The sequence below is a fragment of the Streptomyces sp. NPDC026575 genome (assembly GCF_055567415.1).
Genome location: NZ_JBVHQM010000012.1, coordinates 1 through 56,654, shown reverse-complemented (window position 1 = coordinate 56,654; position 56,654 = coordinate 1). Strand labels below are relative to the sequence as shown.

Sequence of the window (56,654 nt, the reverse complement as noted above, 5' to 3'; positions counted from 1 at the left end):
CCGCAAAGTGGCTCACAACTGCCCCAACTGCCCGGGAACCTCGGGAGCCTCCAACGCCGCTTCGGGCTGTGAGCGGTAGTCTGCGGACGGTGACGTCGAACGAATGACCAACGTCCGACCCCGGCCGACCGGCGCCGCCACCCCGGCCCGATTAATTAATTATTCAACTTTTACGGATAGAATTCCTCCATGACGACCGACAGCGACACCCCCTGGCTGACCGACCAGGAGCAGCGTGCCTGGCGCACTCATCTGGACGTCAGCCGGCTGCTGATGCACCAACTGGAGCGCGATCTGCAGCCGTTCGGCCTGACGAACAACGACTACGAGATCCTGGTCAACCTCTCCGAGGCGGAGGACCACCGGCTCCGGATGAGCGATCTGGCGGCCAGCACCCTGCAGTCCAAGAGCCGCCTCTCCCACCAGATCACCCGGATGGAGAACGCCGGTCTGGTGCGCCGCGAGAGCTGCGAGTCGGACCGTCGGGGCCTGTACGCCGTGCTGACGGAGGAGGGCTGGGACACCATGCGCCGGGTCGCCCCGCACCATGTCGCATCGGTCCGCAGGCACTTCATCGACCTGTTCGCCCCCGAGGCCCTCGAAGCGCTGCGCACCTCGCTCACTCCGGTGGCCGAACACCTCCGCACGCATCGCGGCGGCCTCTGATCCGGCTCCGCGGCCCCGGCGCGGGGCCGCGGAGCGGGATCAGCCGGCCACCGGAAGCCGCAGCTCGAACACCGCGCCCTCGCGGACGGCCAGCGTGCCGCCGTGCCGCACCGCGACATCCCGCGCGATGGCCAGCCCCAGCCCGGCCCCGCCGTCGTCCCGCGCCCGCGCGTCGTCGAGCCGTACGAACCGCTCGAAGATCCGCTCCCGCTCCGCCTCCGGGACCCCCGGCCCGTCGTCCTCGACCCGCAGCACCGCCCACTCCCCCGCGCGCACCACGTCCACCCGCACCGACGTGGCCGCATGGCGCTGCGCGTTGTCCAGCAGATTGCCCAGCACCCGGCCCAACTGGCTCCGGGACCCGGCCACTTCCACGCCTTCCGACTGCCCCACCCGCACCGGGATCCGGTCCCCGACCCGCTGCGAGCTCTCCTCGCGCACCATCGCCGCCAGGTCGACGCGGGTGTCCGCCGGCCGCTCCCCCGCGTCCAGCCGGGCCAGCAGCAGCAGATCCGCCGCCAGCCGCTGCAGCCGTACGGTGTCGGCCACCGCGCCCGGTACATCCAGCAACTCCGGGTGCGCCACCGCCACTTCCAGCTGGGTGCGCAGACTCGCGATCGGGCTGCGCAGCTCGTGCGAGGCGTCCGCCACGAAGCGCCGCTGCCGCTCGACGCTCGCCTCCAGCGCGGCGAGCGTCTCGTTGGTCGTCCGCGCCAGCCGCGCGATCTCGTCCCGCGCGGCCGGCTCCGGCACCCGCCGCGAGAGGTCCGTGCTCGCCGTGATCGCCGCCATCTCCGCGCGGATGCCCTCCACCGGCCGCAGCGCCCGCCGGGTCACCAGCCAGGTCACCCCCGCCACCACCACGAGCAGCAGCGGCAGCCCGATCAGCATGGCGTCGCGCACCGACCCGACGGCGTCCCGCTCCGGTGCCAGCGCCGAGCCCGCCCGCACCGTGGCCTTCTCCCCCCGGCTGTCCTTGGCCTCGACCACCGCGAAGCGGTAGTCGCCGACCGTGCCGTCGACGTCCGCGGTCCCGTCCAGATAGCGGACATCGTCGTCGACCTCACCGGGCCCGAGCCCGCCGGCCGCGTCGTCGTCATCGTCGCCGTCGTCGTCCGGCGGCGGGGTACGCCCCGCGCCGCCCTGCTGCCCGCCGGTCACGCGCCTGCCGTCGACCGCCCGCACGTCCTCGCCCACCGCCAGCACCCGGCCGTCCTCGTCGCTGACCACCACCGGGTGGTCGTCGCCGTCCGGCAGATCGAGCTTCTGGTACGCGGTGCCGGTGGCGATCTGCGCGGCGACCTCGCGCGCCGCGACCTCCGACCGCAGCCCGGCCTGCTGCTGGAGATTGCCGCGCAGCACCAGCAGCACCGCGGTGCCCGCCGCGATCAGCGCCAGCGCCACCACCGCGGTCGCGCCGGCCGCCGCCCTGGCTCGTACGGACCCCGGCGCCCTACTCACCGGACACCAGCCGGTACCCCGCGCCGCGCACCGTCGCGATATGCCCGGCGCCGAGCTTGCGCCGCAGCGCACTGACGTAGACCTCGATGATGTTGACATCGCCTTCGTAGGCGAAGTCCCAGACGTGCTCCAGGATCTGCGCCTTGGAGACGACATCGCCCGGCCGCACCGCCAGTTGCTCCAGTACGGCGAACTCCTTCGCGGTCAGCGCCACTTCCGCGCCGTCCCGCTCGACCCGGCGCGCCCCCTGGTCGATGGCGAGCGACCCGACCCGCAGTACGGGCTGCGCACCGGGCCCGCGCCGCCGCAGCAGCGCCTTGACCCGTGCCACCAGCACCACGTACGAGAACGGCTTGGTCAGGTAGTCGTCGGCGCCGGTGTCCAGCCCCTCGGCCTCGTCGTACTCGCCGTCCTTGGCGGTCAGCATCAGGATCGGCACCTCGCTGCCGGCCGCGCGCAGCGCCCCGCAGACGTGGTAGCCGTTCATGCCCGGCAGCATGATGTCCAGCACGATCAGGTCGTAGCCGCCCTCACCCGCCCGGTGCAGTCCCTCCCGGCCGTCGTGCACCACATCGACCGCGTACCCCTCGGCCCGCAGGCCCTTGGCCAGCGACAGGGCCAGCCGCTTCTCGTCCTCCACGATCAACAGGCGCATACAGGTACCTTGCCAGGCCGAACCTGAAGACCCCTTCAGGCGCCTTCAGCTCCCCTTCAGCTTCGCCCGGCCATGGTGTGGACACAGCGATCGCACGACCGATCTCGACAGCGTTCGCACAGCCGACTCAGGGGAGAGACACATGAAGCGCCACCTCGTCATCGCCACCGCCGCCGCGGCCGCTCTGATCGCCGGGGGCACCGTCACCGCCGTCGCGGTCGGCAGCGACAGCGGACCCCGCGGCGCCCAGTCCGGCGCGCAGACCTCCGGGCAGCCGGCCGAGCGGTCCAGCATCCAGGTGCGGGACGCGGACGACCACGGCCAGGAGGAGGTCCGCGAGGCCGGCGCCGCCAAGGTGACCGCCCCCGAGGCCGCGGCCGCCGCCCTCAAGGCCGTCCCCGGCACCGTCACCGGCCTCGACCTGGACACCGACCGGCCCGGCCTGGTCTGGGACGCGGACGTCCTGGGCAAGGACGGCACCTGGCACGAGCTCACGCTGGACGCGGGCACCGCGCGGGTGCTGAACCAGCACGTCGAGCACGGCGACGACGACGATCACGCCCGCGCCGAGGCCGCGCTCAAGGACGCCCGCACCGACGCCGCGGCCGCCGCCCGCAGCGCCGCCGCGCACGGCACGGTGACCTCCGTCGAGCTGGACGGCGACCACCGGTCGAAGGCCGTCTGGGAGGTCGAGACCGTCACCAAGGACGGCAAGGAGCACAAGCTGCTGGTCGACCCGCAGTCCGGCAGGCTGAGCGCCGCCCCCGCGCACGACGCGGACGACAACGACAACGACGGCGCGGACGACTGACCACGCGTCCGCCGAGGACCGGATCGCAACGAGGCCGGGGCACCGCGGTGCCCCGGCCTCGGGGCCTGTCCGACGGGTCGGACCCCGGGGGTCAGCCCCCGTTCGTCAGGCCGTCCACCAGCTCGTCCGCCGCCCGGTAGGGATCCGTCTCACCGGCGACGATGCGCTCGGCCAGGGCGTCCAGGCGGCGGTCGCCGCTCAGGTCCCCGATCCGTTCGCGCAGCGCGGTGACCGCGATCGCCTCGACCTCGTGGGCGGCGCGGGCGCGGCGGCGCTCGGAGAGCACGCCGTGCTCCTCCATCCAGGCGCGGTGCTTCTCCAGCGCCTCGACGACCTCGTCGACGCCCTCGGCGCGCGCCGCGACCGTCTTGACGATCGGGGGGCGCCAGTCCCCCGGCGCCCGGGACTCGCCCAGCCCCAGCATGTGGTTGAGCTCGCGGGCGGTGGCGTCGGCGCCGTCCCGGTCCGCCTTGTTGACGACGTAGACATCGCCGATCTCCAGGATCCCGGCCTTCGCGGCCTGGATCCCGTCGCCCATGCCGGGCGCGAGCAGCACCACGCTGGTGTCGGCCTGCGAGGCGATCTCCACCTCGGACTGGCCGACGCCGACCGTCTCGACGAGGATCACCTCGCAGCCGGCGCCGTCCAGGACCCGGATCGCCTGTGGTGCGGCCCAGGCCAGGCCGCCCAGATGGCCGCGGGTGGCCATCGAGCGGATGTACACGCCGGGGTCGGAGGCGTGCTCGCTCATCCGCACCCGGTCGCCGAGCAGCGCGCCACCGGAGAACGGCGAGGACGGGTCGACGGCGAGCACGCCGACCCGCTTGCCCGCCTTGCGGTAGGCCGTCACCAGGGCGGAGGTGGTGGTGGACTTCCCCACTCCGGGGGAACCGGTCAGCCCGACCACATAGGCGTTGCCGGTGAGCGGCGCCAGCGCCGCCATCACCTCGCGCAGCTCCGGTGCCGCCCCCTCCACGAGGGAGATCAACCGGGCCACGGCCCGGGGCCGGCCCTCCCGTGCCTGCTCCACCAGCTGGGGGACGTCCACCATCGCTGCCCGTCTCCTTCGGCTCGCTCGTCCGCGTCCGGCCCGCCCGTACGCGCTTACTTACCCGGTACGCGAATGATCAGCGCGTCGCCCTGGCCACCGCCACCGCACAGCGCGGCGGCTCCCACGCCACCGCCCCGCCGGCGCAGCTCCAGCGCGAGGTGCAGCACGATGCGGGCACCCGACATGCCGATCGGGTGGCCCAGGGCGATCGCACCGCCGTTGACATTCACCTTTTCCGGGGATACCCCGAGATCCTTCATTGACTGCACGGCGACGGCCGCGAACGCCTCGTTGATCTCGATCAGGTCAAGATCGCCGACGGTGAGGCCCTCCTTGGCGAGGGCGTGGTTGATGGCGTTGGACGGCTGGGACTGCAGCGAGTTGTCCGGGCCCGCGACATTGCCGTGCGCGCCGATCTCCGCGATCCACTCCAGGCCCAGCTCCTCGGCCTTGGCCTTGCTCATCACGACGACGGCGGCCGCGCCGTCGGAGATCTGCGAGGACGTGCCGGCGGTGATCGTGCCGTCCTTGGCGAACGCCGGGCGCAGCTTGCCCAGCGACTCCGCCGTGGTCTCGGCGCGGATGCCCTCGTCCTTGCTGAAGACCACCGGCTCGCCCTTGCGCTGCGGGATCTCCACGGGGGTGATCTCGGCCTCGAAGAGCCCGTTCTTCTGGGCGGCGGCGGCCCGCTGGTGGGAGCGCGCGGCGATCTCGTCCTGCTCCGGCCGGGCGATGCCGAGGCGGGTGTTGTGCTTCTCGGTCGACTCGCCCATCGCGATGCCCTCGAAGGAGTCGGTCAGGCCGTCGTGGGCCATCGCGTCGAGCATCTCCACGGCGCCGTACTTGAAGCCCTCACGGGACTTGGGCAGCAGGTGCGGGGCGTTGGTCATGGACTCCTGGCCGCCGGCGACGATGACGTCAAACTCGCCGGCGCGGATGAGCTGGTCGGCCAGCGCGATGGCGTCCAGGCCCGAGAGGCAGACCTTGTTGACGGTCAGCGCGGGGACGTTCATGGGGATGCCGGCCTTGACCGCGGCCTGGCGTGCCGGGATCTGCCCCGCCCCGGCCTGCAGCACCTGGCCCATGATCACGTACTGGACCTGGTCGCCGCCGATGCCCGCCCGGTCCAGTGCCGCCTTGATGGCGACCCCGCCCAGATCGGCGCCCGAGAAGGTCCGCAGGGATCCCAGGAGCCGACCCATCGGGGTGCGTGCTCCCGCCACGATGACTGAGGTGGTGCCGTTCGTTGCAGACATGCGATGCGGCCTTCCTTTGCAGGGAAGTTAACGAGGGTTCCCGTCAATGTACTGAGCGGTACCCGCCGGGTCACCGGCAAGCGGGTGTGATCGCGCGCACGTTGCGTAACCAGCCGTGCGGGGGGTGCACTGGAGCCATGCTGACGCGAATCGACCACATCGGGATCGCCTGTTTCGACCTCGACAAGACTGTCGAGTTCTACCGTGCCACGTACGGCTTCGAGGTGTTCCACTCCGAGGTCAACGAGGAGCAGGGCGTGCGGGAGGCCATGCTCAAGATCAACGAGACCTCGGACGGCGGAGCCTCCTACCTGCAGCTGCTGGAGCCCACCCGCGAGGACTCCGCGGTCGGCAAATGGCTGGCCAAGAACGGTGAGGGCGTCCACCACATCGCCTTCGGCACCGCGGACGTCGACGCCGACGCCGAGGCCATCCGCGACAAGGGCGTCCGGGTGCTCTACGACGAGCCCAGGACGGGTTCGATGGGGTCGCGGATCACCTTCCTGCACCCCAAGGACTGCCACGGTGTGCTGACCGAACTCGTCACCGCCGCGCCCCCCGCCGCGACGGACCACTGACCTTCGCGTTCCCCGGCCGGTAGAGTGCAGCCTCGGCCGGGGTACGGGAATGGGGCTCGATCCATACTCTGCCGATGATCTGACACCATTTCTTCGGAAGGGTCGGCTCCAACGGGTGTGAGTCCGGTACGACGTGACGTGTACGGGACGACCACTGCAGGACCGGAGCCGGCCGCCACCATGACCAGGGGACGGATGGGACCGCGCAGTGCGGGGCAACGACCGCTACGAGGCTGACGACCACCTCTCGCAGTTCGAAGCCGAGATGGAGCGGCTGAAGACCGAGCGGGACAAGGCCGTCCAGCACGCCGACGACCTCGGCTACCAGGTCGAGGTGCTGCGCGCCAAGCTGCATGAGGCGCGCCGCAACCTCGCGACCCGCCCTGCCTACGACAACATCAGTCACCAGGCCGAACAGCTGCTGCGCAATGCGCAGATCCAGGCCGACCAGCTGCGTTCGGACGCCGAGCGCGAGCTGCGCGAGGCGCGGGCGCAGACCCAGCGGCTGCTGCAGGAGCAGGCCGAGCGGCAGTCCCGGCTGGAGGCCGAGCTGCACGCCGAGGCGGTCAGCCGCCGCCAGCGCCTCGACGAGGAGCTCAACGAGCGCCGGCAGACCGTCGAATCGCACGTCAACGAGAACGTCGCCTGGGCCGAACAGCTCCGCGCCCGTACGGAGTCGCAGGCCCGCCGCCTGATGGAGGAGTCCCGGGCGGAGGCCGAGCAGGCGCTGGCGTCCGCGCGGGCCGAGGCGCAGCGGCTGGTCGAGCGGGCCCGTGAGCGGCTGGGCACCGAGGCCGAAGAGGCCCGCAGCGAAGCGGAATCCATCCTGCGCCGGGCGCGTACGGATGCCGAGCGGCTGCTGACCGCCGCCTCCAACCAGGCCCAGGAGGCCACCGATCAGGCCGAGCAGCTGCGCACCAGCGCCGGCACCGACGCGGAGGAGGCCCGCCGGCAGGCCACGGAGCTGACCCGCGCCGCCGAGTCCCGCGTCCAGGAGGCGGACACCGCCCTGCGCGAGGCGCGCGCCGAGGCGGAGAAGCTGGTCGAGGAGGCGCAGCAGAGCGCCACCAAGCGGCTGTCGGCCGCCGAGTCGGAGAACGAGCAGCGCACCCGTACGGCCAAGGCGGAGATCGCCCGGCTGGTCGGCGAGGCCACCAAGGAGGCCGAGGCCCTCAAGGCCGAGGCCGAGCAGCTGCGCGCCGACGCCCGTGCGGAGGCCGAGCGGCTGGTCTCCGAGGCGCAGGAGGCCGCGCGCTCGAAGGCGGCCGAGGACTCCGCGGCGCAGCTGGCGAAGGCCGCGCGGACCGCCGAGGAGGTGCTGACCAAGGCATCGGAGGACGCCAAGGCCACCACCAAGGCCGCCGCCGAGGAGGCCGAACGGCTGCGCAGGGAGGCCGAGTCCGAGGCGGACCGGCTGCGCGAAGAGGCCCATGACACCGCGGCGCAGCTCAAGGGCGCGGCGAAGGACGACACCAAGGAGTACCGCGCCAAGACCGTCGAGCTCCAGGAGGAGGCGCGGCGGCTGCGCGGCGAGGCGGAGCAGCTGCGCGCGGACGCGGTCGCCGAGGGCGAGCGGATCCGCAGCGAGGCCCGCCGGGAGGCGGTCCAGCAGATCGAGGAGGCGGCCGGTACCGCCGAGGACCTGCTGGCCAAGGCCAAGACCGATGCCGAGGAGACCCGTTCGGGCGCCGTCGCGGAGAGCGAGCGGGTACGGACCGAGGCCATCGAGCGCGCCACCGCGCTGCGCCGGCAGGCCGAGGAGGCGCTGGAGCGGGCCCGTGCCGAGGCCGAGCAGCTGCTGACCGAGGGCGCCGAGGCCGCGGAGCTGGTGACCGACGAGGCCGAGGCGGCCGCGGCGCGGCTGCGCACGGAGGCCGAGGCGGCCGCGGAGGAGCGGCGCACCGAGGCGCAGGCGGAGTTGGACCGGCTGCGCACGGAGGCGGACGCCAGGCTCGCCGCCGCCGAGGAGTCGCTGCGCGAGGCCCGCGCGGAGGCCGAGCGGCTGCGCCGGGAGACCCAGGAGGAGGCGGCCCGGCTCAAGTCGGAGGCCGCGGAGCGGCGGCGGACGCTGCAGCAGGAGGCCGAGGACGAGGCCGAGCGGCTGCGCACGGAGGCCGCCGCGGACGCCTCGGCGGCGCGCGCCGAGAGCGAGTCGGTCGCCTCGCGGCTGCGCGGCGAGGCGTCGGCCGAGGCCGAGCGGCTCAAGGCGGAGGCCCAGGAGACCGCGGACCGGGTGCGTGCGGAGGCGGCGGCCGCCGCCGAGCGCACGGGCACGGAGGCCGCGCAGGCACTGGCCGAGGCGCAGGAGGAGGCCGCGCGGCGGCGCCGGGAGGCCGAGCAGCTGCTGGGCGAGGCCCGCGAGGAGGCCCATCAGGAGCGCACCGCCGCCCGCGAGCAGAGCGAGGAGCTGCTGGCGTCGGCCCGTACACGGGTGAGCGAGGCCCAGGAGGAGGCCGCACGGCTGGTCGAGGAGGCCGACCGGCGCGCCGCCGAGCTGGTGGCGACGGCCGAGCAGACCGCCCAGCAGGTGCGGGATTCGGTCGCGGGGCTGCACGAGCAGGCCGCCGAGGAGATCGCCGGTCTGCGGTCGGCGGCCGAGCACGCGGCCGATCGCACCAAGACGGAGGCGCAGGAGGAGGCGGACCGGGTCCGCACCGACGCCTACGAGGAGCGGGAGCGCGCCTCGCAGGACGCGGCGCGGATCCGGAGCGAGGCCCAGGAGGCGTCGGAGGCCGCGAAGTCGCTGGCCGAGCGGTCGGTCGCGGAGGCGATCGAGGAGGCCGAGCGGCTGCGCGCCGAGGCGGCCGGGGTGCTGGACGAGGCGCGCCGGGACGCCGACACGGCGCGGACGCAGGCCGCCGAGCAGGCCGACCGGCTGGTGTCGGAGGCCACCGCACAGGCCGGGAAGCTGGTCTCGGACGCCGCGGCGAAGGCCCAGCAGCTGCGTACGGACGCCTCGGACGCGCTGGCGTCCGGCGAGCAGGACGCCGCGCGGGCCCGCGCGGAGGCGCGGGACGACGCCAACCGCATGCGCTCGGACGCCGCGGAGCAGGCCGACCGGCTGATCACCGAGGCCCGTGCGGAGGCCGAACGGATCGTCACCGAGGCCACCGAGCTGACGTCTTCGGCGCAGGACGACGCCGACCGCACCCTCGCCGAGGGCCGCAAGGCCGCCGAGCGGCTGCGCGCGGAGGGCGAGCAGCAGGCGCGGTCCCTGGTGGCGGAGGCCACCGAGACGGCGCAGCGGCTGCGCGCCGAGGCGGCCGAGGTGCTGGAGGGCGCGCGCAAGGACGCCGAGCAGACCGGCGACGAGGCGCGCAAGGCGGCCAACAAGACGCGTTCGGACGCCGCGGAGCAGGCCGACGAGCTGATGTCACAGGCGGCGACCGAGGCGGAGCGGCTGCGCAACGAGGCGGCCGAGACCACCGCCGACGCCGAGCGGGACGCGGACCGCACCCGGGCCGACGCCCGCGAGCAGGCCGACCGCATGGTCGCGACGGCGACGGCGGAGGCGGACCGGCTCCGGGCCGAGGCGGCCGAGACGGTCACTGCCGCCCAGGAGCACGCCACCCGCACCCGCGGGGAGTCCGCGAAGATCAAGGAGGACGCGGAGGCGGCGGCCGAGCGGATGCGCGCCGAGGCGCAGCAGGAGGCCGAGCAGCTGCTCGACGAGGCCCGTAAGGACGCCGCCAAGCGCCGCGGGGACGCCGCCGAGCAGGCCGATCAGCTCGTCGCCAAGGCGCAGGAGGAGGCGCTGAAGGCCGCCACGGCCGCCGAGGAGCAGGCCGACACGATGGTCGGGGCGGCCCGCAAGGAGGCCGAGCGGATCGTCACGGAGGCGACCTCCGAGGGCAACGCGCGGGTCGAGAAGGCCCGTACGGACGCCAACTCGCTGCTGGAGGAGGCCCGCGGGGACGCCACGGCCATAAGGGAGCGCGCCGACGAGCTGCGCCAGCGCATCGAGTCCGAGGTCGAGGAGCTGCACGAGCGGGCCCGCCGGGAGTCGGCCGAGACGATGAAGAACGCCGGCGAGCGGGTCGACAAGCTCATCGCGCAGGCCACCGCCCAGCAGGTGGAGGCCGAGGAGAAGGCCGACCGGATGATGGCGGACGCGAACAGCGAGGCGAGCAAGGTCCGGATCGCCGCGGTGAAGAAGGCCGAGGGCCTGATCAAGGAGGCCGAGAACAAGAAGGCCGAGGCGGTGCGCGACGCGGAGCGGATGCGCACTGAGGCCGCGGCGGAGGCCGAACGCATCGTGGACGAGGGCAAGCGGGAGCTGGAGGTCCTGGTGCGCCGGCGGGAGGACATCAACGCCGAAATCTCCCGCGTTCAGGACGTTCTGGAAGCCCTGGAGTCGTTCGAGGCGCCCGGTGGAGGCGGCGACAACAAGGGCAACGGGGTGAAAGCGGGCGCGGGCGCCGGCGCAACTCGTTCGAGTGGCAAGCAGTCTGAAGGGTAGCCACTCAAATGAGGGGTCATTCTCCAGATCAAACGGGCAATGACTCGATGACACGCCGTTGTGACCCCTAGGATTCTCCTTATCACCTCACCGGTCTCTTCGACAGGAACCCCATGAGCGACACTTCCTCCCCCTTCGGCTTCGAGCTCGTGCGGCGTGGGTACGACCGCGGTCAGGTGGATGACCGCATCACGAAGCTCGTCGCCGACCGCGACAGCGCGCTGGCCCGCATCACGTCGCTGGAAAAGCGGATCGAGGAGCTGCACCTCGAAACGCAGAACGCCCAGGCGCAGGTCAATGACGCCGAACCGTCCTACGCGGGCCTCGGAGCGCGCGTGGAGAAGATCCTCCGTCTCGCCGAGGAGGAGGCGAAGGACCTGCGCGAGGAGGCCCGCCGGGCCGCCGAGCAGCACCGCGAGCTCGCCGAGTCGGCCGCCCAGCAGGTCCGCAACGACGCCGAGTCGTTCGCCGCCGAGCGCAAGGCGAAGGCCGAGGACGAGGGCGCGCGGATCGTCGAGAAGGCCAAGGGCGAGGCGTCCACGCTGCGTGCCGAGGCGCAGAAGGACGCGCAGTCCAAGCGCGAGGAGGCGGACTCCCTCTTCGAGGAGACCCGTGCCAAGGCCGCCCAGGCCGCCGCGGACTTCGAGACCAACCTCGCCAAGCGCCGGGAGCAGTCCGAGCGCGACCTGGCCTCGCGTCAGGCCAAGGCCGAGAAGCGGCTCGCGGAGATCGAGCACCGCGCCGAGCAGCTCCGCCTGGAGGCCGAGAAGCTGCGTACGGACGCCGAGCGCCGGGCCCGCCAGACGGTGGAGACCGCGCAGCGCCAGGCCGAGGACATCGTGGCGGACGCCAACGCCAAGGCGGACCGCATCCGCAGCGAATCCGAGCGCGAGCTGGCGGCGCTGACCAACCGCCGCGACTCGATCAACGCGCAGCTGACCAACGTCCGCGAGATGCTGGCGACGCTGACCGGCGCGGCGGTGGCCGCGGCCGGCGCTCCCGGCGACGAGGAGGCCATCTCCCGCGGCGTCCCGGCCCAGCAGACCCGCTGAGCTGTCGGAAGGTTTCACCTCCCCCGTGCGGCCGCGCCCCCGTATTCCGCCCACCGAGGCGGTTGCGGGGGCGCTGTCGTAGGGGTCGACCGGGCGGCCGCGCCCCGGTGGCAGGGCCCACGAGCCGCCCCTAGCGTGCTGTACATGATCGAGCTCGACGGGCTGACCAAGCATTACGGCGACACGGTCGCCGTCGACGACCTCACCTTCACGGTCCGGCCCGGCATCGTCACCGGCTTCCTCGGCCCCAACGGCGCGGGCAAGTCGACGACCATGCGGATGATGCTCGATCTGGACAACCCCACCTCCGGTACGGTCCGCATGGACGGCCGGCACTACCGGCAGCTGCAGGATCCGCTGACGTACATAGGCGCGCTGCTGGAGGCGAAGGCGGTGCACGGCGGCCGCAGCGCCGCCAACCATCTGCTGTGCCTGGCGCAGAGCAACGGCATCCCGCGCAGCCGGGTCGCCGAGGTGCTCGACACGGTGGGCCTGAGCTCCGTCGCGAAGAAGCGCGTCAAGGGCTTCTCCCTCGGCATGAACCAGCGGCTCGGCATCGCCGCCGCCCTGCTCGGCGACCCCCAGGTGCTGCTCTTCGACGAACCGGTCAACGGCCTGGACCCCGAGGGCATCCACTGGATCCGCAACCTGATGAAGAACCTCGCGGCCCAGGGCCGTACGGTCTTCGTCTCCTCCCACCTGATGAGCGAGATGGCGCTGACCGCCGACCACTTGGTCGTCATCGGGCAGGGCCGGCTGATGGCGGACACGTCCATGAAGGACTTCATCCACCAGAACTCGCGGTCGTACGTCCGGATGCGGTCCCCGGAGCGGGAGCGGCTGCTCGGTCTGCTGCGCGACGAGGGCATCCACGCGGTGGCGGTCGGCGACGGCTCGCTGGAGATCGACGGGGTGCCCGCCGAGCGGCTCGGCGAACTGGCCACCGTCCACCGTCTCGTCCTGCACGAGCTGAGCTCCCAGCAGGCATCCCTGGAGGAGGCGTTCATGCGGCTGACGGCCGGGTCGGTGGAGTACCACGCGCACGACGACGAACCGCACACCGCACCGGGCCGGCCGCCCTGGCCCTCGCAGCCCCCGGGGCCGGCCGGTGCGGGGCCCGATGCGCCCCGGGCGGCCGGCTGGGGCGCCGACTGGCGGAAGAAGAGGAGCTGACCGATGGCGGTGATCGGGCAGGTCATCCGTTCGGAGTGGACCAAGATCAGGTCGGTGCGGTCCACGGTGTGGACGCTGGGCACCGCCGTCGTGGTCACCATCGCGATCGGCGTGCTGATCTGCACGCTGGTGGGCAACGACTTCGCCGCCATGCCGGCCCGGGAGCGGCTGTCGTTCGACGCCACCAACCTGAGCTTCGCCGGGATGGGGCTGGGCCAGCTCGCGATGATCGTCTTCGGGGTGCTGGTGGTCTCGAACGAGTACGGCACCGGCATGATCCGCGCCTCGCTGGCGGCCGTACCGCAGCGCGGCACCTTCCTGTTCTGCAAGCTGCTGGTGGCCACCGCGCTGGTCTTCGCCGTGGGCCTGGCGACCAGCTTCGTCGCGTTCTTCGCCGGACAGGCGGCGCTGGGCGAGGGCCTGCGCGCGCACCTCGGCGATCCGGGGGTGCTGCGCGCGGTGATCGGCGGCGGCCTCTATATGACGCTGATCGCGCTGTTCTCGATGGCGGTCGCCACGATGCTGCGCAGCGCGATGCTCTCGCTGGGCATCCTGATGCCGTTCTTCTTCCTGATCTCGCAGATCCTGGGCAACGTCTCCGCGACCCGCAAGGTCGGCCGCTTCCTGCCGGACCAGGCGGGCCAGAAGATCATGCAGGTGGTGCCCCCCGTCGGCAACGACGTGCCCTACGGCCCGTGGGGCGGACTCGGCATCATGATCGCCTGGACCGCGGCCGCCGTGATCGGCGGCTACGTGCTCCTCAAGAGGCGGGACGCCTAGGGCCTGTCCGATGGGTCGGGGTCGGAAAGGCCGCGGCGCCTGGTGCGGTGCATCGCAAGGCGCCGGAGCGTCTCGATAGCGGAGCTATCGGGATGATTCGGCAACGCCGCGAGGTGCCGTGCCAGGCGTCGCGGGCCCGGCCCGGACCCATCGGACAGGCCCTAGCTCTCCGCGCCCGCCCCCGCAAGGCGCTCGCGCACCGTGCGGCGAAATTGACGGGAACCGTCAACGGCCGGATAGCCTCCTAACCCTCACGGGGGTACGAGAGCACCTCTGCCCCGACCATCTCGCGAGGGGCGGAGAATGATCGAGGCAGTCGGCCTGACGAAGCGCTACGGCGCCAAGACGGCCGTGTACAACCTGTCGTTCCAGGTACGGCCGGGTGCGGTGACCGGCTTCCTGGGGCCGAACGGCTCCGGCAAGTCGACGACCATGCGCATGATCCTGGGCCTGGACGCACCGACCTCGGGGCACGCCACCATCGCCGGCCGCCCGTTCCGCAGCCTCCCCAACGCCCCGCGCCAGGTGGGCGCGCTGCTCGATGCCAAGGCCGTGCACGGCGGCCGCAGCGCGCGCCAGCACCTGCTCTCGCTCGCCCAGCTGTCGGGCATCCCCGCCCGCCGGGTCGACGAAGTGCTCGGCGTGGTCGGCCTCCAGGACGTCGCGGGCCGGCGCTCCAAGGGCTTCTCGCTCGGTATGGGCCAGCGCCTGGGCATCGCCGCGGCGCTGCTCGGCGATCCGCAGGTGCTGCTCTTCGACGAGCCGGTCAACGGCCTGGACCCCGAGGGCATCCTGTGGGTGCGCAACCTGATGAAGCAGCTGGCGGCCGAGGGCCGCACGGTCTTCGTCTCCTCCCATCTGATGAGCGAAATGGCGCTGACCGCCGACCACTTGATCGTGATCGGCCGCGGACAGCTGCTGGCGGACATGTCGGTCAAGGACTTCATCTCGGCCAACTCCGCCGATTTCGCCCGGGTCCGCACCCCGGACACCGAGCCGGAGCAGCGCGAGAAGCTGACCGCCGCGATCGGTGAGGCGGGCGGCCGGGCGACGCCGGAGCCGGACGGCGCGCTGCGGGTGACCGGACTGCCGCTGCCCCGGATCAGCGATCTGGCGCACGAGGCCGATGTCCGGCTCTGGGAGCTGTCGCCGCACCAGGCGTCCCTGGAAGAGGCGTATATGCGGATGACGCAGGCCGCCGTGGACTACCGCTCGACCAACGATCCGCGGGCCGGTCTGCAGCAGGCCGCCGCCGGGTACGCCCCGCAGGGCGGCGTCCCGGGGTACGCGGGTGGCCGGCCCCCGATGCCCGGCCAGGAACAGCCCAATCCGTACGCCCAGCAGGCTCCCTACGGCCAGGTGCCCGCCGCCGCCCCGGGGCCGGGCTATCCGCCGCCGGCACAGGGTCACCCGTACGGGGCACCCGCGTCGTACGGCGCACCCCACCCTTACGGGCAGCAGCCCTCCCCCACGCTCGACTCCGCACCCGCCGCCGGGCACCCCGCGCCGGCCGGTGCCCCCGCACCCCTGCCCACGCCGCAGAACGAGGACGCCCGATGACCAGCCCTCAGCAGCCGCAGCCCCAGCCGCAGCCTGAGCGCGGACCGCATGACGCCGGCGCACCGCAGCAGCCGATGCCGGTTGCACCGCCGATGCCGCCCACCGCACCGCCGGCCGCACCGCCCCAGCCGCAGGGCCGGCCGGAGCAGCCGGCCGACCAGCAGGCCGCGCCGGCGCAGCCCACGCCCGCGCCCGCGCCCGCGCCCGCCAAAGAGGCCGGCACGATGATGCTCCAGGCCCAGCCGGCGCCCGGCGGGCCCGCCCCCGCCAAGGAGGCGGGCACGATGATGCTGCAGGCGCAGCCGACGCCCGAGCAGCCCGCGCCCGGTCAGCCCGCCCCGGCCGGGCAGGCGGGCACGATGATGCTCCAGGCCCAGCCGATGCCCGAGCCCCGGCCGCTCGCCGCACACGGTCCCGGCAAGGACGCGGGCACGATGATGCTCCAGTCCCAGCCCCCGGCCGCCGCGCAGCCCCCGGCCGCGGCCCAGCCCCCGGCCCAGGGCCCCGCCCCGGCAGCGCAGCCGCCGGCCCCGCACCAGCCCCAGCCCGGTTACGCCGGACCGGGCATCGGCGGATACACCTCGCCGATCCCGGTGCGCCCGACCCACCTCGGCCATGCGCTGGCCTCCGAGTGGACGAAGATCCGCTCGGTGCGCTCGACGATCTGGACGCTGGGCGTGATGCTGCTGCTGATCGTCGGCATCGGTCTGCTGGGGACCGTCGCGGCGGGCTCCGACCGCGAGATGGACCCGCTGCTCGGCGTCGGCTTCGTCGGCGTACTGCTCGGCAGCCTGTGCGTGATCACCCTCGGCGTGCTGTCGATCTCCTCGGAGTACGGCACCGGCATGATCCGTACGACGCTGACCGCCTGCCCCAGCCGTATGCGGGTGCTGACCGCGAAGGCGCTGGTCTTCTTCACGCTGGCGCTGGTGATCACGACGGTCGCCACCTCCCTGGTGGCGCTGCTGGACTCCGCGATGCTCAATGGCCCCGCGCCGACCGCCGACCAGTGGCTGCGCGCCACCGTCGGCGCCGGTCTGTACGTGGCGCTCCTCGGTCTGCTGGCGCTGGCCGTCGGCACGCTGCTGCGGCACTCCGCGGGCGCCATCAGCACCATGATGGGAGTGGTGCTGCTGCCGATGCTGCTGGCGCTGTTCCTGCAGGGTGAGAGCGTCAAGGAGGTCCAGCGGGCCCTGATCGAGTACTCGGTGCCCAGCGCCCTGGCCACGCTCTACGACATCCCGTTCCTCAGCACCGGCCCGTCCGGCTGGACTCCGCTGTGGATCCTCGCCGGGGTGACCGCGGTGGTACTGGGCGGTGCCTACGCCGCCCTCGCCCAGCGCGACGTCTGACGCGCACCACGCGCTCGGTACTCAGTATCGGGGCGCGTTCCGGGACCGCTGGAGCCGCGCGCTCCGGCGGTCCCGTGCGTTCCAGCACGCCTTGTGCCAGTGCCGGCGGTCGTCGACGTCGCCGTGCCGCGGCCAGGCGACCACATGCGGGACCCCGGGCGGGATCTCCTGGTCGCAGCCGGGGCAGCGGTAGTGCTTGGCCGCGCCGCCGCCCCCGACCTGCCGCACGACCCAGTCCTCGCCGCGCCACTCCTCGGTCTGCTCCAGGCCGTAGCGGTCACCGCCCGTGCGGTCGATGGGCTTCGCACCGCCGCGCTGGCGGTTTCGACGCGGGGACACAGAACACCTCGGGATGCGTACGGGGTCACGGGCTGTCACCAGCGTACGCGGCGCCGTCGGGGGTAGGCGCCGCGCGACGGGATTCTGCGATCATCGGGAAATTCCGCGCCAGGCCGTGCCCTTGGCACGTGTCAGCCGTTGTTGCCTGTAAGGGGGGAGTCGCGTCGGCTGCGAGGAGGCAGAGAGCGATGCGCGTTGGGGCTTTCATCCTGGCCGCTCAATTCCCCGGTCAGGGACAGGGGGAGGCACTGCACCGCGCGGTGCGTTCCGCGGAGGTCGCCGAGGAGGCCGGGCTCGATGACGTCTGGCTGGCGGAACACCACTTCGTGCCGTACGGCGTCTGCCCGAGTGCGGTGACCCTGGCCGCGCTGCTGCTGGGCCGCACCCGCAGGATCGGCGTCGGGACGGCGGTGAGCGTGCTGCCCACCCAGCATCCCGTGGCGCTCGGCGAGCAGGCCGCGCTGCTGCACCTCACCTCCGACGGCCGTTTCACGCTCGGTGTCGGCCGCGGCGGCCCCTGGGTCGATCTGGAGGTCTTCGGCGCCGGGCTCGCGGCGTACGACCACGGCTTCCCCGAGTCGCTCGATCTGCTGCTGCGCTGGCTGCGCGAGCCCAGGGTCGGCGCGCAGGGCGAGCGCTACGCCTTCCGGGAGGTGGCGGTGGTGCCGCGGCCGGATCAGGCGCTGGGCGATCCGGACGATCCCTGCACGGTGCCCCCGGGTCCGCCGGTGGTGGTGGCCTGCACCTCCCCCTCGTCGGTGCGGATGGCCGCCGAGCGCGGGCTGCCGATGCTGCTGGGCATGCACTGCGGCGACGAGGAGAAGGCGGAGATGGTCGCGCTGTGGCGGACCGCCGCGCGGGAGGCCGGCCGGGACGGCGACGAAATCGCCGCGGCCGAGCATGTCTCGGCGGGCGTGGTGCAGGTCGCGGACGGCCGCGCGGGGGCGACCGAGACCCTGACGAAGGCGATGCCCGGCTGGCTGCGGCAGGGGCTGGGCGCGCATGTGACGGTCGACGGCCGCTACCGCGCGATGCGCGATCCACTGGCCTATACGGAGTTGCTGTGCCGGCTGCATCCCGTGGGCCCGCCGCGCCTGTGCGCGGACCGTCTGGCGGCGTCCTCGGAGCGTACGGGCATCACCCGCTTCGCGCTGCTGGTCGAGGGCTCCGGTGATCTCGCGGCGACGGAGGAGAACGTCCGCCGGTTGGGCACGGAGGTCATGCCGCAGCTGGGGTGAGCCCGCCCGGTGCGGCGCGGTCGGGCGTGCGACGGCGCCGTGCCGTGAAGGTGTCATCGTCCGGGCTCGCGGTGGTGCTGCCGCTGGCACAGCGTTTCGGAGCGCGCCCAGCCCCTCGTACGCAGCGGCAGCAACTCCGATCAGCAGTCGCGGAGTTCGGGCGACTGGTTCAGCAGTTGGCCCCGGATCGAGGTGAATCGGGCCAGGCGGTCGTCCACCGCCGAGTCGAGCGGGAAGACCGCGACCCGGTGGCAGTTCTGGAAGGCGAGCCGCACACCGAAGTGGCGCTCGAGCGAACCACGGATGGCGTCACTCGCCAGTGCACGCAGCAACTGGCCGCGCGCCTGCTCGTCCGGCGGGGGCGTCTGATTGTCGGCGAACTCTCCGCCGTCCACCTTCAGCTGGGCCACCAGAGAGCTGATCATCCCCCATGCGTAAGGCAGGGATTTCCGGACGCAGTCGACAAATGCGGCTTCGTCGACCTCGCCTCGCTCGGCCTGTTCGAGGAGGGCCGGTGAGACGTCGAGCGACATGAGGTTCTCCTCTCGCGGCCCCGCCGGGACGGACGGGGCCTAGGGACGGGACTAGGGGTTCCGCGACGGAGCGTGATCGCCTCACAACCCCCCGCTTCAACGGTATGCCGCGCAAGAGGCCCGCACCAGGAGATTGCACATACAACCGGCCAATGGCGAACGCCGGGGGTGCGGGGATTTCCCCCGTAAAGGCACCGTGGTCCAGGGCGAATCGCGCAGCGGGCCTCCGGTCGAGTAGCGTGACGCCCCATGCGTCTCGTCATCGCCCGCTGCTCCGTGGACTACGCGGGCCGGCTCACCGCCCATCTCCCCTCCGCCCCGCGCCTCATCCTGGTGAAGGCGGACGGCTCGGTCTCCATTCACGCGGACGACCGCGCCTACAAACCCCTTAACTGGATGTCCCCGCCCTGCACTCTCAAGGAGGGCGACGGCAGCGTGTGGACGGTGGAGAACAAGGGTGGCGAGAAGCTCATCATCACCCTTGAGGAGGTCATGCACGACTCCTCCCACGAGCTGGGCGTCGACCCGGGGCTCATCAAGGACGGCGTGGAGGCGCACCTCCAGGAGCTGCTCGCGGACCGTATCGAGACCCTCGGCGAGGGCTACTCCCTGATTCGGCGTGAATACCCCACTGCCATTGGCCCGGTGGATATCTTGTGCCGGGACGCTGATAACCAGACCGTGGCGGTCGAGATCAAGCGGCGTGGCGAGATCGACGGCGTCGAGCAGCTCACCCGCTATCTCGAACTCCTCAACCGCGACCCGCACTTGGCGCCCGTGAAGGGCGTCTTCGCCGCTCAGGAGATCAAGCCGCAGGCCCGGGTGCTGGCCACCGACCGCGGTATCGGCTGCGTCGTACTGGACTACGACGCGCTGCGCGGCATCGAGGACGACAAGCTCCGGCTGTTCTGACCCCGCCGCTCCTGCGGCACGGACACAGCGCAACGGCCCGGTACGTGTGTACCGGGCCGTTGCGCTGTCCGTACGGGCCGTCAGGCGGCCGGCGCGCTCTCCGTGCCGTCCGCGGCGCCGGGCGAGCCGCTCCCGGCGGACGAGCCGCTCGCCGTCGGGCTGCCGATCGAGGACGCGGCGGAACTCTGCGACGGGGGCTCCGACGACGGGTCGGTCGGGGTGGGCTCCGTCGGCTCGCCGGTGGGCTCGGTCGGCGTCGGGTCGGTCGGCTCGGCGGTCGGCGGATGGGTGGGCCGGGTCGGCCGTCCGGTGGGCCGGGTGGGCCGCGCGGTCGGCTCGGTCGGGCCGGTGGTGGGGTCCGCCGTCTCGGTGCCGGGGTCGGTCGGCGAGCCGCTGGTGGCCGGGCCGCTGGACGAGGGGGACGGGCTGCCGGAGCGGGAGGCGCCGCCGGGCCGGGAGGTGCCCGGGCTGGCGGAGGGCCGGTCGGAGCCGGTCGCGGGCTCCTCCGCCGGCAGGTCAGGGGTGCTGTCGTCGGTGGTCTGCTCGGTGCTGACCTTGTCGTCGGGGGCGCCGTCGCCGCCCGAGGTCGCGCCGAGGGTGACGATGGTGCCGAGGACGGCCACCAGCAGCGCACCGGCGCCCGCGGCCACGAGGTTGCGGCGGGCCCCGCCGAACAGCCTGGCCGCCTTGCCGGTGCCGGTGCCCGTGCCGCTGCCGGCGCCGCTGATGGTGGCCGCCGGGACGACCGCGGTGGCGGCGGTCTGCGCGGCGCTGCGGGCGGCGAGCGGGGACGCGGCCGCCCCCGCGGCGGGCCGGCGCAGCTTGGCGGTCGAGACGGCGTCGGAGGGTGCGGCGGCCGCTTCCTTGGGCGCGGCCGGCTGCGGGGCAGCGGCCGCGGTGACCTGCGGGACGACCGCGGTCGCCGCCGAGGCGGCCCGCGCGCGGTCGGTGACCAGCGCCAGCGCCCGCCGCCCGGCCACCGCGCCGTTGCGGTCGGAGAGCACCCCGCGCAGCCCGATGGCCGCCTCCAGCTCGGCGCGCGCCCGGTCGACACTGCCGCTGCACAGCGCCAGCACGCCCAGTTCGTGGTGGAAGTAGGCCTCCTCGGCGACCTCGCCGGCCAGCCGCGCGGCCTCCTGGCCGTGCCGCAGGGCACGCTCCCAGGCGCTCCAGTGCAGCGCCGCGGCGAACGCGGGGGCGGCCGTACGGGCCAGCAGCACGGCGGCGCTGGCGTGGCCGCTCTCCCGGCTCCCGGTCAGCACGCTCATCGCGGCCAGCGCCACATCGGCCTCGGCGGCGGCCCGTTCGGGGGTGACCGAGGGGTGCCCGGCCCACCAGGCGTAGTGCTGGGCGACGGTGTGGGCCCGGGCGGCGGAGCCCTCGGCGTAGCCGGCGGCGGTCAGCTGGTCCGAGACGGTCGCGGCGAGCCGGTAGTGCCCGCCCACGGGGCTGATCAGGCCGCAGGCCAGCAGCTCGCCGAGGGAGGCGTCGGCGTGGGTGTCCTGGGTGAGGGCCGGCAGATGCGCCGGGTGCGGCAGCTCGCCGCCGAGCGCGATGGCGAAGCGCAGCGTCTCCTGGGCGGCGGCGCTCAGCCGGGAGGCGAGCAGCGGGGCGGGGGCGGCGGCCGCACCGAGCGACGGCAGCGGCACCTCGGGGCGCTCGCCGGACCCGGTGTCCCCGCCGGACTCGCGGCCCTCCTCGGGGAACAGGCCGTAGCCGTCGTCGAGGGCGCCGGGGCCGTCGTGCAGCGCCTCGCGCTGCCGCAGCAGTGCGGCGGCCTGCACGAACCGCAGGGGCAGCCCCTCGGACTCGAACCAGAGGTCGGCGGCCCAGGCCGTCTCGTCCTCGCTGAGCGAGCGGTCCAGCGCGCGCTCCAGCATCCGTACGCAGCCGGCGCGGCCGATGCCGCCGAGGAAGACCTCTTCGAGGTGCGAGCCGGCGCTGGGGGCCGCGACGTCGGGGGTGGCGGCGATCAGGAAGGCGCACTCGGGGGTGGCGTCGAGCAGCTCGTCGAGCGCGGCACCGCCGAACTCCAGGTCGTCCAGGACGACGATCGCGCCGATCTCGGCGACCATCCGCAGCATCTCGGGCCGGTCCGGGCGGTGCGCGGGCGCGCGGTGCACGGCGGCGAAGAGCGCGTAGAGCACGTCGGTGGCGTTGCGGTGGTAGCCGGAGAGCCGGACCACGCCGTCGGGCGCGAGACCGGCGCAGGCGGTGGCGACGGCGTCCAGCAGCCGGGTGCGGCCCGAGCCCGAGGGGCCGGTGACGCGGACGGAGCGGCCGCGGGAGAGCAGCCGGACCAGGCGCTCGATGTCCTCGGTGCGCTCTTCGAGCGGGGCGTCGTGCCCGGTGGCTCCGGGCGGGCCCGGGGGCGGCGGGGGCGCGGCGGCGCGGTCGGCCGCGGTGCGCTCCTCCTCGTCGAGCTTGCCGGGTGCCGCGGGCCGCTCCCCCGGCGGGCAGGGTTCTATCTCACTGCCGTCGACGGGGTTGACGGTGACGAGGTAGGGGCCCGAGACGAGCCGGACGACGCGGGAGAGCCCGCCGGAGCCGCCCTGCGCGCCGCCGAACGCGGGGGCCGGCGGCTCGGCAGGGGTGTCCTGCTCGCCGTACTCCTCGGGGCCCCGGTGGGTGTTCGGGTCCATGCTGCAAGCTCCCAGATGCTTCGTTCCACTCCGCCGGCTCCGACAGGTCGTTCTCGCTGTCGTGTCCGGTCCGGTGCCCGCCGCGGGTGATGACACACGGGCGGGAACCGAACCTTAGACCTGGAGGACGGAACATTGCACCGCCGGGGGCGGCTCCTGCCCGGAACTTCCGGGATTGGCCGGTATCACGTGGTATACGACATTTCTGCCGTTCGATGGTTCACGCTTCACAGCGCTTTGTGCGCTCTGCGCTCTCCCCGGGGACGCCCGGGTCCCGGGCGTCCCCCGAGGGGCGGCCGCGGCCCGCCCCTCACACCCGGGGAAGCGATTCCGCTTCGATGCCGCCCTCGATGGCGAGGATGCGGTGGAGCCGGGTGGCGACCAGCAGGCGCTGCATCTGCGGGGGCACTCCGCGCAGTACCAGCCTGCGGTTGACCCGGCCGGCGCGACGGTGCGCGCCCATGATCACGCCGAGGCCGGTGGCGTCCCAGGAATCCAGCTCGGTCAGGTCCAGCACCAGGTCGCCCCGACCGGAGTCGACGGCGGTGTGCAGGGCCGTACGGGCGTCCGCCGCGCTGCGGACGTCGAGGCGGCCCCCGACGACCAGCTCGGCGTGGTCGCCCCTGATGTGCATATGCGCTCCCCTAGTCATGGGTTCGTGCATGGACGTCTACAGATCTGACTGCCTCTCGTACGGCGAAGTTGCCGCCTGTAAGCGAACCGATACCGATTTTCACCCCATGGGGTGACCCCCGCAGGCCCATCGACCTGACGCGGCATCAGTGCTCGTAGAAGCCCTGCCCACTCTTGCGGCCGATATCGCCCGCGTCGACCATCCGTCGCATGAGCTCCGGCGGCGCGAACTTCTCGTCCTGGGACTCGGTGTAGATGTTGTCGGTGGCGTGCATGAGGATGTCGATGCCCGTCAGGTCGGCGGTGGCCAGCGGCCCCATCGCGTGGCCGAAGCCCAACTTGCAGGCGGTGTCGATGTCCTCGGCGCTGGCCACGCCGGACTCGTAGAGCTTGGTGGCCTCGACGACCAGCGCGGCGATCAGCCGGGTGGTCACGAAGCCGGCCACGTCGCGGTTGACGACGACGCAGGTCTTGCCGACCGACTCGGCGAACGCCCGCGCCGTGGCGAGGGTTTCGTCACTGGTCTTGTAGCCGCGGACCAGTTCGCACAGCTGCATCATCGGCACCGGCGAGAAGAAGTGCGTACCCACGACCCGCTCGGGGCGGGAGGTGGCCGCCGCGATCTTGGTGATCGGGATCGCGGAGGTGTTGGAGGCCAGCACGGCCTCGTCCTTGACCAGCTTGTCCAGCGTCTGGAAGATCTCCCGCTTGACGTCGATCCGCTCGAAGACGGCCTCGACGACGATGTCGGCGTCGGCGGCGGCCTCCAGGTCGGTCGTCGTGGTGATGCGGGCCAGCGCCTGCTCGGCGTCGGCGGCCGCCAGCTTCCCCTTGGCGACGAACTTCTCGTACGAGGCCTCGATGCCGCCCTTGCCGCGGGCCAGCGCCCCGTCCGTCACGTCACGCAGGACGACGTCCCAGCCGGCCTGGGCGGATACCTGCGCGATACCGGAACCCATCAGTCCGGCGCCGATGACGGCGAGCTTCTTTGCCACTGCTGTCCCCTCACACCCTGTGCATTTGAAAGCCTGTCGGTCTTTGGGTGACGTTAGCGGTCGTCGGCGATCCTTTGGTGGGTTAGAGATGCGCGTCACGCCCGCCCGTCACCCGACCACCGCCCCGTAACGAGGGCCTTCGGGCCGCACCGGCCATTTTGTATTGCGGACATCACACCGGCGAGCGCCGGCAGAGGTCAGCCGTCCGCCCGTACGGCGTAGTTGAGGACCCGCTCGCTCAGCAGCTCCTCGATCTCGTCCAGCAGGGCGAGGGCCTCGCGGGAGACCTCCGCGGGCTTACGGCCGGCGAGCATCTCCTGGACGATGGCGGTCATCAAGGTCTGGTGCACCCAGCCGATCTGGCCGGCCATCAGGCCGGGCATCGGGTCGCCGTCCGGGGCGCCGGTCTCCTGCCTGAGCGTGACCTCCAGGTCCTCGTACTGCTCCCGCTGGAGGTGCCACAGGCGGGCCTGGAGGGTCGCCGAACCGTGGACGACCTTCATGAAGCGGTCATACCCCTCGATCAGCCCGACCTTGGGCGAGACGCTCACCACCTCCTCGCGCAGCTCCCGCAGCACCGCGGCGGCGGCCGACTCCCCCGCGGCCCGCGCCCGCACGAACCGCGACAGCCGGTCGACCAGGCCCTTGCCCCGGTCGAGGAAGAGGTCCTCCTTGGCCGGGAAGTAGTTGTAGACGGTGTTGACGGAGACCTCGGCGGCCTCGGCGATCTCCGCGATGGTCACCGCGTCGAAGCCGCGCTCCATGAACAGCCCGGTCGCCAGGTCCGAGATGTACTGGCGGGTCTGCCGCTTCTTGCGCTCCCTGAGTCCCTCTGCCATGTCCTGATCCTACCCATCGGTGGACTCTCTGAAATTTTGGTGGCATTGCAATTTTTAAGTCTCTCTGTTTTTCTATGGCCATGGCAGTCATCAGCACGTCCGGTCTCGCCCGGACCTTCACCACCAAACAGGGCACCGTCGAAGCCGTCCGGGGCATCGACCTCACCGCCGAGCGCGGCGAGATCCTGGGCTTCCTCGGCCCCAACGGCGCCGGCAAGACCACCACCCTGCGGATGCTCACGACCCTGCTGGCACCCACCGGCGGCAGCGCCACCGTCGCCGGCTGCGACCTGGCCGGCGACCCGGCGGGGGTGCGTCGGGCGTCGGGGTACGTCGCCCAGTCCGGTGGCGTCGACCCGAACGTCTCGGTACGCGAGGAGCTGTTCACCCAGGCCCGCCTCTACCGCCTCGGCAGGGCCGAGGCCCTGGCCCGGACCGAGGAGTTGGCCGCGGATCTGGGCCTGGGCGAACTGCTCGACCGCAAGACCGCCGCACTGTCGGGCGGCCAGCGGCGCCGGCTGGACATCGCGATGGGCCTCACCCACCGCCCCCAGGTGCTGTTCCTGGACGAGCCGACCACCGGACTCGACCCGGGCAGCCGCGCCGACCTGTGGGAGCTGGTCCGCCGCATCCGCGCCGACCACGGCACCACCGTCTTCCTGACCACCCACTACCTCGACGAGGCCGACGCGCTCGCCGACCGGCTGGTGATCGTCGACAAGGGCGTGGTGGTCGCCGAGGGCACACCGGACGCCCTCAAGCGCACCCACGCCGGCTCCCCCGACGCGTCCCTGCAGGACGCCTTCCTCGCCATCACCGGGCGCGGCCGCACCCCCGCCCAGGACACCGCCCCGGCCGCCGCCTAGGAGCCCCCATGCCGTCCCTGCTGTCCGACATCGCGCTGATCTTCGGGCGCTACGCCCGCCAGACGCTGCGCTCCAAGCTCCACATGCTCTTCGGCGTGCTGATGCCGCTGCTGTATCTGTTCTTCTTCGGCCCGCTGCTGACCGGTCTGCCGCTGACCTCCGCCGGCAGCTCCTGGCAGGTGCTGGTGCCCGGTCTGCTGCTCCAACTCGCCCTGTTCGGCGCCTCGTTCTGCGGCTTCGGCCTGATCGTCGAGAAGCAGTACGGGGTGGTGGAGCGGATGCGGGTGACGCCGGTGAGCCGGCTGGCGCTGCTGCTGGGGCGGGTGCTGCGGGATGCCGCGCTGTTCGTCTTCCAGGCCGCCCTGCTGGTCCTGGCCGCGCTCGCCATGGGGCTGCGGGCACCTCTGCCCGGCATCCTCATCGGCTTCGGCTTCGTCGCCGTGCTGACCGTGGCGCTCGCCTCGCTGTCGTACGCGCTGGCCATGAAGGTGGCCGCCCCGCAGGGGTTCGCGCCGGTCGTCAACGCGTTGACCATGCCGTCGATGCTGCTGTCCGGGCTGATGCTGCCGATGTCACTGGGGCCCAAGTGGCTCGATGTGCTCTCGCACTTCATGCCGTTCCGTTATCTCGTGGACGCGGTGCGGGCCGCGTTCGTCGGCGCGTACGCCTCCTCGGCCCTGGCCTGCGGCGTCCTGGTCGCGCTCGGCTTCGCCGCGCTGTCCGTGACCCTGTGCACCCGGGCCTTCAGCAGAGCCGCGGCGTAGGCTCGCACCCATGGTGAATCTGACGCGCATCTACACCCGCACCGGCGACAAGGGCACCACCGCCCTCGGCGATATGAGCCGTACCGCCAAGACCGATTCGCGGATCGCGGCCTACGCGGACGCCAACGAGGCCAATGCGGTGATCGGTGTGGCCCTGGCGCTCGGTTCGCTGCCGGAGGAGGTCGCCACCGTGCTGCTGCAGGTGCAGAACGACCTCTTCGACGTCGGGGCCGACCTGTCGACCCCGGTGGTGGAGCACCCCGAGTTCCCGCCGCTGCGCGTCGAGCAGCGGTACATCGACCGGCTGGAGGCGGAGTGCGACCGCTTCCTGGCGGAGCTGGAGAAGCTGCGCAGCTTCATCCTCCCGGGCGGTACGGCCGGCGCGGCCCTGCTGCACCAGGCATGCACGGTCGTCCGCCGCGCCGAACGCTCCACCTGGGCGGCCATGGACGAGCACGGCGACACCATGAACCCGCTGACCGCCACCTACCTCAACCGCCTCTCCGACCTGCTGTTCATCCTGGCCCGTACGGCCAACAAGGAGGTCGGGGACGTGCTGTGGGTACCGGGCGGCGAGCGCTGACGGCGCCGGCGCGAAGGAGTGCGGGAGGGGTGCCCGGCGGTGAGCGTCCGGGCACCGCTCAGCGCAGCGTCTTGTGCTCCGGCCGGTCCGCCGTCTGCTGGGCGGCGGCCTTGGCGGGGTCCTTCTTCTGCCAGAGGAGGTAGGAGACCGCGATCACCCCGTGGATGATCAGGATCCGCATCGAGGTGCCCTGCCACTCGCGCAGCGAGGCGATGTCGCCGTCGTCCCCGACGTACCAGATGGCGATCTGCAGCAGCGCGACGGCGATAGCCACCCACAGCACCGTGCGCAGCCAGAGCATCCCCTCGTGCCGGGCGCGGGCCAGGCCGTACTGGGGCGGCTTGACCGGCGGCGGGCCGCCCGCGAAGCGGTGCAGGAAGTGCCCGTCGACCCACTTGATCGTGTAGTGGCCGTAGGCGACGGTGTAACCGATGTAGAGGGCGGCCAGGCCGTGCTTCCAGTCGGCGGACGCGCCGTTCTTCAGGTCGATCGCGGTGACGATCAGCAGCACCAGCTCCAGCACCGGCTCCATCAGCAGCACCGCCGCCCCGGTGCGCGGCATCTTCGCCAGATAGCGCAGCGCCAACCCGGCCGCCAGCAGCACCCAGAAGCCGACCTCACACGCGATGATCAGCGTGACGACCACGGCTGTCTCCTTTCCCGCCCCTCCGTCGAACGCCTCAAGCCTCCCAGCGGCCGCCGCCCGGAACGTCGTCGCACACGACGATCCGCGACTGCATCTTTCGATGTAGCGCGCGAGGTGCGGGGATGACCCCGACGTGGAGGCAGCGGACCCCGGCGCCGTGTTTGATGGAGGGGTGACCGCCAGATCCCCCGCCGCCGTCGGACGGCCGCACCGCCTCGATGTGCTCATCGCATGCGGCGGGCTGCTCGGCGGACTGCTGCTGTGGGCGATGGATCTGCACGGCGGCCCCCCGCGCCTGGGGCTGCCGCCCGCGCTCACCCTCGTCGCGCTCGCCGCGATGTCGGCGGCCGAGCTGATGCGCCGTACCGCCCCGATGACCGCGCTGGCCGTCGCGGTGCCGGCGCTGGCACTGGACATCTGCGCCGGCACGCTGGTCGCCACCGTCCTGATGTTCACGGACGTGGTCTACGCGGCGGTGCTCTACGGCCCGCCGGCCGCGGCCCGCCGGATCCCGCTGCACTCGGTCCTGGTGACGGTGCTGGCGGCGATCGCCCTGACCGCCCTGTGGCACAGCCCCCAGGTCGTGATGGCCGTCATCGCCGCCGCGCTGATCACCATCGCCCCGGCCTGGACCGGCGTCATCATCCGCGACCACCGCGACGCCGCCCAGTCCGCCCGCCTGCGCGCCGAGCAGATCGCGCTGCTGGCCGAGATGGACCGGACCCAGGCGGTGGCGGGCGAGCGCGCGAAAATGGCCCGGGAGCTGCACGACATGGTCGCCAACCACCTGTCCGCCATCGCGATCCACGCCACCGCCGCGCAGTCCATCGACGACCCGTCGTCGACCCGTGAGGCGCTCGGGGTGATCCGTGAGAACAGCGTGCAGGGTCTGGCCGAAATGCGCCGCCTGATCGGCCTGTTGCGGGACCCCCAGGCGACCGGGCAGGCGGAGGAGCCCGCCGCGACCCCCACCCTCGACGGGCTGGAGGCGCTGCTCGCCCAGGCCCGCGCGAACGGCGCGAGCAGCGGCCTGACCTTCGTGCTGGACGACGCCCGCGGGCCGGACGGCCTACCGGGCGGGCCGCGGCCGACGGCGCCGGCCGAGCTGGCCGCGTACCGCATCGTCCAGGAGTCCCTGACCAACGCGCTCAAGCACGCCGCGCCCGGTGAGGTGCGGGTGCGCCTCGCCCATGAGCGCGGTGGGGCGCTCACCGTCACCGTCCGCAGCCCGTTCGCCGACCGGCCCGGTCCCCGCGCGCCGGGCTCCGGCGCCGGCCTGGTCGGGATGCGGGAGCGGATCGCCCTGCTGGGCGGGGCATTCGAGGCCGGCCCGGAGAGCGGGCCGGCCGGCAGAGTCTGGCTGGTGCGGGCAGCGCTGCCCGCCGCCGAGGAGGAAGAGCAACGATGACAGGCGCCGACGCGCAGCCGATCCGGGTTCTCGTCGCCGAGGACCAGTCCGCCGTACGGGCCGGGCTGGTCCTCATCCTGCGCTCCGCCCCCGACATCGAGGTGGTCGGGGAGGCGGAGGACGGCGAGGAGGCGGTACGGCTCGCCCGCGAGCTGCGCCCCGCCCTCGTCCTCATGGACATCCAGATGCCCCGCCTCGACGGGGTCTCCGCCACCCGCCAGGTGGTCGCCGAGCAGCTGGCGGACGTGCTGGTGCTGACCACCTTCGACCTGGACGAATACGTTTTCGGAGCGCTGCGGGCGGGGGCCGCCGGCTTTCTGCTCAAGGACAGCGACGCGGCGGCGCTGCTGACCGCGGTGCGCACGGTGGCGTCCGGCGAGGGGCTGATCGCGCCGGCGGTGACCCGGCGCCTGATCGCGGAGTTCGCCAGCCCCCGTACGGCGTCCCGGCCGGCCCGGGACGGTGCGGCGCCGGATCCGGCGGTGCTCGACGCGCTGACGCCGCGCGAGCGGGAGGTGCTGGGGTGTCTGGGGCGGGGGCTGTCGAACGCCGATATCGCCCTGCGGCTGGCGATGGCGGAGGCCACCGTGAAGACGCATGTCAGCCGGCTGCTGGCCAAGCTCGATCTGCGCAGCCGGGTGCAGGCCGCCGTACTGGCACAGGAGTTGGGAGTGGACGGGCCGTAGCGGGATGACCCCGCCGGACTCCTCGCGAGCCCCGGGGAATACCCTCCCCGACCCCCGCGTTGTGGCCCCGCAGGGGGCCCTCGCATCCCCTACGGGATCTGTTCGCCCCTCCCCTACTGGCCCGCCGCCCGTCAGCTACCGGCCGCGCCCGTCAGGCCACGTTCCCCCCTCCCCCGGACTCCGTCCGGGGGCAGCTCCACCAACGAGCTTCGCTGCCTCAAGCCACATTGACTCGCTGGCCGGGCGGCGCCGCCTCCAGCCACGCCAGGAAGCCGGTGAGCGCGTCCTCGCTCATGGCCAGCTCCAGGCGGGTGCCGCGGTGCCCGCAGGCCAGCACGATGGAGTCGGAGAGCAGCGCCAGCTCCTCCTCCCCTTGCGGGGTACGGCGCTGCAGGACCTCGATGGCGGAGCGCTCCAGGAGACGGCGGGGCCGGGGCGCGTACGAGAACACCCGGAACCACTCGATCCGGTCACCGTTGTAGCGCGCCACGCCGTAGATCCAGCCCTTGCCGCTGGGCTCGTCCTCCGGCACGTTCCAGCGCAGGCTGCAGTCGAAGGTGCCTCCGGACCGCTGGATGAGCCGCCGCCTCAGTCCGAAGACGAACAGCCCCACCAGCACCAGCACCACGACCGCGCCGCTCACAAGCAGAGCGAGGACCATCTCGACCGACCTCCTCGCCTCGTTGGGGGTGCCCCCGCGCCGTCGAAGCGTGGGGGAGGGAAACGCACCTGCATTGCCTCAGCCGCGAGCCGCTCCGGGGAACTCCCGGGCAGCCCGCGGCTGAGGATCGATCTCGTCGGTGGCGGGGCTCAGTGAACGCCCGTCACCGCACGCAGTCGGACATCGGCGCGACGCTCGGCGGCCGCGTCAGCGTCCGACTTCGCTCGCTCCAGGGCCCGCTCCGCGCGCTGGACATCGATCTCGTCCGACAGCTCGGCCACCTCCGCGAGCAGAGACAGCTTGTTGTCGGCGAACGAGATGAAGCCGCCGTGCACGGCGGCGACGACGGTGCCGTCCCCGCTCTCGCCGGTCGTACGAATCGTCACCGGGCCCGACTGCAGCACGCCGAGCAGCGGCTGATGTCCGGGCATGACGCCGATGTCGCCCGACGAGGTGCGCGCGACGACCAGGCTGGCCTCGCCGGACCAGACCTGACGGTCCGCGGCGACCAACTCGACGTGCAGCTCAGCCACGATGGCTCCTCGGGTCTCCACCTGCCTGGTTCGGCAGATGTTGGGTCAAATACTAGTGGTCGTACGGACCGGGGGCGGCCAGGGCCGCCCCCGATACCGTGCCGGGGTCAGGAGACGCCCAGCTCCTTGGCATTGGCCTTGAGGTCCTCGATGCCACCGCACATGAAGAACGCCTGCTCGGGGAAGTGGTCGTAGTCACCGTCCGCGATCGCGTTGAACGCGGTGATCGACTCGTCCAGCGAGACGTCCGAGCCGTCGACACCGGTGAACTGCTTCGCCACGTGGGTGTTCTGCGACAGGAACCGCTCGATACGACGGGCGCGGTGGACGGTGAGCTTGTCCTCCTCGCCCAGCTCGTCGATACCCAGAATCGCGATGATGTCCTGGAGGTCCTTGTACTTCTGCAGGATCGTCTTGACGCGCGAGGCGCAGTTGTAGTGGTCCTGCGAGATGTAGCGGGGGTCCAGGATCCGGGACGTCGAGTCCAGCGGGTCCACCGCCGGGTAGATGCCCTTCTCCGAGATCGGGCGCGACAGAACGGTGGTCGCGTCCAGGTGGGCGAAGGTGGTGGCCGGCGCCGGGTCGGTCAGGTCGTCCGCGGGGACGTAGATCGCCTGCATCGAGGTGATCGAGTGACCGCGGGTCGAGGTGATGCGCTCCTGCAGCAGACCCATCTCGTCCGCCAGGTTCGGCTGGTAACCCACCGCGGACGGCATACGGCCGAGCAGCGTGGAGACCTCGGAACCCGCCTGGGTGTAGCGGAAGATGTTGTCGATGAAGAAGAGCACGTCCTGCTTCTGCACATCGCGGAAGTACTCCGCCATGGTCAGACCGGCCAGCGCGACGCGCAGACGGGTGCCCGGCGGCTCGTCCATCTGACCGAAGACCAGCGCGGTCTTGTCGATGACGCCGGAGTCCGTCATTTCCTCGATGAGGTCGTTGCCCTCACGGGTGCGCTCGCCGACACCGGCGAACACCGACACACCGTCGTGGTTGTTCGCCACGCGGTAGATCATTTCCTGGATCAGAACGGTCTTGCCGACACCGGCACCACCGAACAGACCGATCTTGCCGCCCTTGACGTACGGGGTCAGCAGGTCGATGACCTTGACGCCGGTCTCGAACATCTCGGTCTTGGACTCAAGCTGGTCGAAGCCGGGGGCCTTGCGGTGGATGGGCCAGCGCTCGGTGACCTCGGCAGCCGCCTCCGGCTTGTTGAGGATCTCACCGAGGGTGTTGAACACCTTGCCCTTGGTGATGTCGCCGACCGGGACGGTGATCCCGGCGCCGGTGTTGGTCACCGGGGCCTGGCGGACCAGGCCGTCGGTGGGCTGCATGGAGATGGCACGGATCAGGCCCTCGCCCAGGTGCTGGGCGACCTCAAGGGTCAGGATCTTCTTGGCGCCGGCCTCGGCCGGGTCGGCGACCTCGACGGTCAGCGCGTTGTAGATCTCCGGCATCGCGTCGACGGGGAACTCCACGTCGACGACCGGGCCGATGACCCGGGCGACGCGGCCCGTTGCCGTGGCCGTTTCAACAGTGGTGGTCATAGTGGTCAGTCACTCCCCGCGGTCGCGTCGGCCAGAGCACTGGCGCCACCGACGATCTCGCTGATTTCCTGGGTGATTTCGGCCTGTCGGGCCGCGTTGGCAAGCCGCGAGAGCGACTTGATGAGCTCTTCTGCGTTGTCGGTCGCCGACTTCATCGCACGTCGCGTGGCGGCGTGCTTGGAGGCGGCGGCCTGCAGGAGCGCGTTGTAGATCCGCGACTCGACGTACCGCGGAAGCAGGGCGTCGAGGACGTCCTCGGCCGACGGCTCGAAGTCGAAGAGCGGAAGGATCTCGCCCTTGGACGACTCCGCCGACTCCGCGGCCGCCTTGTCGAGGGACAGCGGCAGCAGCCGGTCGTCGAGCGCCGTCTGCGTCATCATCGAGATGAACTCGGTGAAGACGATGTGGAGTTCGTCCACGCCGCCCTCGGCGGTGTCCTTCTGGACGGCCTCGATCAGCGGCGCGGCGATCGCCTTGGCGTCCGCGTACGACGGGCTGTCGGTGAAGCCGGTCCACGACTCCACGACCTTGCGCTCGCGGAAGCTGTAGTACGACACCCCCTTGCGCCCGACGATGTACGCGTCGACCTCCTTGCCCTCGGCCTTGAGCCGCTCGGTGAGCTGCTCCGCGGCCTTGATGACGTTGGAGGAGTAGCCGCCGGCCAGGCCGCGGTCGCTCGTGATGAGCAGCAGCGCGGCCCGGGACGGCTTCTCCGCCTCGGTCGTCAGCGGGTGCTGGGTGTTCGAGCCCGTGGCAACCGCCGTCACCGCGCGGGTCAGTTCACTCGCGTACGGTGTCGACGCCGCCACCTGGCGCTGCGCCTTGACGACGCGCGAGGCGGCGATCATCTCCATCGCCTTGGTGATCTTCTTGGTCGCGGTGACGGAGCGGATGCGACGCTTGTAGACCCGGAGCTTGGCTCCCATGGATCAGGTCCCTTCCGTCGTCACTTGCTCGTGCCGGCCTGGGCGTCCTCGCCGAGCAGCTTGCCGTCCGAGGTCTCGAACTGCTGCTTGAAGCCGTCGACGGCCTCGGAGATCGCACCGATGGTGTCGTCGGACATCTTGGCGCCCTCGCGGATGCTGGTCAGCAGGTCCTTCTTCTCCCGGTGGAGGTGGTCCAGGAGCTCCCGCTCGAAGCGGCGGATGTCCTCGACCGGCACGTCGTCCATCTTGCCGTTGGTGCCGGCCCAGATGGAGACGACCTGGTCCTCGGTCGCGTACGGGGAGTACTGGGGCTGCTTGAGCAGCTCGGTCATGCGCTTACCGCGCTCCAGCTGCGCCTTGGAGGCCGCGTCCAGGTCGGAACCGAAGGCGGCGAACGCCTCCAGCTCGCGGTACTGGGCGAGGTCCACGCGGAGCCGGCCGGAGACCTGGCGCATGGCCTTGTGCTGGGCGGAACCACCGACACGGGAGACGGAGATACCGACGTTCAGCGCCGGACGCTGGTTGGCGTTGAAGAGGTCCGACTCCAGGAAGCACTGGCCGTCGGTGATGGAGATGACGTTGGTCGGGATGAACGCCGACACGTCGTTCGCCTTGGTCTCGACGATCGGGAGGCCGGTCATCGAGCCGGCGCCCATCTCGTCGGAGAGCTTGGCGCAGCGCTCCAGCAGACGCGAGTGCAGGTAGAAGACGTCGCCCGGGTATGCCTCACGGCCCGGCGGACGGCGCAGCAGCAGGGACACGGCGCGGTAGGCGTCGGCCTGCTTCGAGAGGTCGTCGAAGATGATCAGGACGTGCTTGCCCTGGTACATCCAGTGCTGGCCGATGGCCGAGCCGGTGTAGGGCGCCAGGTACTTGAAGCCCGCCGGGTCGGACGCCGGGGCGGCGACGATGGTGGTGTACTCCAGGGCGCCGGCCTCCTCCAGCGCACCGCGCACGGACGCGATGGTGGAGCCCTTCTGGCCGATGGCGACGTAGATGCAGCGGACCTGCTTCTTCGGGTCGCCCGAGCGCCAGTTGTCGCGCTGGTTGATGATCGTGTCGACGGCCAGGGCGGTCTTGCCGGTCTGGCGGTCACCAATGATCAGCTGACGCTGGCCGCGGCCGATCGGCACCATCGAGTCGACGGCCTTGTAGCCGGTCTCCATGGGCTCGTGGACCGACTTACGGACCATGACGCCCGGGGCCTGCAGCTCCAGGGCGCGGCGGTCCTCGGACTCGATCTCGCCGAGGCCGTCGATCGGGTTGCCCAGCGGGTCGACGACGCGGCCGAGGTAGCCCTCGCCCACGGCGACCGAGAGCACCTCACCGGTGCGCTGCACCGGCTGGCCCTCCTCGATACCGCTGAACTCGCCGAGGACCACCGCACCGATCTCGCGCTCTTCCAGGTTCAGCGCAAGACCGAGCGTGCCGTCCTCGAACTTCAGCAGCTCGTTCGCCATCGCCGAGGGAAGGCCCTCGACCTTCGCGATGCCGTCTCCGGCCTCGCTTACCGTGCCGACCTCCTCGCGCGAGGCCGCGTCCGGCTTGTACGCCTGGACGAAGTTCTCCAGCGCGTCCCGGATCTCCTCCGGCCGGATCGTGAGCTCCGCCATCTGGGTTCCCTGCTCTCCTTGTTGGGCCCGAAGTTACTTGCGGGGGTCTGGGGGATGTCCCCAGGGGGTTTCCGCCTACGGCCCAACTCGGGCCGCCGTCATGCTTGTGCTGGTCCCCGGGGCTTCTTCCGGACCGCAGCCGGACCTCTCGGTCCGGCCGGCTGGCCCGGCGCCTGGCCGCCGGTTGTGCAGCTCTTGAGTTGGTGGCTGGGTCAGCCGGCCATCCGCCGGGCCGCCTCGTCGAGGCGCTCCGCGATGGTCCCGTTGATGACCTCGTCGCCGATCCGTACCTGCACACCGCCGAGGACCTCGGGGTCCACGTCGAGGTTCAGGTGGATCTGCCGTCCGTACAGCGAGGACAGGGAGGCGCTCAGCCGCTCCCGCTGCCCGTCGCTGAGGGGCACCGCGGAGGTGACCACCGCGACCATGCGGTCCCGGCGGCTCGCCGCCAGCTTGGAGAGGGCGTCGAGCCCCGCTTCCAGGCTACGGCCCCGCGGCTGTGCGACAAGACGGATCACGATCCGCTCGGTGACCGGGTTGGCCCGGCCGCCCAGCAGCGAATGCAGCAGCTCCGTCTTGGCCGCGACCGTCGCGTTCGGGTCGGTCAGCGCACGACGCAGCTCGCCGTTGGAGCCGACGATCCGGGCGAACCGGAACAGCTCGTCCTCGACGTCGTCGAGCCCGCCGGCCCGCTGGGCCGCGACGAGGTCGGCGCTGAAGGCCAGCTCCTCGAGCGCGTCCGTCAGGTCGCGCGAGCGCGACCAGCGGGAGCGGACCATGCCGGTGACCAGGTCGAGAGCCGGTCCGCCGATCTGGCCGCGGAGCAGCCGTCCGGCCAGTTCGGCCCGCGCCTCGCCGGCCTGCGCCGGGTCGGTCAGGACCCGACGCAGCGACACCTCGCGGTCGAGCAGAGCGGTGACGGCAGCCAGCTCCTCGGCGAGCTTCGCCGCGTCGACGGCAGCGTCGTCCGTCAGCGCGTTGAGCTGCTCGCGTGCGGAGGCGAGTGCCTCGCGGCTCGCTCCGTTCATCGGCCGGCCTCAGCCTTCGTCGTGTCCGTCGCCGCCTGGGCCTCGAGCTCGTCGAGGAAGCGGTCGATGGTCCGGCTCTGCCGGGCGTGGTCCTCAAGGGACTCGCCGACGAGCTTGCCGGCCAGCTCGGTGGCGAGCGTGCCCACGTCCTGCCGCAGTGCCTGCGCAGCCGCCTTGCGGTCCGCCTCGATCTGGGCGTGACCGGCAGCGATGATCTCCTCACGCTGCCGCTGGCCCTCGGCGCGCATCTCAGCAATGAGAGTCGCACCCTGCTCCTGCGCCTCCTGGCGCAGGCGAGCGGCCTCGTGGCGGGCGTCGGCCAGCTGGGCCCGGTAGTCCGCGAGCACCTGCTGGGCCTCGGCCTGAATCGCCTCGGCGTCCTCCATCCGGCCTTCGATCAGCTTCCGACGCTCGTCCAGAACCTTGTTGATGGTCGGGAGGAGCTTCTTGGCCAGGATGCCGAAGACGATGAAGAACGCGAGCAGGCCGATGACCAGCTCCGGGATCGGCGGGACCAGGGGGTTCTCGGGAACCTCCGCCGCCATGTTCACCAGGGGCTTCACATCAGTGCCTTCCGTCTAAATGGGTGTCGATGTGGTTCGTTTACTTGAAAACGAAGCCCATGACGATGCCGATGAGGGCGAGCGCCTCACAGAAGGCGAAACCCATGATCTGGTTGGTGCGGATCAGGCCGGCGGCCTCGGGCTGACGAGCCAGGGCCTGGGTGCCGTTACCGAAGATGATGCCGACGCCGACGCCGGGGCCGATCGCGGCGAGGCCGTAGCCGATGGCGCTGGCGCTGCCGGTGAAGGCGGTCGCGGAGGCGAGGTTGACAGTCTCGAGAGCAGCGGACATGCCGTTACTTCCTTCTCATTTCACGGACCGGTGGGGGTTGGCCACCGGACAGCTGTTGGGGCTGGGAGGCGGGGTGCTCAGTGGTGCTCGGCGAGCGCGCCCTGGACGTAGTTGCAGGCCAGGAGGACGAAGACGTACGCCTGGACAGCCTGGATGAAGAGCTCGAAGGCCGTCATCACGAGGGTCATGAGGAACGAGGCGCCGGCGTAGACGATGCCGATGCCGTTCAGCAGGTACCAGCTCGCGATGGTGAACATCAGGATCAGCAGGTGGCCGGCGAACATGTTGGCGAAGAGCCGGACCGCGTGGGTGAAGGGCCGGATGATCATGTTCGACAGGAACTCGATGACGACGATCAGCGGGAGCACCCAGCCGAGCGACTTGTCATAGCCCGAGACGTTCTTCAGACCGCCGATGAAACCGTGCTTCTTGAAGGTCAGGTAGACCCACAGGATGTAGACGATCGCCGCGAGGCCGATGGGGAAGGCGATGACCGATGTCACCGGGAACGCCATGACCGGAATGATCGACCACAGGTTCATGATCCAGACGAAGAAGAACAGCGAGACCATCAGGGGGACGTACTTCTCGCCCTCCTTCTTGCCCAGCGCGTCATAGACCAGGCCGCGGCGCACGAAGTCGTAGCCCGCCTCGCCGACCATCTGGAGCTTTCCGGGCACGACCTTGGCCCGGCCGAATGCGGCCCAGAAGAACCACACCACGACGACCGTGCTGAGCAGAGCCAGCAGCATCGGCTTGTTGAACTCGTAGCCGCCGATCGTGAAGAGCGGTTCGAATACGAACGAATGAAGACCCGGGGCCTCGAAGCCACACCCCGGAATGAGGAGGTGGCACTCCGTGTTGAAGGCGAGCATCGTTTCAGCACTCACCGCGGGCTCCTTCAGCGTGGCGCATGGGTACGGCAACCTCGTTGTGTCGGCGCGGCGTTGAGCCACGGAGCGGCACTGGACTGGTCTTACGGATTTGGGGGCGGCCGGCCGGCGCTGGGCCGGGCCGGATCACAGGCATCGGCCGCGAGAACTGCCCGTTTCCTTGAGTGGAACTCGGGAGCTCAGCCGCCTGCGCCATCTGTGCCGCAGTTGGCACCGGACGATAGCAGGCCCGCATGAGGGCATTTATTTCGGCCCTACGTGTCACGTCGGCGACCCCGCCGTCTCCGCCTTCTTCGCATCGGCAGAGTCGGGATCAACGTAAAGAACTTTCGCCTTCATATGGCCGCGGGTCTGCGCCGCGATCCACATGAGGGTCGTGCCGAGCAGGGTGAACGCAAATGCCTTGGTGTCGAAGAGGGTTGTGTCCTTGAAGGCGATCAGGAAGACCAGCACGAACAGGATCTGCGTCGTGTAGAGCAGCAGGCCCATCATCTGGAACAGCTGCGGGAGGTTCTTCGCGGTCTTCTGCAGGACAACCAGGCCCGCCCCCATGACGAGCATCACCAGCGCGGTGCCGACGACGGCGCCGATCGCTCCCTGCGCGCCCGCGACCACCGCGCTCACGACAACGGCGAGGGCGCCGATGGCGAGCGTGGGCACAACGGCGTGAAGGAGTAGTCGGGCGTCATTCGACTGCATGGCGGCGCTCCGGCAAAGGGTGTGGGGTGTGTCGTCAGGGACGAGCGTAGACCCGGCCTGAGGCTGAACCTGAGGCCCAAGGACAGTCGCACTACGGTCCTTCGGCTCTGTCGCCGGGTTTCGTGAACGGTATCACAAACTATTTGATGAGGTCTTTACCTGGTTCGTGTGGACCCTGTCACACCTGAGCGTGAACCTGCGCGTTGGTGCACTGACGGCCGGCTTTTTGTCTGGTATGGGGTCAACCGCCCCGGTTTTCGATGCCCGTTCGGGCGACCGGACAGCCGTATCAGCGATGACTCCCCGCCCTCCGGCGGTCCACGAAGCGTGACCGGTCGCCGATCGCGGTGGCCCCGTGGAGGCCCGCCGGGACCGGCTCGCGCTCCTCCTCCGCCGCATCGGCGCTCCCGCCGTCCGCCCCCGCCATCGCCGGTGCCACGGCCGTACGGGTGACCCTGCGGTAGCGGGGCGGAACCATCCACTCCGCCCAGCGCGGCGCCCGCGGGGTGAAGCGCGGCAGCAGGAGCAGCACCAGGCCGACCGCGCTCAGCAGCACGATGCCCAGCACGATCCACATGCTGGCGTTGTTCGCCGAGTACGCGACCGCGCCGAACGCGATCAGCGCCGACCAGAAGTACATGATCAGCACCGCCCGGCTGTGCGAGTGCCCGATCTCCAGCAGCCGGTGGTGCAGATGCCCGCGGTCGGCGGCGAACGGCGACTGGCCCTTCCACGTACGGCGCACGATCGCCAGGATCAGGTCGGCGACCGGCACCGCGATGACCGTCAGCGGAAGCAGCAGCGGGATGTAGACCGGCACCATCGCGTGGGTGGCCTCGCGCAGACCGCCCGCCTTCAGGTTGAGCAGGTCCGGGTCGACCTGGCCGGTCACCGAGACCGCGCCGGCCGCCATCACCAGGCCGATCAGCATCGACCCCGAGTCGCCCATGAAGATCCGCGCCGGGTGCATGTTGTGCGGCAGGAAGCCCAGGCACATGCCCATCAGGACGACCGAGAACAGCGTTGCGGGCGCGGCCGCCTCGATGCCGTAGCCGAACCACATCCGGTACGCGTACATGAAGAACGCCGCGGCCGCGATGCACACCATGCCCGAGGCCAGACCGTCCAGGCCGTCCACGAAGTTCACCGCGTTGATGGTGATCACGACCAGCGCGACGGTCAGCAGCGTGCCCTGCATCGGGGTCAGCGAGACCGTGCCGACGCCGGGGATCGGGATCCACAGGATCGTCAGGCCCTGCAGGACCATCACACCCGCGGCGATCATCTGGCCGCCGAGCTTGACCAGCGCGTCGACGCCCCACTTGTCGTCCAGCACGCCGAGGATCCAGATCAGCGCGGCGCCCGACAGCAGCGCCCGCGGCTCGTTGGAGTTCTCGAAGACGCTCTTGAGGTTGGTCAGATGCGAGGCGACCAGCAGGCCGGCGCACAACCCGCCGAACATCGCGATGCCGCCGAGCCGCGGTGTCGGCTCGCGGTGCACATCGCGCGCGCGGATCTCCGGCATCGCACCGGCCGCGATCGCGAACTTCCGCACCGGCCCGGTCAGCAGGTAGGTCACCGCGGCCGTGACGCACAGCGTCAGCAGGTATTCACGCACGGGCTGCCCCATTGGTATAGCTGGCCATCACAGCCCCACACCCTATGCGTGTCCGCCCCCTGGCCGTGAATACAGGAGAAGACGTCACGCGTCAGCGGACGGTTCCCGCCATCATCCGTGATCCGGATATGGCGGAAAGGCGTGGACCAATGCGACGGTCCTGGAGCGGATCTCGCCGTCCTCCCGCAGCGCCCCGACGATCAGCTCCGCGACCCGCTCCATCTCGGCCTCGCCCATCCCCTGGGTCGTCACCGCGGCGGTGCCCAGCCGCAGCCCGTTCCGGCGTGTCGCGGCCCGGTCGGCGCAGGGCAGCGCGCAGGTGTCCAGTACGATCCCGGCGGCCGCCAGCCGGCCCCTGGCGGTGCGGGCGTCCAGGTCGAGGGGCGTGGTGTCGGCGGTGATCAGATGGGTGTCGGTGCCGCCGGTGGTGATCGACAGGCCCTGCTCGGCCAGCGCCCCGGCGAGCGCCCGGGCATTGGCCACGACCTGGCGGGCGTACCCCGCGAAGGCGGGCGTGGCGGCCTCCGCGAAGGCGACGGCCTTGGCGGCGATCGCGTTCATCTGTGCACCCCCTTGAGTGAAGGGGAACACCGCGCGGTCGATCCGTTCGGCCAGTTTCGCCCCGCAAAGGATCAGCCCGCCGCGCGGCCCGCGCAGGACCTTGTGTGTGGTACCGCACACCACGTGCGCGTACGGGACGGGGCTGGGCGCCGCTCCCCCGGCGATCAGCCCGAGCGGGTGCGCGACGTCGGCGATCAGATACGCGCCGGTCTCGTCGGCGATATCGCGGAAGGCGGCGTAGTCGATGTGCCGGGGGTAGGAGATCGAGCCGCAGACGATCGCCTTGGGGCGGCGGGCGCGGGCCAGCTCGCGGATCACGTCGTAGTCCAGCAGCCCGGTCTCCTCGTCGAGGCCGTAGCCCGCGAAGTCGAACCAGCGGCCGGAGAAGTTGGCCGGCGATCCGTGGGTGAGGTGTCCGCCGTGCGGCAGGGACAGGGCCAGGACGGTGTCTCCCGGGCGCAGCAGGGCGGCGTAGGCGGCCAAAACGGCCGAAGACCCGGAGTGTGCCTGGACGTTGGCGTGTTCGGCGCCGAAAAGGGCCTTGGCGCGCTCCACCGCGATCCGCTCGGCGAGGTCGACGATCTCGCAGCCGCCGTGGTGCCGGGCTCCCGGATAGCCCTCGGCGTACTTGTTGCCCAGCGGGGAGCCGAGGGCGGCGAGGACGGCCGGTGAGGTGAAGTTCTCCGCGGCGATCAGCTGCAGCCCGTCGCTCTGCCGGGCGCTCTCGCCGAGCAGTACGCCGGCGATCTCGGGGTCCTGGCTCAGCAGCGCGGCGAAGTCCGGCGCGCCGGCCGGGTGGGTGACCCCCTCGCGGGCGGCGGCCCGGGCCCGTTCCTCGGCCGCCTCGGCCCCGCCGGCACCGGGGCCGGCTGCGGGCTCGGCGGCCGGCGCACGACCGGCCGGGGACTCGCTGCGGGGTGACGCGGTGGTAGCGGGCATCGCTGGCTCCGGGCCTCGTACGGGGACGTAGTCCCAATGTAGGCGCGGTGCGAGGATCGGGCGCGGTGTGCGGTCCTGTCGGGGATACCGGGGGTCCGGCGCCCGCGCCCAGGGCCCTGCTACGCCCGTGCGGGGACTCCCGTGAGGGCGGTGACGACCGGGTCCAGCGCCTGGTTGATCTCGTCGCCGATGGAGCGGAAGAAGGTGATGGGGGCCCCGTAGGGGTCGTAGACCTCGTCGGACTCCGGGTTGGGCGCCAGCAGCCAGCCGCGCAGCGCGGCGGCGGCGCCGACCAGCGCACGGGCCCGCTCGACCAGCCCGCCGTCCGGCAGGTCCGGGTCGGGTTCGGGCAGCGTGGCGGGGTCTATGGCCCGCACCAGCCGGTTGAACTCCTTGAGCGTGAAGGTGCGCAGTCCCGCGGAGTGGCCCATCGAGATCACCTGCGCGCGGTGGTCGCGGGTGGCGGTGAGGACCAGGTCGGCGCGGATGACGTGCTCGTCGAGCAGCTCCCGGCCGATGAAGCCGGCCGGGTCCGCGCCGTAGTCCGCCAGCACCGTGGCGGCGTGCGCCTCCATGGGGGCGCCCTCATGCCCCCAGGTGCCGGCGCTCTCGACGACCAGCCCGCCGCAGTGGGCACCGCCCAGGCGCAGTTCCAGGGCATGGCGGTGCAGCCGCTCGGTGATCGGCGAGCGGCAGACGTTGCCGGTGCTGACGTGGAGGATCCGGAAGGGGGGTGCGGGGGGTACCGGGGGAGGGGTGTCGCCGCCTGGTCCCGCTATGCCACGCCCCAGGGGCGCCATCAATTGGCCACCTCGAGCTCGGGTACCACCTTGCGCAGCTCGTCCGCGCTGATCGCGCCCTCGCGCAGCAGCACCGGGACCTTGCCGGTGACGTCGACGATCGAGGACGGTACGGCGGCGGGCGTGGGGCCGCCGTCGAGGTAGACGGAGACCGAGTCGCCCAGCATCTCCTGGGCGGCGTCGCAGTCCTGCGGGGACGGGTGGCCGGTGAGGTTGGCGCTGGAGACGGCCATCGGGCCGAATTCGGTGAGCAGCTCGATCGCGACGGGGTGCAGCGGCATCCGCACCGCGACCGTGCCGTGGGTCTCGCCCAGGTCCCAGGTCAGCGACGGCTGGTGCCGGGCGACGAGGGTGAGCGCGCCGGGCCAGAAGGCGTCGACCAGCTCCCATGCCTGCTCGGAGAAGTCGGTGACCAGCCCGTGCAGGGTGTTGGGGGACCCGACGAGGACCGGCGAGGGCATACCGCGGCCGCGGCCCTTGGCCTCCAGCAGGTCGCCGACGGCCTCCGCGCTGAAGGCGTCCGCGCCGACGCCGTAGACCGTGTCGGTCGGCAGCACGACCAGCTCACCGCGGCGGACGGCCGAGGCGGCTTCGCGCAGACCGGTCGCGCGGTCGGTCGCGTCGCTGCAGTCGTATCGCCGTGCCATTACGTCTCCTTCGCGCTGCGGTTCGTCAAATACGATAGTGCGGAGGGAAACCGCACTGTCACGCTCTGTTCCACGCCGCAGGGCGGCGGGCAGGGCTCGTCCGTCGTGAGACCCCTCCGGTGGCCGAGCGAGAAGCCCTTCGGGGCGGAGTCACTACGGGACCTCCTCGTGCGCAACGGGGCGTAATGGTCCGGTGCCCGGTTCACGGCATCGCCCTTCGGGCGGTCGCGAAACGCGGGCGGTTGTTGAGATCGGGGTGGTCGGCCGCGTCCGCCCATCCCTTCTCCTCGGTGAAGATCCACGGCACTTGTCCGCCCTGGGTGTCGGCGTGCTCGATGACGACCAGGCCACCGGGCCGCAGCAGGCGGTGTGCGGTCCGCTCGATGCCACGGATGGTGTCCAGGCCGTCCTGGCCCGAGAACAGCGCCAGCTCCGGGTCGTGGTCGCGGGCCTCGGGGGCGACGTACTCCCACTCGGTCAGCGGGATGTACGGCGGGTTGGAGACGACCAGGTCGACCTGCCCGTCCAGTTCGGGAAGCGCGGTCAGCGCGTCACCGTGATGGAGAACGACGCGGGACCCCTCGACGTTCTTGCGGGCGTACTCCAGGGCCTCTTCGGACAGCTCCACGGCGTGCACCCGCGAGCGCGGCACCTCCTGCGCCAGCGCCAGGGCGATCGCCCCGGAGCCGGTGCACAGGTCGACGATGAGCGGTTCGACGACGTCCATGGCGCGTACGGCGTCTATCGCCCAGCCGACCACCGACTCGGTCTCCGGCCGGGGCACGAACACTCCCGGCCCGACGTGGAGTTCGAGGTAGCGGAAGAACGCCCGGCCGGTGATGTGCTGGAGCGGCTCACGCGCCTCGCGGCGGGCGATCGCCTCCCAGTAGCGGGCGTCGAAGTCCGCGTCGGGGACGGTGTGCAGCTGGCTGCGCTTGACGCCGTGCACATGCGCGGCGAGCTCCTCGGCGTCGAAGCGCGGCGAGGGCACGCCGGCGTCGGCCAGCCGCTGGGTGGCCTGCGCCACCTCGGCGAGCAGCAGAGACCGGGGGCTCGGCCCGCGGCGGGGCCGCTGGGGGTCGCTGTGCCCCCCGGGGGATTGCTGCACTGGGGTCCTCCAGCCGGTTCGTGCAGGGTCTTACGGGTCGTGCCGCCTTACTGGGCGGCGGCGAGCTTGGCGGCCGAGTCGGCGTCGACGCACGCCTGGATGACCGGGTCGAGTTCGCCGTCGAGCACCTGGTCCAAGTTGTACGCCTTGAAGCCGACGCGGTGGTCCGAGATGCGGTTTTCCGGGAAGTTGTACGTGCGGATGCGCTCGGAGCGGTCGACCGTGCGGACCTGGCTGCGCCGGGCGTCGGACGCCTCGCGCTCGGCCTCTTCCTGGGCGGCGGCCAGCAGCCGGGAGCGCAGGATGCGCATCGCCTGCTCCTTGTTCTGCAGCTGGCTCTTCTCGTTCTGGCAGGAGACGACGATGCCGGTGGGCAGGTGGGTGATGCGCACCGCGGAGTCGGTGGTGTTGACCGACTGGCCGCCGGGGCCCGAGGAGCGGTAGACGTCGATCCGCAGGTCGTTGGCGAGGATCTCGACCTCGACCTCCTCGGCCTCGGGCGTGACCAGCACGCCGGCGGCGGAGGTGTGGATCCGGCCCTGCGACTCGGTGGCGGGCACGCGCTGGACGCGGTGCACCCCGCCCTCGTACTTCAGCCGCGCCCACACGCCCTGTCCGGGCTCGGTGGCACCGCCGCCGCCCTTGGTCTTCACCGCGACCTGGACGTCCTTGTAGCCGCCGAGGTCGGACTCGTTGGCGTCGAGGATCTCGGTCTTCCAGCCGACCCGCTCGGCGTAGCGCAGGTACATCCGCAGCAGGTCGCCGGCGAACAGCGCGGACTCCTCGCCGCCCTCGCCGGCCTTGACCTCCAGGATGACGTCCTTGTCGTCGCTGGGGTCGCGCGGGACGAGCAGCAGCCGCAGCTTCTCGGTCAGCTCCTCGCGCCGGGCGTCGAGCTCCTTGACCTCGTCGGCGAAGTCCGGGTCGTCCTGGCTGAGTTCGCGCGCGGTGTCGATGTCCTCGCCGGTCTGCTTCCAGTCGCGGTAGGTCGCGATGATCGGGGTGAGTTCGGCGTAGCGCTTGTTGAGCCGCATGGCCTCGCGCTGGTCGGCGTGGACCGCGGGGTCGGCCAGCCGCTTTTCGAGATCGGCGTGCTCGCCGATCAGTTCTTCGACCGCCTCGAACATCGTGGGTTCCTCTGCTGGCTGGTGGCTGTGTCTCCCGGGGACTGCTTCTGCGGCTTCGCCGCGCCGCCCCCGGCCCCCCGGCCGGACGGCTGGGACGACGAAACAAAGACGCCGGTCCGGTCACCCCAGGACAGGGGCGACCGGAAACCGGCGCCTTGAGAGTCGCTACTTCTTGGCAGCGGCGGCCTTGCCGAAGCGGGCCTCGAAGCGGGCCACGCGACCGCCCGTGTCCATGATCTTCTGCTTGCCGGTGTAGAACGGGTGGCACTCGGAGCAGACGTCGGCGCGGATGCTGCCGCCGGCAACGGTGCTACGGGTGGTGAAGGACGCGCCACAGGTGCAGCTGACCTGGGTCTCGACGTACTCCGGGTGGATGTCGCGCTTCAAGGGATTCTCCTAGGTTCGGGAGTGCACCGGGTCGTGTCGCGGATTACGTCACGTGAACCGGGGCCGACGGTCCAGTCTGCCAGGACTAGCCGTATCTCCCAAAACCGGGGTACGTGCCCGGCTATTCCCCGGCCGGTTTCCGGGCCCGGCGGACCCCCGCGACGGGACCGTGCGGCTACTTCACGTAGCTGTCCGTGCCGCCCTTGTCGCCGGCCGAGCCCTTGATCGCGGACTTGGGGATGTCCCGGTCCAGCCGCAGCGCGTCCCAGACCTGCTTGCCCTGCTTGGTCAGCGGCACCACGCGGTCGGGGTTGGCGGTGTCGTACGCGACCGGCAGCGTCACCATGTCGATGCTCTGCGAGCCGATGGAGCCCAGGCTCTTGGCCAGCCCGGTCAGCTCGCCGACCGAGTTGAGGTCGGTGTCGGTGGTGATGGCCTTGGTGGCCGTGTCGGCGACGTCGTAGAGCTTGGCGGGGTTGGTGAGCAGGCCGACGTTCTTGACCTGGTTCATCAGGGCCTTGATGAACGTCTGCTGGAGCTGGATGCGGCCCAGGTCGCTGCCGTCGCCGCCGGGCACGCCGTGCCGGGTGCGGACCAGGCCGAGCGACTGCTCGCCGTCGAGGGTGTGCTTGCCGGGCCGCAGATGCAGATGGCTGCTGTTGTCGTCGATCGCCTTGCTGGTGGTGATCTCCACCCCGCCCAGCGCGTCGATGAGCTTCTTGAAGCCGGTGAAGTCCACCTCGATGAAGTGGTCCATCCGGATCCCGCTGATCGATTCGACGGTCTTGACGGCGCAGGCCGGCCCGCCGACCTCGAACGCGGTGTTGAACATGGCTCGCTGCTCACCGGGGACGTTCTTGCCGTCCTTGGTGCTGCACGAGGGCCGCTCGATCAGGGTGTCGCGGGGGATGCTGACGACGCTGGCCTTCTTGTGGCCCTTGTAGACGTGCACGACCATCGCGGTGTCGGAGCGGGCGCCGCCCTCGTCCCGGCCGTAGTCGCCGTTCTTGCCGGCCCGGGAGTCGGACCCCATGACGAGGATGTCCATCGATCCGTCGTCGACGTTCTTGGGCCGGTCGTGGCCCAGGGCGGCGTTGATGTCGACGCCCTTGAGGTTGCCGTTGAGCTTGAAGTAGACGTATCCGAGTCCGGCGCCACCGAGCAGTACGGCGCTGACCACCGCGCACAGCGAGATGGTCAGTACCCGGCGGCGCCGGCTGGGCGCCTTGCGCCGGCGGCCCGTGGCACGTATGCCGCGAGCTCGGCTTTCGGCCGTCGCGGTCCCGCTGCTGTCCGCCATCTGCTCCTCAGTCCTTGGTCGCTCGGCTACCCCTCGCCGCCGCCGTGCTGCGTGCTGTCACGGCCCGTTGCTCCTTGTCAGACGGGAGGTCGACGGGAAGGGTTGCACAGCGTTCGGTGAGCGATTTCTTAGAAATTCGCCGAGGCGCTCATGGACGGGACGCGCGGGCCGCCCCTCTCACCTGGCCTTTCGTCCGGTTTTCGGCCATGGCTGAAACGTTGCCTCGGAAGCGGATCTGTGCCGAAGGTCTCAGATGGGGACTTCGTGCGGACCTCCGGACGCGGCACGGCTCACCAGCTCACCGGCTCCGGCGCACGCCGTACGGGGCACGCAGCACACAGCCCCCCTCACCCGTATGGGCGAGGGGGGCTGTGGCGCAGGCGCCGGGGCGTCAGTCGTTGCCGTTGCCCGCGGTCGGCGTCGTCTTCTGGATCTGCAGCAGGAACTCCGCGTTGGACTTGGTCTGCTTCATCTTGTCCAGCAGCAGCTCGATCGCCTGCTGCTGGTCCAGGGCGTGCAGCACCCGGCGCAGCTTCCAGACGATGGCCAGCTCGTCGCTGCCCATCAGGATCTCTTCCTTACGGGTACCGGACGCGTCCACGTCCACCGCCGGGAAGATCCGCTTGTCGGCGAGCTTGCGGTCGAGCTTGAGCTCCATGTTGCCGGTGCCCTTGAACTCCTCGAAGATCACCTCGTCCATCCGCGAGCCGGTCTCGACCAGCGCGGTGGCCAGGATGGTCAGCGAGCCGCCGTCCTCGATGTTGCGCGCGGCACCGAAGAACTTCTTCGGCGGGTAGAGCGCGGTGGAGTCGACACCACCGGACAGGATGCGGCCCGAGGCCGGGGCGGCGAGGTTGTACGCACGGCCCAGACGGGTGATCGAGTCCAGCAGCACGACCACGTCGTGGCCCAGCTCCACCAGGCGCTTGGCGCGCTCGATGGCGAGCTCGGCGACGGTGGTGTGGTCCTCGGCCGGGCGGTCGAAGGTCGAGGAGATGACCTCGCCCTTGACCGACCGCTGCATGTCGGTGACCTCTTCGGGACGCTCGTCGACGAGGACGACCATCAGGTGGCACTCGGGGTTGTTGCGGGTGATCGCGTTGGCGATCGCCTGCATGATCATGGTCTTGCCGGTCTTCGGCGGGGCCACGATCAGACCGCGCTGGCCCTTGCCGATCGGCGAGACCAGATCGATGATCCGGGTCGTCAGCGCGCCGGACTCACCTTCCAGGCGCAGTCGCTCCTGCGGGTAAAGGGGCGTCAGCTTTCCGAACTCCGGCCGCCCGCGGCCCTGTTCGGGCGCCACGCTGTTGACCGTGTCGAGCCGGACCAGCGCGTTGAACTTCTCGCGCCGCTCGCCGTCCTTGGGCTGGCGGACCGCGCCGGTGACGTGGTCGCCCTTGCGCAGGCCGTTCTTGCGGACCTGGGCGAGCGAGACGTAGACGTCGTTCGGGCCCGGGAGGTAGCCGGAGGTCCGGATGAACGCGTAGTTGTCGAGGATGTCCAGGATGCCCGCGACCGGGATCAGGACGTCGTCCTCGGACACCTGCGGCTCGTTGCCGAAGTCCTCGCGGCCACCACGGCGGCCACGGCGGTCGCGGTAGCGGCCGCGACGGCCCCGGCGGCCGCCCTCGAAGTCGTCGTCGTCATCCCGGCGGTCGCGCTGGCGCTGGCCGCCCTGGCCGCCCTGGCCGCCGTCGCCGGCGTCGCCCTTGCGGCCGCGGTCGCCGCGGTCGCCACGGTCGCCGCGGTCGCGCTGGCGCCGCTCGCCGCGCTCGCCCTTCTGCCCGCGCTCCTGACGCTCGCCCTTGCCGGGCCGGCCCTCGCCGGTCTCCTGCGGGGACACCGCGGTCTCGGTCCTGGCGTCCGCCTTGAGCTCGGTCTTCACCTCGACCTTGGTGTCGGTCTTGACGTCGCCCGCGGTCTCCGGGCTGCCCGCGGCGGCGGTCGCCCGGCGCCGGCGGCGCTCGCCGGCCGGCTGCTCGTCGCTGACCGGCTGACCCGGGATGTCGATCTGCTGCTGGGCGCCGGTCTTGTCCGCGGCCTTGTCGGCCTTGGCGCCGCGCTCGGCCTTGTCCGCCTTGGCGGCGGGCTCCGCGCCGTCGTCGCCGGTACGGGCCTTGGAGGTCGTACGGCGCTTGGGCTTGGTCTCGGTGTCGGCGGGTGCGTCCTTGGCAGCGGTGCCCGAGCCCGCGGCCTGCCTCTCCTTGATGACCTCGATCAGCTGGCTCTTGCGCATCCGCGCGGTGCCCTTGATACCGAGGCCGGAGGCGACCTGCTGCAGCTCTGCCAGGACCATGCCGTCAAGGCCGGTGCCGGAACGGCGGCGCCGCGTGGTGGCAGGCGCGGCGGGAGCGTCCGTGGCGGGCGTGGTGGCACTGCCATCGGTGCGCGCGCCCATCAGATCGGTGGTGTCGCTCACGAAGGGTCCTTCCCTGGAGCGGGCGTCGGCCTGTCTGGCTCGGCGACCGGTTGTGCTGTCCGGCTGGGTCCTTGGTCTCGTGGACTGGGCCGGGGCGGTGGTCCCGCCGGAAGTGGCGGAGAAATCAATTCATTGGTTCCGGCGCGATGAGATGCAGAGTGACTCATGTCGTCACGCCGATTCCGGAGCAAGCTCGCTACTGCTCAGGCAACTGCTCCAAGCAGTTTGGGAGGCTCCCGGAAGAAAGGTGGTCCCGAATGGGGACACGAAGCACAGCGCCACTGCGGCGTCTCGTACTCACTTGAGGTTAACACTACCGGATCCAACAAACATTCCCCCTCTCAAAGACCGGCAATCGTCGATCACCCGTGTGATCACCCGGCGAGCGGCAGCACACAGGCCCCTGCCGCGTCGAGGGTCAGCCGGTTGGCCGCCCACCCCTCACCCGCCAGCGCCGCGACCTTCTCGGCCGCCGCGTCCTCGACCAGCGCGAGCACCGTGGGGCCCGCACCGGACACGACTGCAGGGACGCCGTCCGCGCGCAGTCGGTTCACCAGGGCCACGCTCTCCGGCATCGCGGGGGCGCGGTACTCCTGGTGGAGTCGGTCCTCGGTCGCGGCCAGCAGCAGCTCGGGGCGCCTGGTCAGGGCCTCGACGAGCAGTGCGGCGCGGCCGGCGTTCGCCGCGGCGTCCACATGCGGGACGGTACGCGGCAGCAGTCCGCGGGCGGTCTCGGTGAGCACCGGTTTCCCGGGCACGAAGACCACCGGAACGATGGAATCGGCCGGATCCATCCGGATCGCCCGCGCGGTTCCGGTGTCCATCCAGGCGAGCGTGAAGCCGCCCAGCAGGCAGGCGGCGACGTTGTCGGGGTGGCCCTCGATCTCGGTGGCCAGCTCCAGCAGCGCGGTGTCGTCGAGCTTCTGCTCGCCGCCTATGGTCACCGCGCGGGCGGCGACGATGCCCGCGCAGATGGCGGCCGAGGAGGAGCCCAGGCCGCGGCCGTGCGGGATGCGGTTGGCGCAGACGATTTCCAGGCCGCGCGGCTGGCCGCCGAGCAGCTCGAAGGCGGTGCGCATCGACCGTACGAGCAGGTGGCTCTCGTCACGCGGCAGGGTGTCGGCGCCCTCACCTGCGATGTCGATGTGCAGCCCGGAGTCGGCCACCCGCACCACGACATCGTCGTACAGGCCCAGGGAAAGACCCAGGGCATCGAAGCCGGGACCGAGATTGGCGCTGGTAGCGGGGGTGCGCACCCGGACGGCGGCGGCGCGGAACGCGGGACCGGCCATCGCTCGATGACTCTCCTTGATTGATGCTGCGGTACTGCCCCGAAGCGCCGCGGCACCGAGATGCCCGGCCGGCTCGTGGGGTCTGTTCTGACCTGCCCTGAACACCACTGCGTTATGCGGTGGGGAGGGGAGTTGGCTGCCAGCCTATCGAAGGAAGGTTCTGTCGCGACATAGGGCGCACAGGAGGCGCACGATGCGTGTCGCGCGCCTTCCCGCGCCCCGGCACGGCCTTCACCGGGCTTTGCAGCCTTTGCACACTTTGCAATGTGCGGGTGACGGGACGCCGAGCGCCCCGTCACCGGGTGCCGTATGCGCAGGTCAGCGCCGTACGGCGGGAGGTGCTACGCGAGGCCGAGCCGCTCGGCCGCGGCGTCCGCGTCGATCGGGACCGTGACCGGCTGCGGCGCTCCGGCCACCGCCCAGTCCGGGTCCTTGAGGCCGTTGCCGGTCACCGTGCAGACGATGCGCTGGCCGGGGTCGACCTTGCCCTCCTCGGCGGCCTTGAGCAGGCCGGCGACGGACGCGGCCGAGGCGGGCTCCACGAAGACGCCCTCCTGAGCGGCCAACAGCCGGTAGGCGGCCAGGATTTGACGGTCGGTCACCTCGTCGATGAAGCCGCCGGACTCGTCCCGGGCGCGCTCGGCGTTCGCCCACGAGGCGGGGTTGCCGATGCGGATCGCGGTGGCGATGGTGTGCGGGTCCTTGACGACCTCACCGCGCACGATCGGCGCACTGCCGGATGCCTGGAAGCCCCACATGCGCGGGGTGCGGCCGGCGATGCCGTCGGCCGCGTACTCCTGGTAGCCCTTCCAGTACGCCGTGATGTTGCCGGCGTTGCCGACGGGCAGCACATGGATGTCCGGCGCGTCGCCGAGCATGTCGACGATTTCGAAGGCGGCGGTCTTCTGCCCCTCGATGCGCACCGGGTTGACGGAGTTCACAAGTGCGACCGGGTAGTTGTCGGACAGGCCCCGGGCCAGCGTCAGGCAGTCGTCGAAATTCCCGTCGATCTGGAGGATCTTCGCGCCGTGCACCAGCGCCTGGCCCATCTTGCCGAGCGCGATCTTGCCCTGCGGGACGAGCACCGCGCAGACCATCCCGGCCCGGACCGCGTAGGCGGCGGCCGAGGCGGAGGTGTTGCCGGTGGAGGCGCAGATGACGGCCTTGGCGCCCTCCTCCTTGGCGCGCGTGATGGCCATCGTCATGCCCCGGTCCTTGAAGGAGCCGGTGGGGTTGGCACCCTCGACCTTGAGGTGGACCTCACAGCCCGTGCGCTCGGAGAGCACCTGGGCCGGTACGAGGGGCGTGCCGCCCTCCCGGAGGGTGACGACCTCGGTCGTGTCGCTGACCGGAAGCCGGTCACGGTATTCCTCGATGATTCCGCGCCACTGACGGCTCGCGGTGGAATTGGCAGACATGGGTTCCTTTACTCCCCTTCGACCCGCATGATGCTGGCGACACCGCGGACGGTGTCCAGCTCGCGCAGTGCCCCGACGGTCGACGACAGGGCCGCGTCGGCCGCTCGGTGGGTGACGACGACGAGGGAGGCCTCGCCGTCCTTGCCCTGCTGACGGACCGTATCGATCGATACGCCGTGTTCGGCGAAGACCGTCGCGACCTGCGCAAGAACGCCGGGCTTGTCGGCCACGTCGAGACTGATGTGGTACCGCGTGACGACCTCGCCCATGGGGCCGACCGGCAGCGCGGTGTAGGCGGATTCGCCCGGTCCGGTGGCCCCGGCGAGCTTGTTGCGGCAGACCGCGACGAGGTCTCCGAGCACCGCGGAGGCGGTCGGCGAACCGCCCGCACCCGGCCCGTAGAACATCAGCTGGCCGGCCGCGTCGGCCTCGACGAAGACCGCGTTGTAGGCCTCGCGGACGGACGCGAGCGGATGCGTCAGCGGAATCATGGCGGGGTGCACCCGCGCGGTGACCGAGCCGCCGTCGGCCGCCCGCTCGCAGATGGCCAGCAGCTTGACCGTGCAGCCCATCCGCTTGGCGGAGGCGATATCGGCCGCGGTGACCTCCGTCAGCCCCTCGCGGTGCACATCGTCGATGGTCACCCGCGTGTGGAAGGCGATACCGGCCAGGATCGCGGCCTTGGCGGCGGCGTCGAAGCCCTCGACGTCGGCGGTCGGGTCGGCCTCGGCGTACCCCAGGGCGGTCGCCTCGTCCAGCGCCTCGCTGTAGCCGGAACCCGTCGAGTCCATCTTGTCGAGGATGAAGTTGGTGGTGCCGTTGACGATGCCGAGGACCCGGTTGACCTTGTCGCCGGCCAGCGACTCGCGCAGCGGCCGCACCAGCGGGATCGCGCCCGCGACGGCGGCCTCGTAGTACAGGTCCGCGCCGTTGGCCTCGGCCGCCGCGTGCAGCGCCGCGCCGTCGGCGGCGACCAGCGCCTTGTTGGCGGACACCACGCTCGCGCCGTGCTCGAAGGCGGTGGTGATCAGCGACCGCGCGGGCTCGATCCCGCCGATGACCTCGATGACGACGTCGATGTCGCCGCGTTTGACCAGCGCGGTCGCGTCGGTGGTGACCAGCTCGGCCGGCACGCCGGCGCGCACCCTGTCCGGGCGGCGCACGGCGATCCCGGCGAGTTCCACCGGCGCGCCGATGCGGGCCGCGAGGTCGTCCGCGTGCGTCGTCATGATGCGCGCCACCTCTGAGCCGACAACACCACAGCCCAGGAGCGCCACCTTCAGCGGACGCGTACGCATCATTCGACCTCTGCTTCTCATCGATTTTCGGCTTGCTCATGCACCAGCAGCCGGCCTGCTCATGCACCAGTCTCACGCACCGGACGGCAGATTCCGCCCGTCGTCCGGATGCCGAGACATTTATTTCATCCGGGGCCGGGCCCCGGCGATCCGGCCCTACCCGACATCCAACCGCAGGAGATCTTCCTCCGTCTCGCGCCGGACGATCACCCTGGCCTCGCCGTCCCTGACCGCCACGACCGGCGGCCGCAGCGCGTGGTTGTAGTTGCTCGCCATGGACCGGCAGTACGCACCGGTGGCCGGCACCGCGAGCAGGTCCCCGGGCGCCACGTCGGCGGGCAGGAAGGCGTCGCGTACGACGATGTCGCCGCTCTCGCAGTGCTTGCCGACCACCCGCGACAGCATCGGCTCGGCGTCGGACGTGCGCGACACCAGGGCCACGCTGTACTCCGCGTCGTACAGGGCGGTGCGGATGTTGTCCGACATCCCGCCGTCCACGGACACATACGTCCGCAGGCCCTCCAGCTCCTTGACCGTGCCGACCTCGTAGAGCGTGAAGGCCGTCGGCCCCACGATCGCGCGCCCCGGCTCGACCGACAGCCGCGGCACGCCCAGCCCCGCCGCCGCGCACTCCTTGCGCACGATCTCGCTCAGCGCCTTGGCGATCTCGTGCGGCTCGCGCGGATCGTCGTCCGAGGTGTAGGCGATGCCGAGTCCGCCGCCGAGGTCGATCTCGGGCAGTTCGATGCCGTGCTCGTCGCGCACCTCGGTCAGCAGCTGCACCACGCGGCGGGCGGACACCTCGAAGCCCGCCATGTCGAAGATCTGCGAGCCGATGTGGCTGTGGATGCCGATGAGTTCCAGACCGTCGAGCTTCAGCGCGCGGCGTACGGCCTCGGCGGCCTGCCCGCCCGCCAGCGCGATCCCGAACTTCTGGTCCTCGTGGGCGGTCGCGATGAACTCGTGCGTATGCGCCTCGACACCGACCGTGACCCGGATCTGCACGCGCTGGCGCTTGCCGAGCCGCTCGGCGATATGCGCGACGCGCACCATCTCCTGGAAGGAGTCCAGCACGATCCGCCCGACCCCGGCCTCGACGGCCCGGGTGATCTCCTCGGTGCTCTTGTTGTTGCCGTGCAGCGCGATCCGCTCGGCGGGCATCCCCGCGGCCAGCGCCGTCGCCAGCTCGCCGCCGGAGCAGACGTCGAGGTTGAGGCCCTCCTCGTGCAGCCACCGCACGATGGCCCGGGAGAGGAACGCCTTGCCGGCGTAGAAGACGTCGGCGTCCGGCCCGAAGGCGTCCTTCCAGGCCCGGCAGCGCGCCCGGAAGTCGTCCTCGTCCAGGAAGTACGCCGGCGTGCCGAACTCCTCGGCGAGCGCGGTCACGTCCAGCCCGCCGACGGTCACCACACCGTCGGCGTTGCGCCGGACCGTACGGGACCAGACGCGCGGGTCAAGGGTGTTGAGATCGGCGGGCGGCCCGGCGTAGTGCCCCTCGGGCAGCACGTCGGCGTGCCGGGGCCCTGCGGGATGCGCGGAACGGCTCATGGCGTGGAGATCCCCTCAAAATTCGTTCATCAGAGGTGTTCGGGAGCGGAGATGCCGAGCAGGCGCAGGCCGTTGGCGAGCACCGTTCCGCCGGCCTCGGCAAGGGCCAGGCGGGCACGGTGCACGGCCAAGGGTTTCTCGTCCCCTACGGGCAACGGCGCAAAGGCGTCGTGCCACCGGAAGAAGGCGTCCGCCGTCGCCTCCAGATGCCGCACCACCCGGTCCGGCGCCCGCAGCCGCGCGGCGCTCTCGACGACCGAGGGATAGGTGGCGAGGAGGGTGTGCAGGGACTGCAGGCTGTGGTCGGCGGGCCCGTCCGCGGCGCTGACCGCCGACGGGGCGCCCACGTCCCCCGGCTCGCCGGTGAAGCCCAGCTCGCGCGCGCCGCGCACCAGCGCCCGGCTCCGCGCATGGGCGTACTGCACCCGGAAGCGCGGATTGCTCTCCCGCTGCACCAGGCGCTCGGGCACCCGCACCGGATCGTGGGCGGCGGGCCGCAGCAGCACCCAGCGGGCCTCGTCGGAACCCAGCCGGCCGATGAGGGCGGCCAGCTCCTCGGGGGCGGCGGACCGCGCATCGCCGTCGACGCGGCCGGCCGGACCCCGCGCCCGGCGCCCCGCCGCCACCTCGATCCGCGCCAGCACCTCGGCCACGACGGCCTCGCGGGCACCGCAATCGGCCGCGACCGTCTCGCGTTCGCCGGAGCCGGCCGCAGGACCGGCCTCGGAACCCGTCCCGGAACCGGCCGCAGCACCGCCGACCGGGCCGTCCCCCGCACCGCGGTCCCCGTACCGCTCCCCCTGCGCCAGCACGTCCCGTACGAGCGCGGCCTGCGCCCCCTCACCCAGCGTGAAGTTCAAAAAGCCCGGACCGGCGATCTCGACCCGGGCGATCCCGGCGCTCCCGGCCAGCCGCTTCCGCAGAATCTCGGCGACCTCCCGGGCGGGCCGCCCCGCCGGCCCGGCGAGCTGCAGCGCGACATTGGAGGCGTAGTCCCCACACCCCGGCCGCGGCGGCGGCTGCACAACGATCCGCGCCGGCACGGGCACGGAGAGCTCCTGCTCCTCCACGGCACCGCGCACGGAGCGCAGGACGGTACGGGAGAGCTCAGCGGGGGTCACGGGACAAGCGTATGGGAGAACAGGGGCATCCACGCGACCCGGTTTCGCCTTGTGGACACTCTGCGGCGCCCCCGGCCCGGCCCACCGGGCGTACGGGGCCCAGCCGAGCACGGCCTGCGCTCACCAGCGCCCGGCCGTGCACGGGGCTCGGGCTCACCGGGCCCCATCCGTGCAGGGCGCTTGGGCTCACCTGGACGCCAGCCGGGCAGGGCGCTTGGGCTCACCAGGGCCGGCCGAGCGCCACCGGGTCACCCAGGCTCGATCGGTCCAGCCGGGCCGCCTAGGGCCTGTCCGATGGGTCGGGGTCGGAAAGGCCGCGGCGTCTGGTGCGGTGCATCGCAAGGCGCCGGAGCGTCTCGATAGCGGAGCTAT

52 protein-coding genes (1 of these 52 running past the window's edge) are annotated in these 56,654 nt (G+C 71.7%); 17 read left to right on the top strand and 35 right to left on the bottom strand.

The window, feature by feature from the left end; all coding sequences use genetic code 11:
• Positions 1-72: the 3' portion of an AIM24 family protein gene (locus ACZ4NB_RS18485; RefSeq protein ID WP_467662715.1), read on the top strand. Its footprint begins 723 nt before the window's first position; the window shows 72 of its 795 coding nt (coding positions 724-795); its start codon lies beyond the left edge, outside the window; it ends in the stop codon at positions 70-72.
• A gap of 117 nt (positions 73-189) precedes the next feature.
• A complete protein-coding gene (locus ACZ4NB_RS18480) occupies positions 190-666 on the top strand; it encodes a MarR family winged helix-turn-helix transcriptional regulator (protein WP_467662713.1) in 477 nt (158 codons plus the stop codon).
• A gap of 39 nt (positions 667-705) precedes the next feature.
• Here ACZ4NB_RS18480 and ACZ4NB_RS18475 read toward each other — a convergent pair whose 3' ends face one another.
• On the bottom strand, positions 706-2,127 hold the full coding sequence (locus ACZ4NB_RS18475; RefSeq protein WP_467662711.1) for a sensor histidine kinase: 1,422 nt from the start codon (positions 2,125-2,127) through the stop codon (positions 706-708).
• Positions 2,120-2,782, bottom strand: a complete 663-nt coding sequence (locus ACZ4NB_RS18470; RefSeq protein WP_467662709.1) for a response regulator transcription factor — start codon at positions 2,780-2,782, stop codon at positions 2,120-2,122. The genes ACZ4NB_RS18475 and ACZ4NB_RS18470 overlap by 8 nt, the downstream gene beginning before the upstream one ends.
• Before the next feature lie 142 nt (positions 2,783-2,924).
• Here ACZ4NB_RS18470 and ACZ4NB_RS18465 point away from each other — a divergent pair, with 142 nt between their 5' ends.
• Positions 2,925-3,593, top strand: a complete 669-nt coding sequence (locus ACZ4NB_RS18465; protein ID WP_467662707.1) for a PepSY domain-containing protein — start codon at positions 2,925-2,927, stop codon at positions 3,591-3,593.
• A gap of 91 nt (positions 3,594-3,684) precedes the next feature.
• Here ACZ4NB_RS18465 and meaB read toward each other — a convergent pair whose 3' ends face one another.
• On the bottom strand, positions 3,685-4,644 hold the full coding sequence (meaB, locus tag ACZ4NB_RS18460) for a methylmalonyl Co-A mutase-associated GTPase MeaB (protein ID WP_467662705.1): 960 nt from the start codon (positions 4,642-4,644) through the stop codon (positions 3,685-3,687).
• 53 nt (positions 4,645-4,697) lie between these two features.
• Positions 4,698-5,900, bottom strand: a complete 1,203-nt coding sequence (locus ACZ4NB_RS18455) for an acetyl-CoA C-acetyltransferase (protein WP_467662703.1) — start codon at positions 5,898-5,900, stop codon at positions 4,698-4,700.
• 137 nt (positions 5,901-6,037) lie between these two features.
• On the opposite strand from ACZ4NB_RS18455, the gene mce reads away from it, so the two are divergent.
• The 7 genes from mce (at position 6,038) to ACZ4NB_RS18420 (ending at position 16,854) form a co-directional block, all read left to right on the top strand.
• Positions 6,038-6,478 carry a methylmalonyl-CoA epimerase gene (gene mce / locus ACZ4NB_RS18450; RefSeq protein ID WP_467662701.1) on the top strand — a complete coding sequence of 147 codons (441 nt, stop codon included), beginning with the start codon at positions 6,038-6,040 and terminating at the stop codon, positions 6,476-6,478.
• A 208-nt stretch (positions 6,479-6,686) separates the two neighbouring features.
• Complete coding sequence (gene scy, locus ACZ4NB_RS18445; RefSeq protein WP_467662699.1) at positions 6,687-10,937, top strand: polarized growth protein Scy; 4,251 nt, start codon at positions 6,687-6,689, stop codon at positions 10,935-10,937.
• A 113-nt stretch (positions 10,938-11,050) separates the two neighbouring features.
• Entirely contained in the window at positions 11,051-11,989 is a 939-nt protein-coding gene (locus ACZ4NB_RS18440; protein ID WP_399149592.1) for a coiled-coil domain-containing protein, read from the top strand.
• A gap of 144 nt (positions 11,990-12,133) precedes the next feature.
• A complete protein-coding gene (locus ACZ4NB_RS18435) occupies positions 12,134-13,162 on the top strand; it encodes an ABC transporter ATP-binding protein (protein WP_467662697.1) in 1,029 nt (342 codons plus the stop codon).
• A 3-nt stretch (positions 13,163-13,165) separates the two neighbouring features.
• Positions 13,166-13,942, top strand: a complete 777-nt coding sequence (locus ACZ4NB_RS18430) for an ABC transporter permease (protein WP_467662695.1) — start codon at positions 13,166-13,168, stop codon at positions 13,940-13,942.
• Positions 13,943-14,245: 303 nt separating this feature from the next.
• The gene (locus ACZ4NB_RS18425; protein WP_467662693.1) at positions 14,246-15,502 is read left to right on the top strand and encodes an ABC transporter ATP-binding protein; all 1,257 of its coding nucleotides are present in this window, start codon (positions 14,246-14,248) and stop codon (positions 15,500-15,502) included.
• 437 nt (positions 15,503-15,939) lie between these two features.
• Complete coding sequence (locus ACZ4NB_RS18420) at positions 15,940-16,854, top strand: ABC transporter permease (protein ID WP_467662982.1); 915 nt, start codon at positions 15,940-15,942, stop codon at positions 16,852-16,854.
• Between the two features lie 21 nt (positions 16,855-16,875).
• Here the strand turns inward: ACZ4NB_RS18420 and ACZ4NB_RS18415 are convergent, their stop codons facing one another.
• Positions 16,876-17,193, bottom strand: coding sequence for an ATP/GTP-binding protein (locus ACZ4NB_RS18415; RefSeq protein ID WP_467662691.1), 318 nt, complete (start codon positions 17,191-17,193; stop codon positions 16,876-16,878).
• A gap of 188 nt (positions 17,194-17,381) precedes the next feature.
• Here ACZ4NB_RS18415 and ACZ4NB_RS18410 point away from each other — a divergent pair, with 188 nt between their 5' ends.
• Positions 17,382-18,431: an LLM class flavin-dependent oxidoreductase gene (locus tag ACZ4NB_RS18410; RefSeq protein ID WP_467662689.1), complete on the top strand. Its 1,050-nt coding sequence runs from the start codon at positions 17,382-17,384 to the stop codon at positions 18,429-18,431.
• A 140-nt stretch (positions 18,432-18,571) separates the two neighbouring features.
• On the opposite strand, the gene ACZ4NB_RS18405 is transcribed toward ACZ4NB_RS18410, so the two are convergent.
• On the bottom strand, positions 18,572-18,964 hold the full coding sequence (locus tag ACZ4NB_RS18405) for an SCO5389 family protein (protein ID WP_393493283.1): 393 nt from the start codon (positions 18,962-18,964) through the stop codon (positions 18,572-18,574).
• Positions 18,965-19,213: 249 nt separating this feature from the next.
• Between ACZ4NB_RS18405 and nucS the strand changes: the two genes are divergently transcribed.
• Positions 19,214-19,876 (top strand): endonuclease NucS, encoded by a 663-nt coding sequence (nucS, locus tag ACZ4NB_RS18400; protein WP_384432143.1) that lies wholly within the window; start codon positions 19,214-19,216, stop codon positions 19,874-19,876.
• An 80-nt stretch (positions 19,877-19,956) separates the two neighbouring features.
• Here the strand turns inward: nucS and ACZ4NB_RS18395 are convergent, their stop codons facing one another.
• The 4 genes from ACZ4NB_RS18395 to ACZ4NB_RS18380 all read right to left on the bottom strand — a co-directional run bounded on the left by ACZ4NB_RS18395 (position 19,957) and on the right by ACZ4NB_RS18380 (position 24,985).
• The gene (locus tag ACZ4NB_RS18395; protein ID WP_467662686.1) at positions 19,957-22,518 is read right to left on the bottom strand and encodes an ATP-binding protein; all 2,562 of its coding nucleotides are present in this window, start codon (positions 22,516-22,518) and stop codon (positions 19,957-19,959) included.
• Positions 22,519-22,828: 310 nt separating this feature from the next.
• Positions 22,829-23,170 carry an STAS domain-containing protein gene (locus tag ACZ4NB_RS18390; RefSeq protein WP_393493292.1) on the bottom strand — a complete coding sequence of 114 codons (342 nt, stop codon included), beginning with the start codon at positions 23,168-23,170 and terminating at the stop codon, positions 22,829-22,831.
• A gap of 127 nt (positions 23,171-23,297) precedes the next feature.
• Positions 23,298-24,146 carry a 3-hydroxyacyl-CoA dehydrogenase family protein gene (locus ACZ4NB_RS18385; protein WP_399149584.1) on the bottom strand — a complete coding sequence of 283 codons (849 nt, stop codon included), beginning with the start codon at positions 24,144-24,146 and terminating at the stop codon, positions 23,298-23,300.
• A 197-nt stretch (positions 24,147-24,343) separates the two neighbouring features.
• Positions 24,344-24,985: a TetR/AcrR family transcriptional regulator gene (locus ACZ4NB_RS18380; protein WP_467662684.1), complete on the bottom strand. Its 642-nt coding sequence runs from the start codon at positions 24,983-24,985 to the stop codon at positions 24,344-24,346.
• A gap of 80 nt (positions 24,986-25,065) precedes the next feature.
• On the opposite strand from ACZ4NB_RS18380, the gene ACZ4NB_RS18375 reads away from it, so the two are divergent.
• From ACZ4NB_RS18375 to ACZ4NB_RS18365, 3 genes are read left to right on the top strand one after another with little or no spacing between them, the layout of a single operon-like run.
• Positions 25,066-25,851: an ABC transporter ATP-binding protein gene (locus tag ACZ4NB_RS18375; protein ID WP_467662682.1), complete on the top strand. Its 786-nt coding sequence runs from the start codon at positions 25,066-25,068 to the stop codon at positions 25,849-25,851.
• 8 nt (positions 25,852-25,859) lie between these two features.
• Positions 25,860-26,615 (top strand): ABC transporter permease, encoded by a 756-nt coding sequence (locus ACZ4NB_RS18370; protein ID WP_467662680.1) that lies wholly within the window; start codon positions 25,860-25,862, stop codon positions 26,613-26,615.
• A gap of 10 nt (positions 26,616-26,625) precedes the next feature.
• Complete coding sequence (locus ACZ4NB_RS18365; RefSeq protein ID WP_393493306.1) at positions 26,626-27,198, top strand: cob(I)yrinic acid a,c-diamide adenosyltransferase; 573 nt, start codon at positions 26,626-26,628, stop codon at positions 27,196-27,198.
• A 58-nt stretch (positions 27,199-27,256) separates the two neighbouring features.
• Here the strand turns inward: ACZ4NB_RS18365 and ACZ4NB_RS18360 are convergent, their stop codons facing one another.
• Positions 27,257-27,844 carry a hypothetical protein gene (locus ACZ4NB_RS18360; RefSeq protein ID WP_467662678.1) on the bottom strand — a complete coding sequence of 196 codons (588 nt, stop codon included), beginning with the start codon at positions 27,842-27,844 and terminating at the stop codon, positions 27,257-27,259.
• Between the two features lie 172 nt (positions 27,845-28,016).
• Between ACZ4NB_RS18360 and ACZ4NB_RS18355 the strand changes: the two genes are divergently transcribed.
• A complete protein-coding gene (locus tag ACZ4NB_RS18355) occupies positions 28,017-29,252 on the top strand; it encodes a sensor histidine kinase (RefSeq protein ID WP_467662676.1) in 1,236 nt (411 codons plus the stop codon).
• A complete protein-coding gene (locus tag ACZ4NB_RS18350; protein WP_467662674.1) occupies positions 29,249-29,938 on the top strand; it encodes a response regulator in 690 nt (229 codons plus the stop codon). Before ACZ4NB_RS18355 ends, ACZ4NB_RS18350 begins: the two co-directional genes overlap by 4 nt.
• 217 nt (positions 29,939-30,155) lie before the next feature.
• Here ACZ4NB_RS18350 and ACZ4NB_RS18345 read toward each other — a convergent pair whose 3' ends face one another.
• The 24 genes from ACZ4NB_RS18345 to nrtL all read right to left on the bottom strand — a co-directional run bounded on the left by ACZ4NB_RS18345 (position 30,156) and on the right by nrtL (position 56,282).
• The gene (locus tag ACZ4NB_RS18345) at positions 30,156-30,599 is read right to left on the bottom strand and encodes a DUF2550 domain-containing protein (RefSeq protein WP_384434156.1); all 444 of its coding nucleotides are present in this window, start codon (positions 30,597-30,599) and stop codon (positions 30,156-30,158) included.
• Between the two features lie 149 nt (positions 30,600-30,748).
• Entirely contained in the window at positions 30,749-31,132 is a 384-nt protein-coding gene (locus ACZ4NB_RS18340) for a F0F1 ATP synthase subunit epsilon (protein ID WP_030981912.1), read from the bottom strand.
• A 107-nt stretch (positions 31,133-31,239) separates the two neighbouring features.
• Positions 31,240-32,682 (bottom strand): F0F1 ATP synthase subunit beta, encoded by a 1,443-nt coding sequence (gene atpD, locus ACZ4NB_RS18335; protein ID WP_467662672.1) that lies wholly within the window; start codon positions 32,680-32,682, stop codon positions 31,240-31,242.
• A gap of 5 nt (positions 32,683-32,687) precedes the next feature.
• Positions 32,688-33,608 carry a F0F1 ATP synthase subunit gamma gene (locus tag ACZ4NB_RS18330; RefSeq protein WP_393493318.1) on the bottom strand — a complete coding sequence of 307 codons (921 nt, stop codon included), beginning with the start codon at positions 33,606-33,608 and terminating at the stop codon, positions 32,688-32,690.
• Between the two features lie 20 nt (positions 33,609-33,628).
• Positions 33,629-35,221: a F0F1 ATP synthase subunit alpha gene (atpA, locus tag ACZ4NB_RS18325; RefSeq protein ID WP_467662670.1), complete on the bottom strand. Its 1,593-nt coding sequence runs from the start codon at positions 35,219-35,221 to the stop codon at positions 33,629-33,631.
• A gap of 212 nt (positions 35,222-35,433) precedes the next feature.
• Positions 35,434-36,249: a F0F1 ATP synthase subunit delta gene (locus ACZ4NB_RS18320; protein ID WP_467662668.1), complete on the bottom strand. Its 816-nt coding sequence runs from the start codon at positions 36,247-36,249 to the stop codon at positions 35,434-35,436.
• On the bottom strand, positions 36,246-36,794 hold the full coding sequence (locus ACZ4NB_RS18315; protein ID WP_467662980.1) for a F0F1 ATP synthase subunit B: 549 nt from the start codon (positions 36,792-36,794) through the stop codon (positions 36,246-36,248). The genes ACZ4NB_RS18320 and ACZ4NB_RS18315 overlap by 4 nt, the downstream gene beginning before the upstream one ends.
• 58 nt (positions 36,795-36,852) lie before the next feature.
• Positions 36,853-37,104 carry an ATP synthase F0 subunit C gene (gene atpE, locus ACZ4NB_RS18310; RefSeq protein WP_030414140.1) on the bottom strand — a complete coding sequence of 84 codons (252 nt, stop codon included), beginning with the start codon at positions 37,102-37,104 and terminating at the stop codon, positions 36,853-36,855.
• A 77-nt stretch (positions 37,105-37,181) separates the two neighbouring features.
• Positions 37,182-37,979, bottom strand: a complete 798-nt coding sequence (atpB, locus tag ACZ4NB_RS18305) for a F0F1 ATP synthase subunit A (protein WP_467662978.1) — start codon at positions 37,977-37,979, stop codon at positions 37,182-37,184.
• Positions 37,980-38,258: 279 nt separating this feature from the next.
• Positions 38,259-38,696, bottom strand: a complete 438-nt coding sequence (locus ACZ4NB_RS18300; RefSeq protein ID WP_393493326.1) for a hypothetical protein — start codon at positions 38,694-38,696, stop codon at positions 38,259-38,261.
• A 289-nt stretch (positions 38,697-38,985) separates the two neighbouring features.
• The gene (locus ACZ4NB_RS18295; RefSeq protein WP_467662665.1) at positions 38,986-40,326 is read right to left on the bottom strand and encodes an MraY family glycosyltransferase; all 1,341 of its coding nucleotides are present in this window, start codon (positions 40,324-40,326) and stop codon (positions 38,986-38,988) included.
• Positions 40,327-40,425: 99 nt separating this feature from the next.
• Complete coding sequence (locus tag ACZ4NB_RS18290; RefSeq protein ID WP_467662663.1) at positions 40,426-41,814, bottom strand: serine hydroxymethyltransferase; 1,389 nt, start codon at positions 41,812-41,814, stop codon at positions 40,426-40,428.
• A gap of 119 nt (positions 41,815-41,933) precedes the next feature.
• Entirely contained in the window at positions 41,934-42,617 is a 684-nt protein-coding gene (locus ACZ4NB_RS18285; RefSeq protein WP_467662661.1) for an arsenate reductase/protein-tyrosine-phosphatase family protein, read from the bottom strand.
• The gene (locus ACZ4NB_RS18280) at positions 42,614-43,261 is read right to left on the bottom strand and encodes an L-threonylcarbamoyladenylate synthase (RefSeq protein WP_393493337.1); all 648 of its coding nucleotides are present in this window, start codon (positions 43,259-43,261) and stop codon (positions 42,614-42,616) included. The genes ACZ4NB_RS18285 and ACZ4NB_RS18280 overlap by 4 nt, the downstream gene beginning before the upstream one ends.
• A gap of 202 nt (positions 43,262-43,463) precedes the next feature.
• A complete protein-coding gene (prmC, locus tag ACZ4NB_RS18275) occupies positions 43,464-44,303 on the bottom strand; it encodes a peptide chain release factor N(5)-glutamine methyltransferase (protein ID WP_467662976.1) in 840 nt (279 codons plus the stop codon).
• Between the two features lie 113 nt (positions 44,304-44,416).
• Entirely contained in the window at positions 44,417-45,496 is a 1,080-nt protein-coding gene (gene prfA, locus ACZ4NB_RS18270) for a peptide chain release factor 1 (protein WP_467662659.1), read from the bottom strand.
• A 165-nt stretch (positions 45,497-45,661) separates the two neighbouring features.
• On the bottom strand, positions 45,662-45,883 hold the full coding sequence (gene rpmE / locus ACZ4NB_RS18265) for a 50S ribosomal protein L31 (protein ID WP_033266704.1): 222 nt from the start codon (positions 45,881-45,883) through the stop codon (positions 45,662-45,664).
• Positions 45,884-46,058: 175 nt separating this feature from the next.
• The gene (locus ACZ4NB_RS18260; protein ID WP_467662657.1) at positions 46,059-47,183 is read right to left on the bottom strand and encodes an LCP family protein; all 1,125 of its coding nucleotides are present in this window, start codon (positions 47,181-47,183) and stop codon (positions 46,059-46,061) included.
• A 391-nt stretch (positions 47,184-47,574) separates the two neighbouring features.
• Positions 47,575-49,605: a transcription termination factor Rho gene (gene rho / locus ACZ4NB_RS18255; protein ID WP_467662655.1), complete on the bottom strand. Its 2,031-nt coding sequence runs from the start codon at positions 49,603-49,605 to the stop codon at positions 47,575-47,577.
• Positions 49,606-49,979: 374 nt separating this feature from the next.
• A complete protein-coding gene (thrB, locus tag ACZ4NB_RS18250) occupies positions 49,980-50,897 on the bottom strand; it encodes a homoserine kinase (RefSeq protein ID WP_467662653.1) in 918 nt (305 codons plus the stop codon).
• Between the two features lie 341 nt (positions 50,898-51,238).
• On the bottom strand, positions 51,239-52,315 hold the full coding sequence (thrC, locus tag ACZ4NB_RS18245) for a threonine synthase (protein WP_467662651.1): 1,077 nt from the start codon (positions 52,313-52,315) through the stop codon (positions 51,239-51,241).
• 8 nt (positions 52,316-52,323) lie between these two features.
• Positions 52,324-53,616: a homoserine dehydrogenase gene (locus ACZ4NB_RS18240; protein ID WP_467662649.1), complete on the bottom strand. Its 1,293-nt coding sequence runs from the start codon at positions 53,614-53,616 to the stop codon at positions 52,324-52,326.
• A gap of 153 nt (positions 53,617-53,769) precedes the next feature.
• Positions 53,770-55,161 (bottom strand): diaminopimelate decarboxylase, encoded by a 1,392-nt coding sequence (gene lysA, locus ACZ4NB_RS18235; protein WP_467662647.1) that lies wholly within the window; start codon positions 55,159-55,161, stop codon positions 53,770-53,772.
• Positions 55,162-55,190: 29 nt separating this feature from the next.
• A complete protein-coding gene (nrtL, locus tag ACZ4NB_RS18230; RefSeq protein ID WP_467662645.1) occupies positions 55,191-56,282 on the bottom strand; it encodes an ArgS-related anticodon-binding protein NrtL in 1,092 nt (363 codons plus the stop codon).
• Between the last annotated feature and the right edge of the window lie 372 nt (positions 56,283-56,654).

Coding starts and splice junctions, on each gene's coding strand:
- ACZ4NB_RS18425 (WP_467662693.1), top strand. CDS start 14,246: ATGATCGAGGCAGTCGGCCTGACGAAGCGCTACGGCGCCAAGACGGCC.
- ACZ4NB_RS18380 (WP_467662684.1), bottom strand. CDS start 24,985: ATGGCAGAGGGACTCAGGGAGCGCAAGAAGCGGCAGACCCGCCAGTAC.
- ACZ4NB_RS18465 (WP_467662707.1), top strand. CDS start 2,925: ATGAAGCGCCACCTCGTCATCGCCACCGCCGCCGCGGCCGCTCTGATC.
- prfA (WP_467662659.1), bottom strand. CDS start 45,496: ATGTTCGAGGCGGTCGAAGAACTGATCGGCGAGCACGCCGATCTCGAA.
- thrB (WP_467662653.1), bottom strand. CDS start 50,897: ATGGCCGGTCCCGCGTTCCGCGCCGCCGCCGTCCGGGTGCGCACCCCC.
- ACZ4NB_RS18240 (WP_467662649.1), bottom strand. CDS start 53,616: ATGATGCGTACGCGTCCGCTGAAGGTGGCGCTCCTGGGCTGTGGTGTT.
- atpB (WP_467662978.1), bottom strand. CDS start 37,979: ATGCTCGCCTTCAACACGGAGTGCCACCTCCTCATTCCGGGGTGTGGC.
- ACZ4NB_RS18395 (WP_467662686.1), bottom strand. CDS start 22,518: ATGGACCCGAACACCCACCGGGGCCCCGAGGAGTACGGCGAGCAGGAC.
- meaB (WP_467662705.1), bottom strand. CDS start 4,644: ATGGTGGACGTCCCCCAGCTGGTGGAGCAGGCACGGGAGGGCCGGCCC.
- ACZ4NB_RS18365 (WP_393493306.1), top strand. CDS start 26,626: ATGGTGAATCTGACGCGCATCTACACCCGCACCGGCGACAAGGGCACC.
- ACZ4NB_RS18430 (WP_467662695.1), top strand. CDS start 13,166: ATGGCGGTGATCGGGCAGGTCATCCGTTCGGAGTGGACCAAGATCAGG.
- ACZ4NB_RS18470 (WP_467662709.1), bottom strand. CDS start 2,782: ATGCGCCTGTTGATCGTGGAGGACGAGAAGCGGCTGGCCCTGTCGCTG.
- ACZ4NB_RS18330 (WP_393493318.1), bottom strand. CDS start 33,608: ATGGGAGCCAAGCTCCGGGTCTACAAGCGTCGCATCCGCTCCGTCACC.
- atpE (WP_030414140.1), bottom strand. CDS start 37,104: ATGTCCGCTGCTCTCGAGACTGTCAACCTCGCCTCCGCGACCGCCTTC.
- ACZ4NB_RS18455 (WP_467662703.1), bottom strand. CDS start 5,900: ATGTCTGCAACGAACGGCACCACCTCAGTCATCGTGGCGGGAGCACGC.
- ACZ4NB_RS18410 (WP_467662689.1), top strand. CDS start 17,382: ATGCGCGTTGGGGCTTTCATCCTGGCCGCTCAATTCCCCGGTCAGGGA.
- ACZ4NB_RS18390 (WP_393493292.1), bottom strand. CDS start 23,170: ATGACTAGGGGAGCGCATATGCACATCAGGGGCGACCACGCCGAGCTG.
- ACZ4NB_RS18420 (WP_467662982.1), top strand. CDS start 15,940: ATGCTCCAGTCCCAGCCCCCGGCCGCCGCGCAGCCCCCGGCCGCGGCC.
- ACZ4NB_RS18350 (WP_467662674.1), top strand. CDS start 29,249: ATGACAGGCGCCGACGCGCAGCCGATCCGGGTTCTCGTCGCCGAGGAC.
- nucS (WP_384432143.1), top strand. CDS start 19,214: ATGCGTCTCGTCATCGCCCGCTGCTCCGTGGACTACGCGGGCCGGCTC.
- mce (WP_467662701.1), top strand. CDS start 6,038: ATGCTGACGCGAATCGACCACATCGGGATCGCCTGTTTCGACCTCGAC.
- ACZ4NB_RS18300 (WP_393493326.1), bottom strand. CDS start 38,696: ATGCAGTCGAATGACGCCCGACTACTCCTTCACGCCGTTGTGCCCACG.
- ACZ4NB_RS18440 (WP_399149592.1), top strand. CDS start 11,051: ATGAGCGACACTTCCTCCCCCTTCGGCTTCGAGCTCGTGCGGCGTGGG.
- ACZ4NB_RS18345 (WP_384434156.1), bottom strand. CDS start 30,599: ATGGTCCTCGCTCTGCTTGTGAGCGGCGCGGTCGTGGTGCTGGTGCTG.
- ACZ4NB_RS18370 (WP_467662680.1), top strand. CDS start 25,860: ATGCCGTCCCTGCTGTCCGACATCGCGCTGATCTTCGGGCGCTACGCC.
- ACZ4NB_RS18480 (WP_467662713.1), top strand. CDS start 190: ATGACGACCGACAGCGACACCCCCTGGCTGACCGACCAGGAGCAGCGT.
- ACZ4NB_RS18320 (WP_467662668.1), bottom strand. CDS start 36,249: ATGAACGGAGCGAGCCGCGAGGCACTCGCCTCCGCACGCGAGCAGCTC.
- thrC (WP_467662651.1), bottom strand. CDS start 52,315: ATGTCTGCCAATTCCACCGCGAGCCGTCAGTGGCGCGGAATCATCGAG.
- ACZ4NB_RS18405 (WP_393493283.1), bottom strand. CDS start 18,964: ATGTCGCTCGACGTCTCACCGGCCCTCCTCGAACAGGCCGAGCGAGGC.
- ACZ4NB_RS18315 (WP_467662980.1), bottom strand. CDS start 36,794: ATGGCGGCGGAGGTTCCCGAGAACCCCCTGGTCCCGCCGATCCCGGAG.
- ACZ4NB_RS18260 (WP_467662657.1), bottom strand. CDS start 47,183: ATGGCGGACAGCAGCGGGACCGCGACGGCCGAAAGCCGAGCTCGCGGC.
- ACZ4NB_RS18295 (WP_467662665.1), bottom strand. CDS start 40,326: ATGGGGCAGCCCGTGCGTGAATACCTGCTGACGCTGTGCGTCACGGCC.
- ACZ4NB_RS18375 (WP_467662682.1), top strand. CDS start 25,066: ATGGCAGTCATCAGCACGTCCGGTCTCGCCCGGACCTTCACCACCAAA.
- lysA (WP_467662647.1), bottom strand. CDS start 55,161: ATGAGCCGTTCCGCGCATCCCGCAGGGCCCCGGCACGCCGACGTGCTG.
- ACZ4NB_RS18280 (WP_393493337.1), bottom strand. CDS start 43,261: ATGGCACGGCGATACGACTGCAGCGACGCGACCGACCGCGCGACCGGT.
- ACZ4NB_RS18290 (WP_467662663.1), bottom strand. CDS start 41,814: ATGCCCGCTACCACCGCGTCACCCCGCAGCGAGTCCCCGGCCGGTCGT.
- atpA (WP_467662670.1), bottom strand. CDS start 35,221: ATGGCGGAGCTCACGATCCGGCCGGAGGAGATCCGGGACGCGCTGGAG.
- atpD (WP_467662672.1), bottom strand. CDS start 32,682: ATGACCACCACTGTTGAAACGGCCACGGCAACGGGCCGCGTCGCCCGG.
- ACZ4NB_RS18435 (WP_467662697.1), top strand. CDS start 12,134: ATGATCGAGCTCGACGGGCTGACCAAGCATTACGGCGACACGGTCGCC.